Raw genomic sequence first — 54,299 nt, forward strand, 5'->3', positions numbered from 1 at the left:
TTATAATATGCTTTTGCTAAAAGTCCGCCAAAATAACCACCTACTCCACCGAGTCCTAAAATTCCAATTTTTGTCATAAATTTTATTTTTTAGCCATTAATTATTTGTGTGATTTCTCCTCCGTCGAAATGACAAAATTGAGATAAAAATCCGCGTTTTCGCAATAGCGAATCCGTAAAATCCGCGTGCCATTCAACGCAACGTTACTTTTCTAAAACAGGATCAAGATTTAGCTCCGTAAAATCATGCTCACTTTTCGAAATTATAATCGTTGCAACTGTATTTCCAATTAAATTAGTTATCGCTCTTGCTTCACTCATAAATTTATCAACTCCCAATAAAAAAGCCAAACCTTCAACCGGAATTTTATGCAATGCCGTTAAAGTTGATGCCAGAACAATAAATCCGCTTCCGGTAACACCTGCCGCGCCTTTTGAGGTAATCATCAGAATCCCGATAACGCTCAGGATTTCGAAAAAACTCAAATGAACATCATATAATTGGGCGAGAAATATCACCGACATAGACAAATAAATCGAAGTTCCGTCGAGATTAAAAGAATATCCCGTGGGAATCACCAATCCTACAACCGATTTACTACACCCCATTTGTTCCAGTTTTACCATAATACTTGGCAAAGCTGCCTCAGAAGACGATGTTCCCAGAACCAGTAAAAGTTCTTCTTTGATGTATTTTAAAATAGAAAGAATACTGATTTTATAATATTTCAGAATACTGCCTAAAATCAGGAATACAAACAACGCCATAGTCAGGTAAACACACAACATCAGTTTGCCAAGCGGAATCAAAGTCTGTAATCCAAACTTGCCAATTGTATACGCCATTCCGCCAAATGCACCAATTGGCGCAAGATACATGACATATTTCAAGCCCAGAAAAACCACTTTTGAAAAGCGATCTAAAACCAAAATCGTTTGTTCTCTTTTTTTATAAAAATTCAAAGCGATTCCGCAAATAATTGCTGCGAGTAAAACTTGTAAGGTAAAATTCGAAAAGAAAAATTCCAGCCAGGAAAAATCTTTTGCTGCACCATTTGTATATTGACTGGCATCACCAAGTGTCAAACCTGATTTATCAATTTTTCCGGGTTTAAAAAAATAAGCTACAGCAACACCAATCGCGAGTGCAATTGTCGAAACTACTTCAAAATATCCAAGTGCCTTGACACCAATTCGCCCTACTTTTTTCAGGTTTCCCATACCTGAAATTCCCAAAACGATCGTAAGAAAGATTATCGGACCAATAAAAATTTTGATAAGTGTTATAAATTTAGCTCCCAGAATTTCCATTTTCACGCCATTTGCAGGCGAAAAATGTCCCAGTAAGATTCCCTCAATTATAGCAATCAAAACCCAAAAAGTAAGATTGGTAATTATAGTATAAAAAATACTTTTTTTAGATTTAGCAGTAGGTTTTTGAGAGGTTATATTCATGAAAGTAGATTAGAGAGTTTCACAAATATATAAAAAATGCAGACCTGTAAGCCGGATTCTGTCCCTGATAAATCAGAGCCTTATCATTTATCTAGATCCCGCATTACTACGAGACTCAAGCTACCTACCCTTCAACAACGGACGAGAAGCCCTTAAATGCTGATATACTTGGTATTTCACCGCATAGAGTTTACCTGGTTTCACTACAGCATTACCTGTACATACTTTCTGTTGCACTTGTCCTTGCGTTATTTCTAACACCGACGGGTGTTACCCGCTATGCTTCTCTGTGGTGTCCGGACTTTCCTCCCTCCCAATAAATCAGGACGACGATAAGGCGGTCTGCGGCGCAAAAGTAGCGATTTATCTACTAAGAATAATGATTTTAAATTTTAGATTTTAGCCTCATTTTCATAATGATTTAATTTTAAATTAGTTATCTTTAAAATCCATAATTTTAAATTCAATTATCATGACTAGAATGTATCATTACGCAACTGTTTCAAAAGCTCTGGATCAATTACATGAAAAAGGATTTACTTGTGACTTTAATCTAAACTCAGAAATGATTAAAAAAAATCCTGAAAAATTTGAAATTGTACATGTGTATCGATACGAAGGGGATTCAGATCCCGGCGATGAGGCGGTTGTATACGGAATTAAATCAAATAACGGAAAAAAAGGCGTGTATGTAGCAGGCTTCTCAGCTGATTCTGATCAGGAAACTGCCAAGTTTTTATCCGATTTGAGTATTAAAGGAAGATGATAATAAGTCGCTGAGTAAAAATTTTACTCAGCGACATAAAATGTTTAAGCGGTTATTTTCAAACTATTGATTTTACCATCTTTTAATTCAAAGTGATATTTTAAAACAATAGGACTTCCTTCAAAAGTTCCTGTGCCTTTTGTAGTCAGTATGTTTGTTGTGTTACTTGTCGCAAACTCTAATACTTCAAGTTGAGTCTGATACATTTTATTGGTCTTTTCATTCCATTTCATTATTTCATCCGGACCTTTGTGTATTTCATTTTCATCATACACTAAAGCTGTGTCCGAGAAACATTCTGAATAAGCTTTGCTGTCAAAATCTGCCTGTGCTTTAAGCAGCTCTAAAATTATAACGGGTAAATTCATCTCTTTTGTTTGTACTAGTTTTCATTAAATTTTAAATCGTAGGAATCGTTCCGCCATCAATTACAAACTCAGTTCCTGTAAGATAGTTGGCTCGCGGCGAAACCAGAAAACCAATTAGTTCTGCTACTTCTTCTGGTTTTGCAGGTCTGCCAAACGGTATGCCACCCAACGCATCCATAACACTTTGAGTTGCTTCTTCGACTGTACTATTTGAGCTTTCTGCAATTCTTTCCATCATTCGGTTTGCTGATGTTGTCATGATCCATCCCGGTGAAACCGTAAGTACGCGGACTCCTTTTGGAGAAACTTCATTAGACAAACTCTTGCTATAATTAATTAATCCTGCTTTTGCTGCTGCATAAGGCAAAGTCGAATCAAATAAGGGCAATTTTCCCTGAATGGAAGCAATGTGAATAATAACACCTGTTTTTTGTTCTATCATTCCGGGCAAAAAACCTCTGTCTAACCTTACAGGTGCAAACAAATTCGCCTGAAAAGTACGCTCCCAGTCTGCTTCTTTTAAAACTTCAAAACCACCGCCGGGAGTTTCTGAACTGCCCAGATTATTAATCAGGATATCAAGTTTGCCAAAGTTTGTTTTTATCTCTTCAATAACTTTTTCTGTACCACTTGAAGTACTCAAATCTGCCGAAATAAAATGCATTCCTTCATTCTCAAACTCAGGTTTGTTTCTTGCCGTAATAATTACCGTTGCACCGGCTTGCAATAATCGTTCAGCAATTGCTTTTCCTGCTCCTTTTGTTCCGCCTGTTACCAAAGCAGTTTTGCCCGATAACTCCTTATTAAAATTAAATTCTTTTTCCATGTTGTTTGTTTTATACAGGACAAATTTCGACAGTATCACGGGTTCCCACAATTACGGAAAACCGAATTGCATAGGGATAAATTTTTCTCCTATTGTACAGTTTAGAACATTAAGTTAAATTTGTATATATGTATGAAAGAAAAATTCCTTTGAACTTAAATTGTGGCCTGGACCTGATTGGAGAAGTGCTTTACGGCAAATGGAAAATTCGTTTGCTATGGTTCATCAATGAAGGATTTCAGCGACCAAGCGAACTACAACGAAAAATTCCGGATGCTTCCAGAAGAGTTCTGAATATTCAGTTAAAAGAACTGGAACAACATGCATTAGTATCCAAATTATTTATGCACAAATGCCGCCCAAAGTCGAATACAGCCTGACCGATTTTGGAAAAACAATCATACCAATAATTTCTGATTTAGGAAACTGGGGAGATAAAAATCAGGAGCGTTTAAGAGAATCTATTCTTAAAGAACCTTTAAGTGATAATGCTGAATAATTTTTCCAGAAGGTATACTGCTTATTCATTACAAACGAAGTTCATTGAACTTCTATTAAAATAAAAGTAACCTTTTTTTGTACGCGGCGGGAGACACAAAAGAATTTCCTGTTCTATCATAAGGCTGGAGATTTAGCATCTATAAGAGAATTTACGCTTGGTCTCATTATTCGAAATGACAAAATGAGAGCAAAATTTGCCTAAATTCTGAAATTTAAAACTTACTTTTCAAATCCATTCTTCTATGGAGAATTCTAATAATTTCAACTTCACTATTTGAAATAATCTGATAAAAAATTATGTGTTCATTTGATTTAAAACCTAATAATTTATCTGTTATGTTATCATATTTTTTACCAAGATTTGGATTTTCTGCTATTTCCTTACATGAATTTAAAAGTAAAGGATAATATTTATCAGCCTGACTTTCTGACCATTCATCATAAGTATAATTCCAAATATTGGTTAAATCTTCAACTGCTTTATTGGTTAAATGATATTTATTCATTTTTTCGCTTCGCTTTTAAACTTTCAAGATGTTTTTTTGCATCGAAGTTTTCTGCACGTCCACTGTCAATTCCGTCCTGAATTGCTTTCTTTAAGATAATTAGTTTATTTTCTTCTTCTTCCAAAAGACGTAATCCGGCTCTAACAACTTCGCTTACGTTTTTAAATCTTCCTTCGGCAAGACTATTTTCAATGAAGTTCTCAAAATGATTTCCTAGTGATATTGAAGTATTTCGTCCCATAGCAATTTTATAAATTCATCCAAAGTTACCAATTTTTGGTAACATTTCAAAAGTATTATTATTTGTAATTTCTATCTGTGTTCACTTTACATAAAATTTTTCTCCTAATACTCTATAAGGAAAGGATTTAAAACTAAAAAAGTCCATCATAAGACGGACTTTTTATAACGACGCATAAATAAATTATGCTGTTGGTATTTTTAATTTCCACCCTGGTTGAATCAGGTCAGGATTTTTAATAACATCTTTATTGGCTTCGTAAATTGCCTGCCATGAAACACCATGTGCTTTTCCTATTTTAGACAATGAATCGCCACCTTTTACAGTATATTCTGTTGTTGTTCCTTCAGCCACTTCAATATTCATTACTACATCAGCCGATCTGAATTCAGGATCTATTTTTCCGTAAGCATTCCAAAGTTTTTCTTTGTCTTCTGCAGATTTTGCCTTACCATCAACATACAATACATTGTCTTGTTCTCTAATTTGCAAATTAGATATTCCTAAATTAGTGGCTAAATCTGTTAATTCTTTGTATTTATCTTTTAAACTCATAGCGACATTATTTAATAGTTAATTTATTTTCTACCTTTTTAGGTTTCAATTCCTGTACACTTTTTATCAAATTAGGCAATTGGTCTTTTTTGATATCTCCTGTAAGTGTTACCACACCATCCTTAACTGTAGCTGTTACACCATTATAAGTTTTCACCACATCATTTACCGAAGTATTTAAAACACTATCAGCATTAATTTCAACCGGAGCTTCTGTTGCTACAGGTTCCGGAGCTGGAATTTCGCAGTTGTTTACAACTGTTTTAACCCCTTTAACTCCTTTTACAATACTTTCAGCATTTTGTTTTACTGTTTCATCGTTACAAGTTCCTGAAATAGTTGCTACTCCTTTTACAACAGATACTTCTACTCCCGGAAGACCGCTAATCTTTGCAGAAATCTCTTTTTGAATATCCGCATCTTTTGGTCCACAAGCCACCAATGTTACGGCAAGCACCATCCCCAATAAAATAGATTTAATTTTCATAATGATATTTTTTTAGTATTAAACATATAAAATTAAACGAATAAAAATACTAAATATTACATAATAATCCTACAATTTTTACACTATTCACATTCTTGCGATTTACAGATATAAAAAATCCTGAATTTAGAGATTCAGGACTTCTCATTGAGAAATAAGGTTTAATTAGTTTTACAAAAATTGTATTTGTAGATATCTTAAAAATTAAAATTATGAATATTAAAAAAATAGAATAAAATCAATCCAAAAAAAAGTGCAAAAATCCCAATAACAATAGCAGCAGTAATTAATTTTTTTTTCATTGTAGTATATTTTCATTGAATTTTACGTATAAAAACTATTCATGTTGCGATACATCATTATATTGCCAAAGTACATTTATTATTTTCCATTCTCCATTTGTTTTTACAATGTGCATATAATCTATCCATGCATCTGCTAATAGTTTAACAGATGCTGTTCTTGCAGAAACATCTAAAAGCTTTATGTCTTTTCTAGGATTTTTAGGGAATTTATCTCCCTTTGCATTATAAGTCTCCGCAAGAATAACCATATTCTCTGCAAAATATTCTGATATATAATCTTTTTGAGCAGCCTTACTTCTAAAAACTGATCTCTTTACCAATCGTGGATGCAAGGCGCTTTCCATCAATTTAGGATTCAGGGTATGTTGCGCTTCAATATAAGCCAAGGCAACACGTTTGATATCAATTGTATCTTGCGAAGTTTGAGCCTGAAGCTGAAAAGAAAAAAATACAATTGTGATTAATACAAAATATTTTTTCATAGAAAGTTAGTTTTTAGGAGGAGAAAAGATTGTTTTTAATAGTCTGGTTTTTTTATTCCAAAATTCGAAATTCATTATTTCTATAACTTAATTTTAATACTTTATTTTTATCATTTATGTCCCAATCTAATTGGATTGCATTTTGAATTATTCTTTTGATAAACCCGGGAGTTACAATTTTAGGTTCAAAATCTTCAGGACGTTCTTCAGGATGATTGGCAAACTCCCAATGATCAAAATATCCAAAATCAATTTCAAGCTTATTAGATTGGTTTTGATCGGGTCTAATTTCAATAACATTGTTTAATCTCCAATAGTAAATTGCATTGTCTACTGTTATTTTTCGAAATCCGTTTCTCTTCTTCGAAATCATGATTTAATTTATTTTTTTGCCGTTAAATTTTATAAATATGCTAAACAGGAAAAAATTTCTCACAAATAAACTAAATTAAAATAATGTTTAATCTGTTTTTATTAAGCAGAAATTACGGTTTCTAAATTCTCATAAAACTAAAAACAAAACCTTACTTACTCACATTCAAAACAATCAAAATTACGTCTAATATTTATGAATTTCAGATTTGTGATTTGGTAAATTTCAGCCTATATTTGCTATCGAATAAAAAAGAATATGGAACAATTTGTAGTATCGGCTCGTAAGTATCGCCCACAAACCTTTAAGGATGTTGTAGGCCAGAAAGCCATTACCAACACTTTGCTGAATGCTATCGACAGCAATCACCTTGCTTCTGCCCTTTTATTCACCGGACCACGTGGAGTTGGTAAAACAACTTGCGCCCGTATTCTGGCCCGTAAAATAAACCAGCCCGGATACGACGATCCCAATGAGGATTTTGCTTTTAACGTTTTTGAGTTAGATGCGGCTTCAAACAACTCTGTTGATGATATCCGTAGTCTTATCGATCAGGTTAGGATCCCACCACAAACTGGACAATACAAAGTTTATATTATTGACGAGGTCCATATGTTGTCTTCGGCAGCTTTTAATGCTTTTTTGAAAACATTGGAAGAGCCGCCAAAACATGCTATTTTTATTTTGGCGACAACAGAGAAACACAAAATTATTCCAACAATTTTATCTCGTTGTCAGATATTTGATTTCAAAAGAATTACCGTAAAAGATGCTAAAGAACATTTGGCAGAAGTTGCAACAAGTCAGGGAATTAATTTTGAAGATGATGCTTTGCACATTATTGCTCAAAAAGCAGATGGCGCAATGCGTGATGCTTTGTCTATATTTGACCGTGTAGTCTCTTATTGCGGCACAAACTTAACACGTCAGGCTGTAACAGAAAACCTAAACGTTTTAGATTACGAAACCTACATTAGCATTACTGATTTACTTTTAGAGAATAAAATTCCGGATCTTTTACTGGCTTACAATGATATTCTTGCAAAAGGTTTTGACGGACATCATTTTATTGCCGGACTGGCTTCGCATTTCAGGGATTTATTAGTGAGCAAAACTCCTGCAACAATCTCTTTGCTTGAAGTAGGTGAACAAGCGCAGCAAATGTATGGCGTACAAGCACAAAAATGTTCTCAGGAATTTTTACTTAAAGGAATTGATATTGCTAACGACTGCGATTTAAAATATAAATTAAGTCAGAACCAACGTCTTTTGGTTGAATTATGTTTGATGCAATTGGCCTCTATCAACTTTGATGGAGAAAAAAAAAAGTTGAGCAATTCATAATTCCTCCTGTTTATTATAAAAATAGCGGATATTCTATAGTTGAAGTTGAAAGTCAAAAGCCTAAAGCTGAAGCTGAAAAACCAACTTCGGAAATTGCAAATGCAAACACTTCTACTGTAGTTGAAACTCCAAAAAAAGAGGAAACACCTGTATCTGCTCCAAAAGCTGAAGTTAGTACTGAACCTAAAATTTCTGCTTTTTCATTATCCAGTATCCGTAAGAAAAAAGAACTGGAAGCCAGCACTAAATCATATGTAAAGCCATCTTCGGTATTACCAACAGAAGAATTTACAGAAACTGAAATGTTAGTGCAATGGAATAAATATGCACAGCGTTTGGGCGATAAAGGATTTAAGATCATGGAATCGTTATTATTGATCAACGACCCAACTTTAGACGGAACGACAATTACGCTTGAATTACCAAATGAAGGTTCTAAATTAGATTTTGAAAGCCAGATGCTTGGTCTTTTAGGGCATCTAAAAGGACATTTGCACAATCATAATATTACAATACAGATTAATGTAAATGAAGCTGTAGAAAACAAACGAAGTCTGAACGATCAGGATCGATACAATCGTTTATTGGAAATCAACCCAAATATTGAACTTTTACGTTCTACATTTGGATTGGATTTAAATGCCTAATATTTTTAGCCGCAGAGTTTGTTATTTATTTCGAAATCCAAAGTCAAAAACTTTTTTAAGCCATTTTTCCCTTTGCTTTTCATCAGCCGTTTTTATGATTCCAATATAACTGACTTTTACAGGTTTTATGCCGCAAAATTCCAAAACAGTTTTTTTTAACTGATTCACACTTGGTCTGGCATAAAACAATCGATAATACCAGCTTGGCTGATCTAAAGTAGTGATTATATGCGCGGTTTTTCCTTTTAGCAATTTATCCCACCAAACTGAATTTTCGCGATGCTGAAAAGCCATTCCAGGTAAAAACAAACGATCTATAAAACCTTTTGTGATCGCAGGCAAACCGCCCCACCAAATTGGGTGAATCCAAACCAAGTGATCTGCCCTTTTAATTTTTTCCCACGATTCTAATAAATCCGGTTCTAACTCAATTCGTTTTGTATAGCCAAATTTCAGATTTGGATTAAATTGTAATTCGGCGATTGTTATCGTTTCTACCAGAGCTTTAGATTCAATTGCACCATTTAAGTAAGATTGGGCAATTGCAAAATTAAAACTGGACGGATTTGGATGTCCATTTATAATCACTATTTTTTTCATATTTCCTTTTTTTACAAAAATACTATTCTGATAAAAATCATTACAGGACAAATGTCCTATAAAACCGCTTTACGAATCCGGCTTAAATGTCTTGGGGTTACGCCTAAATAAGAAGCTAAATATTGAAGCGGAATCAGCTGAAGATATTTTTGATGATTTTCATAAAGTTCCTGATACCGTTGTGTTCCGGATAATTTCTGGAATGAAATCATTCGTTTCTGAAGCGTTACATACTCCATTTCGGTTAGTTTACGACCTATTTCCTGCCAATGAATTCCTAATTTATAAAGCTTTTCGAGACTTTCGCGGCTTATGATTTGTAATTCTGTATCAGCAAGCGCCTGAATATTTTCTTCGGCTACATTTTGTGTTATAAAGCTTGAAAATGAAGCCATAAATTCATTTTGAAAGGCAAAACAATTTGTAATTTCATCGCCTTGATGGTTGAAGAAATATGAACGCAAAATGCCGCTTTTAATAAAAACGATTTCATTACAAACCTGATTTTCTTTCAATAAAAGCGCTCCTTTTTTAAGTTTTCGAAATGTAATTAAATCCTCTAAAAGATCTAATTCATTTTGAGGCAGCACCTGAATCGATTGAAAAACTGATTTCATTATAAATTGTAATTTTTATTAATGAGAAGCTGAAGATTTTTACTAATACTTAATAGAATATCGCTCCTACGGAGCTAATAAATGATCGTTAAAGTATTAAACGTGAATTCAATCAGTTGAAATATTCTAAGCTGATATTTATTTCTAACAGGATTTTTTTTTGTAGAAAATAATCCTTTTTTGTAAAAGAAAAAAATTAATTTTTAGCAGCAAAAGCTCTTTCAATTCTTTTATCAGGAATTAACCATAACATAGCAACTATAAAGTATGCAGCTCCGGCAATCCATTCGTTATAAAATGAAGAAATTATACCTACTACATATAATATAGAAGAAACTTTTCCTTTCATATCCCTTCCAATCGCTTTTGCCAATATCGAATTTTGACCTTCGTTATTAATTACAATTTTCTGTAAAATAAAATATGCCACTGAAGATAAAAACAGCACAACTCCGTATAAGGCCATTGAGGCTTTTGCAAAATTATGTTCTCCCATCCATCCTGTAGAAACCGGAATTAGGGACAGCCAAAAAAGTAAATGCAGATTGCTCCACAAAACTTTTCCGTTTACTTTTGTTAATCCGTGAAATAAATAATGGTGATTATTCCAGTAAATGCCCACATAAATAAAACTCAAAATATAACTTAGAAACTTAGGAATAAGAGGTTTCAAATCGGCAAATTCATGTCCTTCAGGAACTTTAATTTCTAAAATCATAATGGTTATAATAATGGCCAATACACCATCACTAAAGGCTTCGAGTCTTGTTTTATTCATTTATGCTCTTCTTGTATTTATTTGCCACAGATTAAAAGGATTTTAAAAAATTTTCTAATCCGTTTAATCTGTGGGTGATTTTTTTCTAAATTTTGCCGTAATACATTGCTTTTACGATTCCGTCAGATAGTCCTATTTTTGGGACATAAATTTGGCGCGCTCCACTCCATTTCATGGCATTCAGATAAATTCTGGTCGCATGAATAATTACGTCGGCACGATCTGAATTTAAACCTAATTCGGCGATTCTTTGCTCGTAAGTTAAAGAGTTTAAAAATGCATATTGTGAATTAATATAAATATATGAAAGTGGTTTTTCTTGTTGTTTTCCGGACATTTTAAATAACTTATTAATGTTTCCGCCTGAACCAATCAAGGTTACTTCTTCATAACCTGCTGTGTTTGTTTTAATCCATTTTTCGATTTCATCCCAAACTACATCGTGAACCATATTATTTAATAAACGAACTGTTCCAGCTTTAAAAGATCTGGAATTAACCAGTTTTCCGTCAGAAAAGAGCGTAAACTCTGTACTTCCGCCACCAACATCTACAAAAAGATAGGTTTCGTCAGTTTTTAATAAATGATGTAAATCAGTAGATGCAATAATTGCTGCTTCTTTTTTACCATCGATGATTTCGATTTTTATATCGGCTTCTTTTTCAATTATTTCGACAACTTCTTTAGCGTTATAAGCTTCACGCATTGCCGAGGTCGCAAACGCCATATAACGCTCTACTTTATGTACTTTCATCAAAAGGTTGAATGCTTTCATCGCATCGACCATTCGATCTATATTTTCTTCTGAAATTTCTCCAACTGTAAAGGCATCTTGTCCCAAACGAATTGGCACACGAACAAGCGAACTTTTATTAAATTGGGGTTCTTTGCCATCTTGTTCTACAACATTTGATATTAGAAGCCTCATGGCATTTGATCCAATATCTATTGCTGCAAGTTTCTTTATATTAATCATGCTCACTTATGATTTGAATTTTATTTTTTATTAATTTATTTTTTGTGGAACCTGCTCTAATACTAAAATCTTATTTTGATAATATTTATAGGTTTCAAGCTGGGCTCTAAACGGGGCATGATGATTTCGCGGCTTGTATTTATTATCCAGTTTATAGGAATGATATCTCACTTTAACATTCCCTTTCCATGCAATATTAAAATTATCTATTAGTTCTTTCTTTATTTCAAGGTCATAAATTGGGCAGGTTACCTCAACTCTTCCGTCAAGATTTCTGGTCATAAAATCTGCAGATGAAATATAAACTTCGGTTAAACCGGCATTTCCAAAAATATAGACTCTTGAATGTTCCAAGTAATTATCGACGATACTTATGGCTTCAATGTTTTCGCTCATTCCCGGAATTCCCGGAATCAGGGAGCAAATTCCTCTTACCTGAAGCTGGATTTTTACGCCTGCATTACTGGCCTCATATAATTTATCGATCATTTTAAAATCAGATAAACTATTCATTTTTAATTTAATATGGGTTTTTCTACCTGCTAATGCATGCAGAATTTCACGATCAATAAGTTTAATAAATTTTGTTCGTGTATAGTGTGGTGATACAATTAAGTGCTTGTATCTGTGTACTCTGTAATTGATATCGAAAAATTCGAATATTTTAGAAATGTCTTTCAAAATTCCCTGATGGCAGGTTAAAAGTGTCACATCTGTATATATTTTTGCTGTAGATTCGTTGAAATTTCCTGTAGAAATAAATCCGTAACGACGTGTTTTTCCCTCTTCAACTCTTTCTATCACACATATTTTACTGTGTACTTTTAGCCCTTTTATTCCAAAAATAAGATTAATACCTTCTGTTTGCATTTGTTCTGCATACGAGATATTTGTTGCTTCATCAAAACGTGCCTGAAGCTCGATTTGAACAGTAACTTGTTTACCATTTTTTGCGGCATTAATCAAAGAACTAATGACTTGCGAATTTTTTGCCAATCGATACAAAGTGATTTTTATAGTAGTCACTTTGGGATCTAAAGCTGCTTCACGCAAAAATTTAGTCAAATAGGAAAAAGATTGATATGGCGCGTGCAGTAAATAATCTTTTTTATTGATTTTTTCCAGGATACTTCCTCCCAGACTTAAACCCGGAATTGGTAATGGTTCGTTTGGTTTATAAAGTAAATCGTATCTTCCTAAGTTTGGAAAACCCATATAATCACGACGATTATGATATCTTCCTCCGGGAATAATACTGTCTGTTTCTACAATTTTCATTTTATCCAGGAAGAAATGAAGTGTATCTTCTTCGATAAGACTATCGTATATAAAACGTACCGGCTCACCTATTCGTCTGTCTTTCACTGATGTTGCAATTTTTTCGAGCATACTTTTACTCAAATCGCTATCAATATCCAACTGTGCATCACGGGTTATTTTGATCATATGTGCTGAAACACTTTTATAATCGAAAATATTAAATATGTTTTTAAGGTTGTAACGAATTACATCATCAATTAAAATAACATAGTGTTTGTCATCGTGCGATGGCAGAACTACGAATCTGTTTATGGTTTTTGGAATTTCGATTACAGCATAACGAACTTCATCGTTTGTATTCATTTCTAAACGAACGGCGAGATATCCCAAAGTATCTTTTAGAATTGGAAATTCGGCCAAATCATTCAAAATAATAGTCACTAATTCCGGACTTAATCTTTGGGTAAAAAAGTCTTTTAGAAATATTTCCTGATCCGGTGTAATTTGATCTTCGTTTATAATAAAAATATTTTCGGCTTCAAGTTCGGCTTCAATATTTCCTAAAATACGTAAACTTTCAGATTGCTGCTGAATTACAATTTCAGTAATATCCTTAATTAACTGATGAGCAGAAACGCCACCTAAATATTTTTCTCCGGAAATTCCTGAAAGGCTTAATCGTCTAATAGCAGCATACCGAACTCTAAAAAATTCATCTAAATTGTTCGAAAAAATCCCAACAAAACGCAGTCTGTCTAAAAGCGGAACTGTGTTATCTGCTGCTTCCTGAAGCACTCTTGCATTAAACGCTAACCAACTTTTTTCTCTATCGATATATTTCTGTTCGTACACTTTATTATTATTTTAAATCTTTGGGGAAAATTGTTTTATGAGTTTTACCTTTATTGATGGTGTTCCAACTTTCTGCATCAAACTGTAATGACACAAAGCCGGAAGTAGGAACGTTCTCGATAAAAACATCCCCAAATTTATTAACAAAATTTGTAATAGCCTCGTTATGTCCAAAAAGAATAACGCTTTCGAAACTATTATCACATGATTTGATAACCTTTTCGAGCTGTTTATCATCAAAAGTATAAAGGTCGTCTTTATAAACGATACTTTCAATAGGGTATGAAATATTTTGAGCAAAAATAAGTGCCGTTTCTGAGGCTCTTGCCGCTGTGCTGCTCCAGATAATATAGGTCTTAGGGAGAAACTTTGAAATATGAGAAGACACGTCGTGGGCATCTAAAATCCCTCTCTTCATTAAAGGTCGGTCAAAATCTTTTAAAGGTGCTTCCCAACTTGATTTAGCATGTCGTATTAAAATTAAATTTTTCATAAGCAGCAAGTTTATAAACCTTATTTAAGGTTACTATTTTTTATTGAACTTCTAATTTACAAAAGAAAAATCAAACCCTCCCTTTTTTTTATTTCTGTTAACATTAAATAGAAATTTTAACAAGAATAAATGTTTCTTCAAACTTAATTTTCTTAAAAAATAAATATATGCCCTTTTGATAAAAAGATGTTCTTTATCTGCTAAAACAAACAGTTGGTCGATTTATGAATATTTACAATAAATTAACTAAATATCTGATTATTAATCATTTAAAATATTTAAAAAATTCCTTTTTTGAGTAAAAAATCAAAAAATACTTACTTTTTTATTTGTTGAAAATCACATAAAAAAACAATTTTTATAGCTTTATTTAACAAAAATCATACACTTAAACGAGTTTTTAGGTTAGTTACAGACAAAAAAAATCAAAAGTTAACACTCTCTATAACTTTGATTCTGTTAAAATTAAATCAATAACAAAAACAAAAAACCTAAGTTATGAGAACTAAAACTACACTTGAAAAAGCAGTGAAATTTGTTAACAATTGTAAGTTTATTTTTTCTTTCAAAAAAAACATTTTTCGCAGAAACTTGTTTTCCTTATTTCTTTTTTTGGTAACTACAATTTCATTTGCTCAATCTGTTTCGTGCAACGCCACATTGGTAGTTGAAAATAACGGAAACATAAGAAGTACTCCTCTTGAGGGAACTTACTATGCGATGGTACTTACAAACAACAGCTCTTTTACTGATACTTTTATTTTAAGCAGTAAAAACATCAATTCTTCCTGTGCCAACACAGATGGAAGTTCAACTACAGGAAATGTGACAATTAATACTGATTTTATAGACTCTGAAAGAAACTCTCTTACTGAAATCACTTTGAACCCCGGACAATCACTAAGTTTTTATATACACGTGACGGTGCCCGCCGGGACTTCTATACAAAAATGGTCTTGTGACCAGATTACCGCTACCTCAAAAAACTGTATCAATTATGCTGTAGATACTGTTTTACACACTTACATCATTAATCCGATTAATGATTAAAATAAATATATCAAGTATTCCCTTAAAATAATTTAAAATGGAAAAACTATTACTCTCTTTAAGCAGTTATTTACTAGATATAAAAAAAATATACTTTGCTGTATTATTTCTTCTGTGGTCTTCAATTGGTTTAGCACAATCAATAACAACTAATAAAACCATAACCGCAAATACAGCCAATTGTGGTATTGTGAATGTAAAAGTAGATATTACGGGAGCAAACCCTATTACGAGAAATTCAGATGTTGTTTTGGCTATTGATATTTCCGGTAGTATGGGTTATACTATTCCGGGCGATTTTAAAACATCAATGGATTATGCCAAAAATGCTGCACTGGCATTTGTTACGCAGGCAAAAGTAAATCCTCAGAACCGAATTGCAATTGTCGCGTACAGTACAACTGCGTCTTTAAAAATAGGACTGACTTATTTGAATGCTGCTGGTGTTGCTGCCATAACCACTCAGATTAATAATTTGCAAGCGACTAACTCAACCAATCTTTATGGAGGAATTGTTAGATCAGAAACTGAATTAGAAACCAATGGCCGATTTGACTGCAGCAGTGCAAGAGCTATAATTTTACTCACTGATGGTGTAGCAAACGTAACAGGAACTAACGGAAATACTACTTGTAATATTAGTAAAACATCGCAATGTGTTACTGATGCCATAAATGCTGCGACAAATGCAAAAACAACAACAAAATCAAGCGTTGTGTACAACAATCAACTTTTTTCTGTTGGCCTTTTTGGAGGTATCAGTGGCAATATAAATACGAATAACAGTGAACAAAACATTGCTAAATTTACTTTAGACGGTATACAGGGAAATCCGGCATATATTACGCAAAGCGGCGCGAACTTAACCTCCATATACAATCAAATCGCAACTCAGATTTCATGGGTTGCCCAAAATTTAATTACAAAGGAAACTGTAATTCCGGGTTTTACAATAGGTTCGATTACAACAAGTAAAGGAACAGCTTCATTATCCGGACAGGTAATTACCTGGAATACTGATTTTTTGAATTCGGAAACCATTACTTTAAATTATCAATTAACACCAACCGGAACTGCCTGTGGAAATCAGATTGTGAGTACATCGACCTTGAATTATCAAAATTCATCTTGTGCCAATGATTCTAAAGCTATTAATACATCCAGTTATTTTGTTCCGTGCGTGCCATTAATTACAGGAATTTTATCGGCATGCGGATCTACTACATTAACAGCTACTACAGATGCAACTTCTCCAACTTACGTTTGGTATAAAGATAATGTTATTTTAGCAGGACAAACCTCAGCTACACTTGTTGCAACAGCTAGTGGCGCTTATAAAGTGAAAGTCAAAAATGGCACAACAAATTGTGAATTAACCTCAGCAGAATCAACAGTTTCGATAAGTCCTGCTGCAGCACTTACAGCGCCTGCAAACGCAAGTATTTCGGGTTGTGGAACTGGTGCTATAACCGGACTTGCTTACAGTACGACAAATAGTATTATTACTTTGGCACAATTAGTCGCTGCAGGAGGATCATTACCAAATAGTGCTTTACTAGGAACATACACAATATCATATTTTGACGTTGCTACAGGTACTTGCCCAACAATTGTGACCAGAACTTTTAAAGTTGTGACAGCTTGTGGAAGTATTACGGCTTCGCAAACTATCTCTATTATAGATACTACTGCTCCAATCTGGACAACTTCGGCGACAACATTAAACACAACTTTGCAATGCAGTGATACCTCAGGATTAACAACTGCACAAAACCAAGCTCCGGTTGCTACCGATAATTGTGGCGGAACAGTAACATATACTAAAACCAGCGGAAATTTTGTTGCGGGTTCCTGCGCAAATTCCGGAACATACACCAATACGTGGATTGCAAAAGATGTGTGTTTGAATACTTCGACCAATTTCACTCAGGTAATTACCATTATCGATAATACAGCTCCAACTTGGACAACGACTTCAACAGCATTAAACACAACTTTGCAATGCAGTGATACAGCAGGATTAACAACTGCACAAAACCAAGCTCCGGTTGCTACCGATAATTGTGGAGGAACAGTAACGTATACTAAGACCAGCGGAAATTTTGTTGCGGGTTCCTGCGCAAATTCCGGAACATACACCAATACGTGGATTGCAAAAGATGTGTGTTTGAATACTTCAAGCACTTTCACACAAGTAATCGCAATTCAGGATACTACTGCGCCAACATGGACAACTCAAATTAATTCTTTAAACAAAACTATTGAATGCAGTGATGCGACGGCTTTAATTTCCGCGCAAGCGTTATTTCCAATGGCTTCAGATTTATGCGATTCCGATGTTTTGAATATTATAAAAGTTAGTGGAGTTTTTGTTGCTTCTGCAGATTGTTCGAATGCGGGAACTTACACCAATACATGGACGGTTAAAGACGATTGCGGAAATACTTCGGACACTTTCACGCAAGTAATTACGATTCAGGATACTACTGCTCCAACCTGGACAACTGCTATTTCTTCTTTAAATAAAACTATCGAATGCAGTGATGCAGTTGCTTTAACTTCCGCGCAAGCGTTATTTCCAACGGCCTTAGATTTATGCGATGTTGATATTTCGAATATTATAAAAGTTAGTGGAGTTTTTGTTGCTTCTGCAGATTGTTCGAATGCGGGAACTTACACCAATACATGGACTGTGAAAGACGATTGCGGAAATACTTCGGACACTTTCACGCAAGTAATTACGATTCAGGATACTACTGCTCCAACCTGGACAACTGCTATTTCTTCTTTAAATAAAACTATCGAATGCAGTGATGCAGTTGCTTTAACTTCCGCGCAAGCGTTATTCCCTACAGCTTCAGATTTATGTGATGCCGATGTTTCGAATATTATAAAAGTTAGTAGTGCTTTTGTAGCTTCTGCTGATTGTTCGAATGCAGGAACTTACACCAATATATGGACAGTGAAAGATGATTGCGGAAATACTTCTGATACTTTCACGCAAGTAATTACAATTCAGGATACTACAAAGCCAACCTTTACTGGAGATCTTCCGTTGGACATTACTGTGTCTTGTGATGCTGTTCCGGAACCTGCAAATATCGAAGCTTCAGATAATTGTAATGATAATTTGCCAATCGTTTTCAGTGAAATTAAAAGTGATATTCAGAATGGCTGTAACACTAATTATACTTTAACACGTACCTGGACTACTAGCGATTGCAGCGCAAATAAAGCCAGTTATAGTCAGATTATAGCAGTTCGAGATACGACTCCTCCAACCGGAACTGCGCCTACAGATGTTACTAATCTGCAAACTATTGCCGATATTCCTGTGGGAAATGCGAGTGATATAAAAGATGCCGCTGATAATTGCAGTACTGCTATCGATATTACCGTAAACGATACTGATAATGGTGGAAGCGGTTGCGACGGAAATGCTTATATCCTGACCAGAACGTATACTTTGACGGATTGCGCCGGAAATAAAACAGAATTAAAACAAACTTTTACTGTCGAAAACAAAGTTTCTGTAACCGGAGTTGCCTCGAACGTAACTTGTTTTGGCGGAAAAGATGGTTCAATCATAATTACTAATAGTCAGGGAGCTATTGTTGTTGTAAAAAATGAAAATAACGAAGTTGTTGGAAACAGCAATTTACCTGCCGGAACATACACACTTACAGCAACATCATCTGTAAATACCGGAAATCAAACTTGTTCTGCAGTTGCTGTAGTTGTAATTACACAACCTGCATATACGATTAAAATATCCGGACAACTCATAAACAAAGACACTAATATTCCACTTGCAAACGTACCTGTAACCTTAGTTCCTCAAGGTGCTACAACTGGACCAATTTTATTACGCATCACTGGTACTGATGGTTTTTATAGTTTTTCAGGCATGTCTGCCGGAAGTTATTTAGTTCAGGTTCAAGATGCTAATTTAAATAGTGCGTATCAATTATATCCTATCGATTCAAGTTTGTTTTTTACGACACTTGAAGATTGTAAACTTCAACAGCATAATTTTGAATATGGAAAATCAACTCTTCCGGTTCTTGGAGATTATGTTTGGTATGACACAAATACTAACGGAATTCAGGATGAATGGTATGATGCCAATAATGATGGCGTTGTTACTAAAAATATTCCGGACGAAAATGGTGCTATCGACTTCAGTCAATGGGAATGGATTGATCTTAACGGTGACGGAAGTTATGCCGGACCATTAAATGTTGGCGAATTAAATGCCGGTGGTTTTGGAAATGCACTAAGTCCTAACGTAATTATTGACGGTCCTAACGGATATCACGCTGAAGTAATTGTAGGTATTGAAGGATTCTGGAGAAACAGACCTGAAACTACAAATCCGTATGGAGAATACAGGATAAAATTAGTAAAAGATGCTAATCTTGATGCTGTTGCTACAAATTTAGGCGCAACAGGTTTAGTAAAAGTTCTTCCGTCGATTACAGACAAAAAAGCAATAAATAAAACAGCTAAATCTCAATTACATACCATTTGTGGTATAACTGGAGGCGCTGGTGGATATATTGTAAACATCAGTCCAGAGGATTTAGTTCATTTAAATGCTGACTTTGGAGTGAATTGTAAAGTTTACTCTGATATTGTGGCTAATGATGATACACCGGGTCCAATTGTTGGAGGAAATATTACGACTCCAAATGTGATTAATGTCTTGCATAATGATACACTCGAAGAAATAGTTGTAACAGCTTCTGATGTGATTATTACCACAGTAACACCAAATGCGTTTTTGCAATTAAATCCTGATGGTTCTGTAGATGTTTTACCAAATGCGCCTGCCGGTGTTTTGACAATGGTATATCAAATTTGCGAAGCTGACCAGACAGACAATTGTGATACTGCCATTGTAACCATTACAATATCAGCACCTCCTGCTCCACCAACTCCGGTTGTTGCCACAGATGATGTTTATGCAAATATTGGCTGCAACACATTTGGATTAGCAGGAAATCTTTTAAGCAATGACTTTAAAGGTTTAACAAAAGCTTCTTTAGATCTTGTGAACTTTACATTATTAACTCAAAATAATAATGCTGTAAAGACAGATCCAAACATAACTTTTGACACTTTAGGGAATGTAACGGTATCAAGTTTAACGCCAGCGGGAACTTATGAATACAGTTATCAAATTTGCGACAAATTAAGTCCTGATAATTGCGATACCGCCACTGTTACGGTAATTGTGGTCCCAAACGGAAATACCAACATAGCGATCTCTGCCTGTAATAATGATTCAACACTGATAAACTTACTTTCTTTATTACCTGAAAACACACCTCTAACGGGATCCTGGATTGATACCAGCAACAGTAATTCTATACAAGGAAATACACTAAATGCGTTTGGCCTGGCACTTGGTAACTACACTTTTGAATATAGAATAACAGACCAGAATTGTCCTCGAAGTATCCTCCTTAACATGCAAATAAATGATGATTGTAAAGTATTGGCCTGCGGAAATGTTATCGTTCACAATGCTTTCTCCCCTAATGGTGACGGCATAAATGATTATTTCAGAATTGACAGTATTGATGATATAACGTGTTATCCTGAAAATAATGTAGAAATATATAACCGCTGGGGAATATTAGTTTTTGAAACTGATAATTATAATAATACAACCAATGCGTTTGACGGAACATCAAGAGGAAGAACAACTGTTAAACAATCTGACGGATTACCAACCGGAACTTATTTCTACATTGTGAATTACAAATCATTAGACGGAAATAATATCCTTCAAAATAATAAAAAAGATGGGTATTTATATTTATCTAAATAAAATCGATAGTAATAATAATTTAATAATATCTACTATGAGAACAAAATTATTTTTCATCGTTATACTGTTTGCAGGTATTGCAGGTTATGCACAACAAGATGCACAATTTACGCAATACATGTACAACACCATCAATATTAATCCGGCTTATGCGGGATCACGAGGAGCTTTAAGTGTTTTTGGATTGTATCGTACACAATGGGTTGGTCTTGACGGAGCTCCGGAAACTAGCAGTTTTTCTGTCAATACACCTATCAATAATAGTAATATTGGCATTGGTGTTTCATTAATAAATGATAAAATTGGCCCAACAAACGAAAACAATTTTTCTGTAGATCTTTCGTATACGATTCAGACTTCGCCAGATTTCAAATTGTCTTTTGGGATAAAAGGAACAGCCAATTTATTCAATCTTGATATCAATAAATTAAATCCCGAGAATCAGGGCGATCCGCAGTTTCAGGATCTGGACAATAAATTTTCACCAAATGTAGGTGCCGGTGTATATTGGCATTCCAATAAAGCTTATATGGGATTATCAGTTCCTAATTTTATCGAAACCAATAGATATGATGATAATGACATTGCCATTTTTAAGGATAAAATCAATTATTATTTGATGGCAGGATATGTATTTGATCTTGACAAATTAGAATATATAAAATTCAAACCGGCAGTATTAACCAAAATAGTAGAAGGTGCACCACTCCAGGTAGATGTTTCGGCCAACTTTATGTTCATAGAAAAATTTGTTGTGGGTGTAGCTTACAGATGGAGTGCTTCTGTAAGTGCCATGGTAGGTTTTCAGATTACAGACGGACTTTATCTGGGCTATGGTTATGATCGTGAAACCACCAATCTGAACAATTATAATTCAGGATCACATGAAATATTCCTGCGTTACGAATTCATAAAAAACAACGGTAAACTGACAACCCCTCGTTTCTTTTAAAATAAAATGATTATGAAAAATTATATACTTCTTTGCTTAACAATGATCTGTTTTTCATTTGACAGTTATTCGCAACAATCGAAAGTAACTGCCGGAGATAAAAAATATGACAGTTATGCTTATATCGATGCTATTAAAACCTACGAACGCGTGGCCAATAAAGGATATAAATCTGAGGATATGTTCAAAAAACTAGGTAATTCATATTATTTCAATTCTGATTTTGACGGAGCTGTAAAATGGTATAGCGAACTTTTTGCACTGAATTCTTCTGTTGAGCCTGAATATTATTACCGATATGCTCAGTCTTTAAAATCAACGGGGCAAACTGATAAAGCCAACCAGATCTTAACGGAATTTAACGCTAAATTTAAAAACGATAACAGAGGAAAACTTTATAAAGAAGATGTTAATTATCTCGATGAGATAAAAGCAAATTCAGGACGTTATAAAATTGAAGATGCCGGCATCAACTCTAAATATTCTGATTATGGATCATTTGTTTACGATAACAAAATCTATTTTGCTTCGGCGAGGGATACCGGAAATTTTTCGAAACGCAAACACAAATGGACAAATGAATATTTTACCAATTTGTATTTTGCAGATATTGATACTGTAAACAATACTAGTATTTCTAAAGTAAATAAATTTAAGACTTCTCTTAATACCAAATTTCACGAATCATCTCCGGTTTTTACCAAAGATGGAAAAACAGTTTATTTTACAAGAAACAATTATGCAAACGGGAAAAAAGGAAAAGATGACAACAAAATAACGTTAGTAAAAATTTATAAAGCTACGTTTGAAAACGACAAATGGACAAACATTACCGAGCTTCCTTTTGACAGTGACAATTATAGTACGGCACATCCTGCATTAAGTCCTGATGAGAAAACTTTATATTTTGCATCAGATATGCCGGGAACCGTCGGGGAATCTGATATTTATAAAGTGAGTATCAATAGCAATTCAAGTTATGGACCGCCAACTAATCTTGGCAAAAGTATTAATACCGAAGGCAAAGAGACATTCCCCTATATTACGGGCGAAAATGAAATTTATTTTGCTTCAGATGGTCATCCCGGATTGGGCGGACTCGACGTATTTGTGGGGAAAATTGAAGATAACGGAACCATCAGCAGCATTCAAAATGTGGGAAGTGATATAAACTCTCCTAAAGATGATTTTGCGTATATTATTGATCCGGTTTCCCGAAGAGGATTTTTCAGTTCTAATAAAGATGGCGGACAAGGTTCTGATGATATTTATAAATTTCTGGAAACCAGAAAACTACAATGTATACAAGAACTAAACGGAATCATTACAGATGCAGAAACAGCTGCTGTTTTACCAGGAACCAAGGTTACTTTATATGAGGGAACAACTATAAAAAACACCACTATTTCTGACGCTGTGGGATTTTACAGTTTTGCTGTCGAATGTGGTAAAACATATAATGTAAGGGCTGAAAAACAAGATTATACCACAAAAGAAGTAACGATAACTATTGGAAAACTTACCGGAAAAACAAGCCTTCCTATTGCGTTGGATAAATCGACTTGCAAAGTTACTATTGGCGATGATCTTGGAAAATGCTTTGGTATAAAAATGATTTATTTTGATCTCGATAAATCCAATATCAGAACAGAAGCTGCAATAGATTTAGAGAAAATTCTGGATGTATTAAACCATAATCCAACAATGAAACTCGATATTCGCTCACATACTGACAGCCGGGCTACACATCAATATAATGAAGCTTTGTCTAACCGAAGAGCAAAATCTACCCTGCAATGGCTGATAAAAAACGGTATTGCCGCAAACAGGTTAACCGGAAAAGGCTATGGAGAATCCCAACTGGTAAATAGTTGTTCTGACGGTGTAAATTGTACCGAAGAAGAACATCAAATGAACAGAAGAAGTGAATTTATTATTACAGGATTATAGTTAATTAAGAGTATCCTATTTTTAAAAAAGCTGTCTGAGAATCTTCAGACAGCTAAAAAAAAAAAGCCGTTGTAAATCAAGGATCTACAACGACTACTAAAAACCAACCAGTCCAATAATATTTAAATTTTAACGAAAATATTCGTGTAATATTTTTTTCCCGTTTTAGAATCAGTTGTTACTGATAAACCAAAATGAGTATAATCCCCTTCAATGTTTTCTTTATGTCCGGGACTTTCCAGCCATGCCTTTACGGCGGCTTCTGATGTTTTATAATTATAAGCTACATTTTCGCCTACTTTTTTAGCGCTTAAAACGCTCATAATATTATTAGATCTTGAAGTAAAATCATTATGATCTACCACATTGTTTGCAATCATATAAGCATTATGCTCCTGACATTTAAACGATACGTGATTTATTTTTTCCAGTGTATTTAAACCAATACTTACACGATAATCATTAATAAGTTTCATGGTTTCGATCTCTGAGTCATTATAAGTGTAGTTCGTGATCAGAGTTTGGGTCGTAGTACTATTTTCTTCTGTTGCCTCGGCGCTATCTGCAGAGCATGAGTTCATTGTAATAAAAATTACAACGAACATCATGGCATACATCATCTTTTTCATAATCAGTGCAGGTTAATATTAAAGTAAATGTTGGGGCAAATTCCTTAATAAATTTTTATAAATTAAATCGTTTATTTCTTCTTCAAACATATTTAATTTATCGGTAAACTACAAAATTAATCGATGAAATGCATCATAAATCTATTATATAAAGTGTTTTTCTTACATTTAAGAAGACAATCTGTCAATCTTCCATGAAAAATCAGACTGACTTTGATAACGTATCCTGTCATGTAATCTGTTAGGTCTTCCCTGCCAGAATTCTACCTCTAATGGAGTCACTAAAAATCCGCCCCAATTATCAGGTCTGGTAATTGGCTTTCCTTCAAATTCTGCTTCGAGTTTTTTTAAGTTTTCTTCTAAAAAAGTTCTTGATGGAATCACTTCACTCTGATTTGAAACGATTGCACCTAATTTACTTCCGTCAGGACGCGAATCGAAATAACCGTCGGATATGTTTTCAGAAGTTTTTTGTGCAATTCCTTTAATGATTACCTGACGTTCCATTTCCTGCCAAAAAAAAGACAAACAAACATGAGGGTTTGCAGCAATTGCTTTTCCTTTCTCAGAATTATAATTGGTGTAGAAAATGAAACCTTCTTCAGAAAATTTCTTTAATAAAACTACTCTTGATTTCGGGAAACCATCCAGTCCAATTGTAGAAACGGTCATTGCATTTACTTCTCCGCTTGCGCCAAAATCTTCTACTTCATGAAACCATCTGTTAAAAAGATTAATAGGATCCTCCGGAATATTGGTTTCTAATAGTTCGCTCTTCTCGTAAGATTTTCTATAATTGCTTAAATCGTTCATGATTGAGGATTTTAGATTGTTGATTTTAGATTTTAGATTTCGCTGGACTTTTTAAACTTAGTAACTTAGTTTCTCAGAATCCCGAAACTTCGGGACAGCAACTTAATTTATTCCCACTCAAAACTTCTCCCGTCATCTCCTAAAAGTACATTCGGAAAAATTTCTTGTGCTTCTTCTTTAAAACGCTCAATTCCATCATATCGTGTAGAATAATGACCTAAAACTAATTGTTTAGCATTTGCTTTCAATGCAATTCGTGCTGCTTCTTTTGCAGTAGAATGTAATGTTTTCTGAGCCAAAGCGGCTTCAGATTCCAGAAATGTAGTTTCATGGTACAGAACATCTACATCTTTTATAATCGGAATAATATCTTCATTGTAAACTGTATCAGAACAAAAAGCATAACTCAATGCCGGAATTGGGTCAAAAGATAATTTCTTGTTTTCGACTACTGTTCCATCATCAAGTGTTATGTCTCCGCCACCTTTTATTTTTTGATAATATGCGGTGTGTATATTGTAATGCTGAACAGCTTCGACATTTAGTTTTCTGTCTCCTGGTTTTTCCTGAAACAAGAATCCGTTGGTGTAAACACGATGTTTTAGCGGAATCGTTTTTACAATCACTCTGTTATCTTCAAAAATAACTTCGCTTTCTTTCGATTCTAATTCATGAAAGAAAAGATCGTAAGTAGTCCAGGAATTGGATAATTTTAATTGCAAAGTAATGATTTCCTTTACTCCTTTTGGTCCATAAATATGCAAATCAGTTGTGCGTCCTAAAAGTGCAAAAGTCGAAATAGTACCTATTAAACCAAAAAAGTGATCACCGTGTAAATGCGAAATAAAAATGTGATTAATTTTTGAAAATTTAATCTTGTTTTTACGCAATTGAACCTGGGTTCCTTCGCCACAATCAATTAAAAATAATCTGTTCTTGATTTCTAAAACCTGCGAAGTGGGGTTTGTAATCGTTCTGGGAGTTGCGGCATAACAGCCAAGTATAGTAAGCTTCAATTTTTGTTGATTCGTTTAATTGTTTATTTAGTTTAATCGTAAAATTGGTAATTTGTTTAACCTTAAAATGGATTAAACAGTGAAACGATTAACAGACTAAACTGTTAAACAATTATCCAATTTTCTAAAAACCCAAGTCTCTTTCGATTTCTTCCATTTCGATAATATCGTGTGCTTCTAAAAGAGATGGAACCACAGTTAATTTATCAGATATAGCATTAAAGTCGAGATCATCGACTACAATTACAAAAGACTTTTTGGCTTTTTTTTGTTGTTTGGCAAGTGGTAAAAAAAGCTTTAAATCACTTTCAGACAATCCGGCATCTGCTGATAAATCGATTATAATATTTTGTTTTTCAAAGGTTTTAAATTGCTGTGTTACTTTCTCCAGAAAAGATTTAAAATCTTTCTGAGTATCTTTAATCGTAACGGTATGTCCTTTTTGATCTACTTTCATCTTATAATATTGAAAAGCGAAGGTACAATTTTTTTAGTTTTCAGTCGCAGTCGCGGTAACAGTTTTCAGTGTCAGTTTTCAGTCTCGGTTGCGGTTTTCACTGAGACTGAAAACTAAAACTATTGAATCTTAGAAGCCAGTAAATAAATCACTGCCATTCTAATTGCTACACCATTCTCAACCTGATTTAAAATCACTGAATGATCTGAATCTGCCACTTCTGAGGTTATCTCTACTCCTCTGTTTATTGGTCCCGGGTGCATGATTATAATTTCTTTTGCCAAAGAATCCAGTAATGGTTTATCTACTCCGTATTGTTGTGCGTATTCACGTGTTGACGGGAAAAAATTCACATCCATACGTTCGTTTTGTACCCGAAGCATATTCGCTACGTCGCACCATTCCAGGGCCTTTCTTAAATTAGGTTCAACCGTAACCCCAAGAGATTCGATATATCTCGGAATCAGTGTTTTTGGTCCGCAAACTTTAACTTCTGCACCTTGCATTTGCAACGCATATATATTTGATAAGGCAACTCTGGAATGCAGAATATCACCTACAATAACTACTTTTTTGCCAGCTACATCACCTAGTTTTTCTCTAATCGAATAACTGTCTAATAAAGCTTGTGTTGGATGTTCGTGTGCTCCGTCTCCGGCGTTTACGATACTTGCTTTGACATTTTTGGATAAAAAATAAGCCGCTCCGGGGTTGGAGTGGCGCATTACAACCATGTCTACTTTCATGGAAAGGATATTATTTACAGTATCAATTAAGGTTTCACCTTTTTTAACCGAAGACTGTGCGGCAGAAAAACTAATAACATCTGCTGATAATCGTTTTTGTGCTAACTCAAACGAAAGTTTTGTTCTGGTACTGTTCTCGAAGAAAATGTTAGCAATGGTAATATCTCGTAATGAAGGAACTTTTTTAATGGGTCTGTTAATGACTTCTTTAAAATGATCGGCAGTTTCAAAAATCAGGTTAATATCATTCTCGTTGATGTATTTTATTCCTAATAAATGATTTACGCTTAATTCTTTCATTTTTATTTCTTTAATATTTAATTGTCAAATTACTAAATTACTGAAACATTCAGCCTTTCCATACTTTTTTTAAGAGCAGCTACTCTATTGAACCATCCTGTCTACAACCTCACTGTAATCCTGAAGATCTCTTGCGTCTTCATCAAAAATCTTTTGCCATCTAAAGCCCGGAATTTCAATTTTAGTTCTTGCAGAGCCGTCCCATTTTATTTTAAAATCGTTATTTATTAAAACTTCGGCAACTCGTTTTCCAACTTCTATCGTAATTGTATCATCTGAATTATCTACTTTTTGAAAAGCGATATACAAACCCGGATTTTCAAGATCGATTGCTCTCGCCAAATCTTGTTCGTGATAAAAGCAATAACCATCAGACTCTACTTCGTTTTCCTGTAATTCCCTTTCAACCTCAACTACTTCATATTCACCGTCGGTTGTGGTGTAACCTGCGTTGTGAAGTGCAATGATATTTTCATCACCCAATTCATCAAACGCTTTTATTAGTCTTTCAGTATCTGTTGGACTTATCCATAGTTTACTTTCTGCAAGTAACTTTTGGTATTCTTCTCTTATTTTATCAAAAGCCCATTCTTCTGAGATTTCGTCTTCAAATTCGTTGTCTTCAATTTCTTCCAGTATGTTTTCCTGAATCTCATCAAGAGAAAGAAATCCCATTCTGACCTGATTAAAAATTGATTCGTAAATAAAAGTTTCGTTCTCAGTCATTTTTTATTGTTTATTTGTTTAACCGTTTATTTGTTGATTCTTTGATTGTTTGTTTAATCGTCTTTTTTTTGCGATTAAACAATTAACCGATTTAACGATTACACTAATTCGTTATCAGGTAAACGGCGTCTTCACTTTCATTTTCTTTCCAGCTCACTTTTACTTTTTCGCCATTAATTGCATCAACCTGACGACCACGATAATCGGGCTGAATAGGTAAATTGCGGCTAAAACGCCTGTCGATTAACACTAACAATTCGATTTCTGAAGGTCGCCCAAAAGACTGAATTGCGGTTAAGGCAGAACGAATGCTTCGTCCGGTAAACAATACGTCATCTATAAAAATGACTTTTTTGTTTTCGACTATAAAATTTATTTGTGTTTTATTGGCTTCCAGCGGTTTATCAGTACGACGAAAATCATCTCTAAAAAATGTGATGTCAAGATATCCCAAAGAAATTTCAGGAACCTGATATTCGTTTTCTAATATTTGTTTTAAACGTTCAGCTAAAAAAACGCCTCTTGGCTGAATTCCCACTAAAATAGTATCCGAGAAATCAAGGTGTTTTTCGATCAACTGACAAGCCAAACGATGGAGTATGATAGTAACTTCTTTTGAATTAAGTAATACTTTTTGGCTCATAATTAAGTGTAATGTTTGGTTGGACAAATATACGAAATCAGAATTTATTTGTTGGGGTGTTGAGTGGGGAAATATTTTTTTTTGAAATTGTAATGAATTTTGAATATAGGAAATGGATTTTTGGTATCTTTCTATATTTAATATCTAAAGTCAATAAAATCATTTTAGTAACATCAAAAATTCAATATTTTTCAAATATGATAAATCGAAATCATTTAAAAGAATTTATAAAAAATAATGAAAAGGAAATCCTTATTGATTACAGAGAAAAGCTTTACAACAATTTACAAGAAGTTATAAAAAAAGAAGAAAAACAAACACTTATTTTATTGATTTTGATTACTCTTTATTTCTTTGTAGATTATAAATCATTATCTGACGTTTCCCTAGGTATACTTACAATAACAAATCCAGCAAATTTAGTTATTCAACTAATACCTATTATTTTTTCCACATTATTTTTCAATCTCTTTCGCATTGGGAAAGATAGACAAGATTTACATGATAGCCTAAAGGAAATTACATCGCAATTAACAAGTAGTTTAATTAATTCTGAATCAAAAGATGAACTACTAAACAACACACTTTATAGACTATATCTTCCCAATTCAATTGGAAATTTCGCATCATTTATTACAGCTAGAAAGACAATTTCCCTAACTGTTATTGGATTTATATTATTAATACCTTTTTTCATAATAGGAATACTCCCCTTTTTGATAGTTATTTTAATGCTATGTAATTTATGGAAAACTCAAATTGAAACTATATCGGGAATAATATCTTTTTCAATAACACTTTGGGTCTCTATTTCAATTATTTTTTTCTTTTTTACTCCTCAACAAGAAGAGAATTTAAATATTTAAAACCAAGAAAATCATATACAAATATGTATCCAATAAATTCATAAGAACTCTGTCGTACCGGATCGCGCATATATTGACAACCATAGCATAGATGTCCACAAAGCGAATAACTCAAGTAAAAAAAATGATTTACATCAATAAAACCACATTCCCACATTGTTATATTGAAGAAAAGAAATTTGACTGGGGAGAACCTTACGATGTTATAACGCCAATTTTCAATTTATACATCGATCCACAATTATCAGATATTGAATATACCATTGAAGTTTTAGGCAAAAATAATTTCAAAATTAATTTAGAGAAGCTGTATAATATTCTGCTTAACAAGGAAGAATATAATCGCATTGAAAATTTTAATACGCCAATTTTTAATCGCGAACTCTTATTAAATAATATTCAAAAATACTTGAATTCTAATGAAGATCAGACTTCTCCGTGGAAACAATATTATGACGGATATTTAACCGAAAATGATTATTTGGAATCAATTGAAGAAGATCTAAACAGAATATTATTATTTGAACGAAAAGAATATTGATAAGATTGAAAAAACAAATATTTTTAAGAAGAATAATACAAAAATTAAGTAATTTGGCTTCATCAAAATCAACACAAAGTTCAAGAACGTTACATAATAAATATTTCTATTTTCAACCTTTAATAATGTGAGGCGTCAACACCATAAACACGGACACAGTAAATATGAAAAAAAAATTACTCTTAGTATTATCTTTAATTGTTTTACAAAACAGCCATGCACAATGGACTAAAATTACATCGCCATACGCCGGAAATTTATGGGCTATTAAATTCTTTGATGCACAAAATGGATATATTGGCGGAAATACTGCCATTTTAAAAACCACTGATGGTGGCGTAACTTGGACATCAAAATCGATTAGCAATTTTTTAATAAGTAGTTTTTCTTTTCCAAGTGCAACTGTAGGGTATTATGGCTGCAATAATAACATTGTGGCAAAAACTACTGATGCAGGTTTAACCTGGACAAATCAGAATCCAAATGCAAGTCCGTATGCAATACTCTCTGTAAGTTTCCCCACTGTAAATACCGGATATGCAGTTGGTGATGCAGGAACGATCAGAAAAACAACCGATGGCGGAACAACATGGGCGACTCAGGCTTCAGGTTTAACGACAGGAATAGAAGAAGTACATTTTTTTGATGTGAATACTGGTATCTGTGTTGGAGACGGAGGTAAAATTAAAAGAACAACAAATGGTGGTGCAACCTGGGTTACAATAGCGAGCGGAACTACGGAAAATCTATATGATATCTTTTTTCTAAATGCAAATACAGGTTTTATAGCCGGAGGAACCGGTACGATACTTAAAACAACTAACGGCGGACAAACATGGTCTGCCCTAAATACAGGATTTACTGACTGGTTAACTTGTATTTGTTTCAAAGATGCATCAACAGGATATGCAGGAGGTACTCAGGGAAAAATGTTTAAAACTATCGATGGTGGAGCAACATGGACACCAGAAGTTTCCGGAGTAAGTTTTGCTAAAGCTATAAATGATATTATCTACATTAATAACAGATTTATTGCCGTGACAAATCAAGGAGAAATAATTACTGATGTTCCTACTTTAGGTACTGCTGAAAATATCAAAGAAGATGCTGTGGTTATGGTATATCCAAATCCTACATCTGATTCTTTTTCAGTAGATTATCACAACAATGAAAATTTAACTTTAAAAATAAATATTATTGATGTAAATGGCGTTATAGTAAAATCTAAGGTTTTAAATGAGAATCAAAGAACTGTAAATGTAAAAGATTTAAGTAATGGTGTTTATATTGTTGAAATTAAAGCGGGTCGATTTTCAGCTACCAAAAAATTAATTATAAAAAAATAAAATGAGTAAAGTGCAGTAAAGTAATCAGTTTAAAATATAAAATTATGAAAGTAAAAGTCATAGGGATCCCTGTTCTCTATCAGGAAAAGGCATTACAATTTTATACGGAGAAATTGGGTTTTATAAAAAAACACGATGTGCCTTTAGGCGAAAATAACAGATGGTTAACAGTAGTTTCTAAAGAGGAACCAGACGGAGTTGAAATTTTATTAGAACCTGCACCCAATCATTTTGAACCTGCCAAAACCTATCAAAGCGCTTTATTTGAAGCTGGGATTCCGTATACGCAACTGAATGTAGATAACCTACAGGAAGAATATGATAGATTGATTAATCTTGGTGTTGATTTCAGCATGAAACCAACTGAAATGGGAAATGTAAAAATTGCCATTTTAGATGATACTTGCGGGAATAAAATTCAGCTCATCGAAATGTTGTAACATTTTATATTAAATTCTTATTAAGTATATGTGATAAACAAAAACACCTTTTATTATGAGAAAAATAATCGTGTTATCAATGATTACAATTGATGGAGTAATGCAAGCCCCGGGCGGACCTGAAGAGGATACATCCGGAGGTTTTGAATATGGAGGCTGGGTTGCGCCATATGGTGATGAAGTTTCCGGAAAAATCATAAAAAAACAGATGGAACCGGCAGATATATTACTGGGCAGAAAAACCTTTGATATTTTTGAGTCTTACTGGCCGGAACATGCAGATTTATGGCCTGGAATTAATGAGGTTAGAAAATATGTTTTGTCTTCGACCAGAAAGCATTCAGATTGGGAAAACTCTGTTTTTCTTGAAAATATTTCAGATATTAGAAAAATAAAAGATTCTGCAGGATCTGATATTAAGGTTTGGGGAAGTGCTACACTTGTTCAACTGTTACTTCAGCATGATTTAGTAGACGAACTTTGGCTCAAAATTTATCCTTTAACACTTGGAAAAGGAAAAAAACTGTTTAATGATGCAATTCCAACATCTTTTAGATTGACAGAAAGTACCGTTTCACCAAATGGAGTAATTATTGCCAATTATACATGTGCGGGAAAAGTAAAAACCGGTACTATTGGAGCCTAAAAATAAAACTTAAATCAATATAATTTTGATATTAATCCAAATCATAGAACTTTTGAACTTAATTGTGTAAGACATTTTTTTGCTGTTTGAAGTAATTTTATTGTACGATAATTAGAATACAAAATTCTTTTTAAAACAATTAAAACAGCAAAATCATGCAAAAGAACATTACACGTTTGTTAATGGTATTCGTAATACTATTTTCATTTACAAGTTGCGAAGTTATTGGAGACATTTTTAAAGCCGGAATGGGATTCGGGATATTTATCGTAATCTTTATTGTTGCGATTATCATCTTTATATTCGCTAAGCTTTTTGGTAAAAAATAAAACATAAAAAAATCCTGTTCATTTAAGGTGAACGGGATTTCTTTTTTAAGTCTCTTTTATATTTTGTATTCAATACTTCACACAGATAAACTTAGATATTCAACTCTTGGCAACATAATTAATTGTAATAATTGCCAAAACTTTTTCCCTTACATTCAATCCTTTTTTTTATTCTAATTTTCAATAAAAAGAATTAAATATTGAGTTTAAATTCAATTTTACCTCCCTTATTACTTCATAATTTAATTACTCTAAAAAAGTCTTTTCGTGTAAGATTTAAAACTTTTAGAGGCAACAGCGTATATAATTAAATCTGAAATTTCGCAGTTATTCCAGCTTTAATAAAAAAAAACATAACACATTAATTTACAATGTTTTAACAAAAAGCGCTATTGATTAAATTATGATAAAAAAATTACATTCAAAACGCTTTTTATTAGAGATTATATTTTGTTTTTTAATTACTTCCTGCTGCTTTGGTCAAGGTTCTATCTTTACCATTACTTTTGGAGAAGCTCCCGGCCCCCATATAAGAAGTCCATTATTCCCTGTAGATGGGACTACTTCCTTACGCTATGAACCTGAAGGTGGAACAGATGACGGACTTTACACTTTGTTACCAGATCCAAAACGTTTTGGTGGATCTGGTTATCATTCAGGAGAAGATCATACTCCAGGGGACACATATGGTTATATGATGCTCTTAGATACACACGCTGAAGGTGTGTCTATATATAAAAAAGATATAAGTGGCTTATGCATCAACACAAAATATGAATTTTCGGCTTGGATTGCTAATCTCCAGAATTTTGGAAACGCTATTTCAAAAGCCACATTTAATATTAGAAATAGTAGAGATAATGCGATAATAGCTACTGCAACTTCACGAACAATTCCTGTATCTTCTGTTTTTACCTGGGAAAGAGTCTCTACTGTTTTTACGCTTACTGATCCATCAATCACATCATTAACGTTAGAAATTGTAAGTGGCGTTAATGGTGTTAATCATACTGGTTATGATGACATTAGCTTCGAAGCTTTAAATCCTGATATAAGAGGCGTAAATTTTAGCCCAACCGTTTGTAGAGGAGATAATGTTCCTATGAGTTGTATTGTTGAACCTTATTTTTATAGAAATCCTGTATACCAATGGCAGAAAATGAATAAAACAACATCAGAATGGGAAAATATTACCAATGCAACAAACAATAGTTATACAGCTATTGGTATCACAGAAAATAGTGACTATAGAATGCTTGTTTCGGAATCAGGAAATATAGAAAACTCAAAATGCAGATCAGCGTCACCTGTTAATACAATAAATATAAATTCCATTATTACATATGATTTCAACGGAATAAAATGTGGTTCAACATTTACACTGTCGGGTTCTCAAATTGGAATCAATTATCAATTAGAAGATGAATCCGGGAATCCTATTGGGAGCCCTAAAAAAGGAATAGGATCTTCATTATCTTTTACTATAAACAATCCCGGAAAATATAAAGTCACTGGTTCTAATTCTTTATGCAAAACTTTTATGAATGGTGAGGTTGTAATAAACCCCTTGCCTACAGCTTCAATTGCTTATCAGGGACCTTATACTACAACGGGGGGAACTGCCAGTGTAATCCAGAGCGGCCAATCCGGCGGTATTTATAGTGTATCACCTGCAGATTTAAATATTAATGCAAGCACGGGAGCTATTAATCTGGGAACTGCCGTGCCTAATGAAACTTATACTATAACCTATTCATTTAGCAACGAAAATTGCAATAATACGACACAAACAACACTTAGAGTTGGTTCTACAGAAACATCTATTCAATATGCAACACCATTTTGTGCAACTGGAACAGCCAATGTAACCCGAAATGGTATTACAGGAGGATCTTATACAGCTCCGGCAGGATTAAATATAAACAGAACAACAGGTGATATTAATCTTGATGACAGTATTGCTGGTACGTATAAAGTAACCTATGCTTTTAAAGATGGAGCTTCTGATATTTTGACAACTACTGAGGTAACCATAAATTCATTACCTACAGCATCGATATCAGGAAGTACTTTAATTTGTTATGAAACAGGAACTAACATTACTTTTAACGGAACTTCTAACGCAGAGATTACTTATAAAATAAACTCAGGAACTTCACAAACAGTGACTCTAAGTGCAGCTGGCAGCTATGTGTTAGCCACAGGAAACCTTACCAGTAGTAGTACTTATACTGCGCTAAGTGTAAGAAACACTGATACGGGCTGTATAATGTCTTTATCAAATCAAATAGCTGCAATAATTGTAGATCCGGCACCTGTAGCAAATATAAGTGGAGACATTTCTATCTGTTCGGGAACAAAAACCGATATTTCTTTTAGCGGAACCCCAAATGCTGAAATAACCTATACCATAAATAATGGAACAACAAAAACAATTATTCTTGATATAACAGGTAATAAAATACTAGATACAGGAGAACTAACAGCTAATGCAAAATACGATTTGTTAAGTGTAAGAAACACAATCACTAATTGTACAATAACAGATTTCACTTCTAAATCGGCATTTGTAAATACAAAACCAATCCCCAAAGTAACAACCGCATCGAGTTCAGCAATTTGTTCGAAAGAAACAACAGCAATTGACCTGATAAGCACGGTTACCAACTCCACCTTTACATGGAAAGCTGTTGCGGTAGCAGATATTACAGGAGCTAGTGACGGTGACGGAAATTCTATTACTCAAACATTGGTCAATAATACCAATACGCCAAAAACGGTAACTTATACTGTAATTCCGCTAGCTGAAGGATGTGCAGGAAATCCTTATGACATAATTGTAACAGTAAACCCGATACCTAAAGTAACGACAATAAATAACGCAACTATTTGTTCCAAAGAAACAACAGCTATTCCTTTAATAAGCACAGTCACCAACACCACCTTTACATGGAAAGCTATTGCGCAAGCAGAGATTACAGGAGCTAGTGACGGTGCCGGAAATTCTATTATGCAAACATTGGTAAATAATTCCAATATACCAAAAACGGTAACGTATACCGTAATTCCGCTAGCTCAAGGATGTGCAGGAAATCCTTATGGCATAATTGTAACGGTAAATCCGATACCTAAAATAACTACAATAAATAATGCAACGATTTGTTCCAAAGAAACAACAGCTATTAATCTGACAAGTACAGTCACCAACACAACCTTTACATGGAAAGCGGTTGCACAGCCTGAGATTACAGGAGCTAGTGACGGTGCCGGAAATTCTATCATACAGACATTGGTTAATAATACCAATACATCAAAAACGGTAACTTATACTGTAATCCCGCTAGCGCAAGGATGCGAAGGAAATCCTTATGATATAATTGTAACGGTAAACCCAATTCCTAAAGTAACTACAATAAATAACACAACGATTTGTTCCAAAGAAACAACAGCTATTGATCTGACAAGTACCGTGACCAACACCACCTTTACATGGAAAGCAGTTGCCCAACCCGAAGTTACTGGAGCCATGGACGGTACAGGAAATTCTATTCTGCAAACATTGGTAAATAATACCAATACACCAAAAACGGCAACTTATACTGTAATCCCGCTAGCACAAGGATGCGCAGGAAATCCTTATGACATAATTGTAACGGTAAACCCAATTCCTAAAGTAACAACCTCATCGAGTGCAACAATTTGTTCCAAAGAAACAACCGCTATTGACCTGACAAGTACGGTTACCAACACAACCTTTACATGGAAAGCAGTTGCCCAACCCGAAATCACAGGAGCTAGTGACGGTGCCGGAAATTCTATCCTGCAAACATTGGTAAATAATGCCAATACACAAAAAACGGTAACGTATACCGTAATTCCGCTAGCCGAAGGTTGTGCAGGAACTCCTTATGATATAATGGTAACGGTAAACCCAATTCCTAAAGTAACAACCTCATCGAGTGCAACGATTTGTTCGAAAGAAACAACCGCTATTGACCTTACAAGTACAGTCACCAACACAACCTTTACATGGAAAGCAGTTGCCCAGCCTGAAATCACAGGAGCTAGTGACGGTGCTGGAAATTCTATCCTGCAAACATTGGTAAATAATTCCAATATACCAAAAACGGTAACGTATACCGTAATTCCGCTAGCTCAAGGATGTACAGGAAATCCTTATGACATAATTGTAACGGTAAACCCGATACCTAGAATAACTACAATAAATAATGCAACGATTTGTTCTAAAGAAACAACAGCTATTAACCTGACAAGTACAGTTACCAACACAACTTTTACATGGAAAGCGGTTGCACAGCCTGAGGTTACAGGAGCTATTAACGGTGCAGGAAATTCTATCCTGCAAACATTAGTCAATAATTCCAATATACCAAAAACGGTAACTTATACTGTAATCCCGCTAGCGCAAGGATGCGAAGGAAATCCTTATGATATAATTGTAACGGTAAACCCAATTCCTAAAGTAACGACAATAAATAACGCAACGATTTGTTCCAAAGAAACAACAGCAATTGACCTGACAAGTACGGTTACCAACACCACCTTTACATGGAAAACAGTTGCTCAAACTGAGATCACAGGAGCTAGTGATGGCGAGGGAAATGCTATCTTGCAAACATTGGTCAATAATACCAATACGCCAAAAACGGTAACCTATACCATAATTCCGCTAGCACAAGGATGCGAAGGAAATCCTTATGATATAATTGTAACCGTAAACCCAATTCCTAAAGTAACAACAATAGACAATGCAACAGTATGTTCCAAAGAAACAACAGCTATTGTCTTAAAAAGCACAGTCACTAATACAAGCTTTACATGGAAAGCAGTCGGTCAGCCTGAGATTACAGGAGCTATGGACGGTGCAGGAAATGCTATCCTGCAAACATTGGTAAATAATACTAATACGCCAAAAACGGTAACTTATACTGTAATTCCGCTAGCACAAGGATGCGAAGGAACTCCTTATGATATAATGGTGACGGTAAACCCGATACCTAAAGTAACTACAATAAATAATACAACGATTTGTTCGAAAGAAACAACCGCTATTGATCTGACAAGCACAGTCGCCAACACATCCTTTACATGGAAAGCAGTCGGTCAGCCTGAGGTTACAGGAGCTATGAACGGTGCCGGAAATTCTATCCTGCAGACATTGGTAAATAATGCCAATACACCAAAAACGGTAACGTATACCGTAATTCCGTTAGCTCAAGGATGCGCAGGAACTCCTTATGATATAATTGTAACGGTAAACCCAACTCCTAAAGTAACAACCACATCGAGTGCAACTATTTGCTCCAAAGAAACAACAGCTATTGACCTGACAAGTACGGTTGCCAACACAACCTTTACATGGAAATCAGTTGCGCAAGCTGAGATTACCGGAGCTATGGACGGTACAGGAAACTCTATCCTGCAAAAATTGGAAAACAAGGGCAGTGAGCCAAAAACGGTAACTTATACTGTAATTCCGCTAGCCCAAGGATGTACAGGAAATCCCTATGATATAATGGTAACGGTAAATCCATTACCAACAGCCAGCATTTCAGGAACAGCATTGGTCTGTAATAATTCAACAGCTCCAAAAATTATCTTTACAGGATCTAACGGAACTCCTCCTTATACTTTTACCTATAGTATAAATGATGGTAATCCAAAAAAGGTCACTACCTCAAAAAACAATACAACTACCGTAGAGGCTCCAACCACTATTATAGGAACATACATCTATAAATTACTCAGTGTCAAAGATGGCGGCGCAACTACTTGTGAGCAAGCACAAACAGGAACAGTAAGCATAACAGTAAAACCGCTGCCTGTAGTAACAGCAAGCTCACTGAGCAATGTAATTTGTTCAAACCAAACTACCAACATTGAGCTAAAAAGTACGATTGCATATACAACTTATAGTTGGACAGTAGTACAAACCGGAGTAACAGGAGCCACGGACGGATCTGGTAATTCTATACAACAATTATTAAAAGCAACATCCAATACGACACCCGGACAGGTAAAATACACTATTATTCCAAGAGTGAATGACTGCGATGGACTTGCAATAGAGGTAATAATCACAGTAAAACCATTGCCTGAGATAATTACAGACGCCTTAGAGATAACAATATGTAGTGACGAATCATCAAATATTCACTTGCGATCAAATTTAGACGGAACAACCTATAGCTGGACTGTTATCTCTAAGGGAATTACCGGAGCATCAGATGGTGACGGTAATTTCATTGATCAGGAATTAAAAACTTCCGGAAACAAACAAGGAAGTGCAATTTATACGATTACTCCAACACATAATAATTGTACAGGAAAAGAAACCGTGGTTATAGTTACAGTAGATCCTTTACCGATACCAACATTATATGATGGTATTATATGTGTAAATCAATCAACAGGAGCTACTATTGCATCATATACATTTGATAGCGGGCTAAATAAATCTGAAAATATCTTTGAGTGGTATTATAATTCTACCAGAATTATGGAAGCCACAACAAGTACCTATGAAGCTAAAAAAGCAGGAGAATATGCTGTAATTGCAATAAATAAAAATACCGGTTGTGTATCATATCCGGAAATAGCCAATGTAAAAGCTGTTTCACCAGGTTTAAAATTAGAAATAAATCAAACTCCTGCTTTTGGAAGTGATGATGCAACAGTAACCATAACTGTGTCAGGAGGAAATGCAAGTTATGAATACCAATTAGACAACGACAGTTTTGGAACCTCAAACAAAATTCATAATGTAAAACCCGGCTCACATATTATAACGGTCAGAGATGTAGAAGGCTGTACTGATTTGAGTAAAGAGATTTTCATTATTGGGTATCCTAAATTCTTTACACCCAATGGAGATGGTTATAATGATATATGGAATTTGACTGGCTTAAATGATAATTTCCATTTTACTACCTACATATTTGATCGTTATGGTAAATTATTAAAACAGATTACATCAAAAGATATTGGATGGGATGGTACCTTAAATGGATATCCTTTACCGGCAAGTGACTATTGGTTTACCGTAGAATATACAGAAAAAGGAATCAATAAAGTATTCAAATCACATTTTACATTGAAAAGATAATATTCAATTGTATACATTGATCAGAAAGAATCCTAAAAAAAACATTCTTTCTGATCTAATTTAAATTTTTAAAATAAAAAAAATGATTTCATTAATGTTATCCAAGAGAATATTCATAATACAAATTTGGAACAGACATAGTTTAAAGCGGCCAAAAATTAAGTTTTCAATATTTTTATTATTCGCATTCATGTATTCCTACTCGCAGGAAGGAATACCAGTTTACTCTGATTATTTATCAGATAATTATTATTTGATCCATCCGTCGATGGCAGGAGCTGCCAATTGTACCAAATTAAGATTAACAGCTCGCAAACAGTGGTTTGATCAGGAGGATGCTCCATCACTACAAACCTTGAGTCTTAACGGACGAATAGGAGAAAAATCCGGCGCAGGAATTATTATTTTTAATGATAAAAACGGCTATCATTCTCAAAAAGGAGTAAAACTTACTTATGCGCATCATATTCTTTTTTCAAGGGATGATATTGATCTGAACCAACTTTCATTTGGAATCAATGCGGGTATGATTCAGAACCAGCTCAATGAAACCGCGTTTACTGAATACGATCCGATTATTTTTGGTAACATTCAAAGCAGTAGTTATTTCAATGCCGATTTTGGGGCATCTTATAATTATCTCAATTTTTATGCACATGCCACAGTTCAGGGTGCTGTAGAAACAAGACGCAAAGTCTATACTGATTTTGAAAGTGATAATCTTAGAAAATATCTTTTAAGCGCAGGATATGTTTTTGGTAATAGATATACATTATTGTGGGAACCATCCATTCTTTTTCAATCATTTGATAAAACCAAAGAAAAACAAATTGACATCAACTTAAAAACCTATAAAAACATGGATTTTGGCAGTCTTTGGGCAGCACTGTCTTACAGAAGAAGTTTTGATGGGGCAGAATATTATAATGGTTCCTCTGTAGCTACTCAAAAATTACAATATATAACTCCTGTTATGGGCGTCAATTATAAGAATTTCATGATGGCATATACTTACTCTAAAATAATTGGGGATATAAAATTTAATACCGGAGCATATCATCAAATTACATTGGGCCTAAACTTATTTTGTAAAAAAGAAAGATACGATTGTGATTGTCCCGCTGTTAATTAATATAAACAATACATGAAAATTAATAGCTTCTATACCATATTTTACAAAATGAGTTTTGATTATTTTTCTAAATAAATATAAAACTCAAATAGTAAAAAACATAAAAAATCCCGTTCATCTTTAATGAACGGGATTTTTTTTATTTGAAGCTATGCTTTATTTAGCGTACATTTTCACTCTTAATTCCTGAACTTTTTCATCGTCTAAATATTCATCAAATGTCATATAACGATCGATTGCTCCGTTTGGCGTAAGCTCTACTACTCTATTACCAACAGTTTGTGCAAATTCGTGGTCATGTGTTGTAAAAATTACAGATCCTTTAAAGTTTTTCAATGAGTTATTGAATGCTGTAATCGACTCTAAATCTAAGTGATTTGTTGGTTCATCAAGCATTAAAATGTTAGCACGTTCCATCATCATTCTTGAAAGCATACAACGTACTTTTTCTCCTCCTGACAATACACGGCTGGTTTTTAAAGCTTCTTCTCCGGAGAAAATCATTTTTCCTAAGAATCCTCTAATAAATACCTCGTCGCGTTCTTCTTCTGTTTTTGCGTACTGACGTAACCAGTCTACTAACGTTAAATCATTTTCAAAGAAAGAATGATTTTCTGCTGGTAAATATGCCTGATTGGTTGTAATTCCCCAATCAAAAGTTCCTGCGTCTGCTTTTTGCTGATTGTTAAGGATTTCGTAGAAAGCGGTTGTCGCACGTGAATCTTTTGAAAAAAGAACGATTTTATCGCCTTTTGCCATATTCAAATCTACGCCTTTAAACAAAAGCTCTCCATCTACAGAAGCTTCTAAATTTTCGACATTCAAAATCTGATCTCCCGCTTCACGATCCTGATCAAAAATAATCGCAGGATAACGACGGCTTGAAGGTTTAATATCTGAAATATTCAATTTAGAAATCATTTTTTTACGAGATGTTGCTTGTTTTGATTTTGCAACGTTCGCGCTAAAACGACGAATAAATTCTTCTAATTCCTGTTTCTTTTCTTCTGCTTTTTTGTTTTGCTGTGCACGTTGTTTCGCCGCTAATTGACTAGACTCGTACCAGAAAGTATAGTTTCCTGAATAGTGGTTTATTTTTCCAAAATCGATATCAGAAATATGTGTACAAACCGAATCTAAAAAGTGACGGTCGTGAGATACTACAATTACAGTATTTTCATAATTTGCTAAGAAATTTTCTAACCAGGAAATGGTTTCAAAATCCAAATCATTGGTAGGCTCATCCATAATAAGCAAATCCGGGTTTCCAAAAAGTGCCTGCGCCAAAAGCACACGAACTTTAATTTTTCCCTCAAGATCTCCCATTAAAGTATAATGGTGTTCTTCGTTGATCCCTAAGTTAGACAACATTGATGCGGCATCAGAATCTGCATTCCATCCGTTCATTTCTTCGAACTGAACCTGAAGCTCCCCTATTCTGTCTGCGTTTTTGTCGTTGTAGTCTAAATAAAGTTCATCCATTTCTTTTTTAACAGCATACAAAACTTTATTTCCCATCAAAACAGTTTCCAAAACCGTATGCTCATCGAACATGTTGTGATTTTGGTTTAAAACGGACATACGTTTTCCTGGTTCTAAATGAATGTGGCCAGAAGTTGGGTCGATATCACCCGAAATGATTTTTAGAAAAGTAGATTTTCCAGCACCATTGGCTCCAATAACGCCGTAAATATTTCCGTGTGTGAATGTGGTATTTACTTCGTCAAACAAAATTCGTTTGCCAAATTGAACTGATAAATTATTGACTGTTAACATGAATGTCTTTTTAATTAATTTGGTGCAAAAGTACGGAAAAAGGTTCAGAGTTGCAAAGGTAGAAAGAGGCAAAGTTTTTTACCTGAAAGAGTTTTTTCTCGCAAAGGCGAAAAGAAAAGTAACTTGTGTGAAAATTTTCTACCATATAAGTTATATAAGTGCATTTAAACGAAACTTACTAACCTCAAAAAGATGAAAAACTTTGAGACTTTGCGACTTTACGTGCAAATTTTACGAAACTTATACTATTATTACTTATATGGTTTAAAAAAAACTATAGTTTACTTTCTTTCGCCAGCGCTACTTCTAAGCTTTCGAAATTAGGCAACACTTTTGCAATCATTCCTTCTTTGTTTAGAATAAAATGCGTTGGAAATGAATTGAGTTGTAAAGCTTCGTTCATATATTCTTTCATATTTGGAATAACCGAATAAGACAAAGGTTTTCTCGCTAAAAATACTTTTAATTGTTCCGGAGTATCTTCGGCGAGACTTATAAAAAGAATGTCTTTTCTATCTTTATAATCTTCTGCTAATTGATTGACTTGCGGAAATTCTCTTATGCAAGGAGTACAATGGATATACCAGCATTTTATCACGATTATTTTTCCTTTCATGGTTTCATTAGAAACTAAATTTCCGTTTAAATCTTTAAAGGAGAATTTAGGAAAAGGCTTCCCTTCCATTTCGAAATTTTTATGAGCATCGAAACCTATTTGGTTGATTGTTGCTTTTATGCTTGTATCTGATTTTGGCTGAATCAGGAATAACTTATAATAGTAAACTGAATCTTCTGATTTTAATCGGATTGGGATGTAGTTTCCGTTTGCTAACTGATCTAAAAACGATTCTTTTGAGATTTCTTTTGAATTTGAATCTAATGCTGTAAAATCTCTTGAAAGCATTATTTTTTTGCTTTGATAAGCAGACCAATCTGTATATGTTTTTTGAATTTGAATGGGATCAACTTCTGGGTTTCCGTATTTGTTTTGGGCGAAAGTTGATATAAATATAAGGAAGATTATTATGGTGATTATTTTTTGCATTTTTAGAAGAATAATTGGGATTCAAAATTAATCAAAAATAGTTTGGAATTTAGTTTTAACTAAAGAAATGGCACGCGGATGACACGGATTCGCTTTGAGAAAACGCGGATTTACACGGATTTTTTTGTTATTACGCTCATTTTAGTCATTGCGAGGAACAAAGCAATCTCATTTGCTAAATCAATTGTTAGTGTGGTTGCTTCGTTCCTCGCAATGACAATATTGTGATTACATTACGTTTCAAGGGATTAAAATCCCTCGCTACAAAATAAATCATTCCTTCGGAATTTTATAAAAGAGTTCCAGAGGAACTAAACATATTGTAGGGATGGATTTTAATCCATTCTACGCGGTTATAATCGACAATCTTGTTCGAAATATTGTGGTTGCTTCGTTCCTCGCAATGACTTAGATTATTTAATAAAATGTTTCACGACACCAAATTTCCTAGCCCCGATAGTCCCGAGGCTTCGGGAGGAAATCCTTTTATTTTTTTTCTTAAAAAAAATAAAAGATTGAAACGTCCCGAGGCTTCGGGAGCGGGATTAGCTCCTAATAAATCACTTAATATCAAGATTTACATCATTTTGGCACAAATATGTGTCATACTAAAAATAACAGTTCTGTAACTTTGCTAAAAACAAGATAATGATTACAGAAAAACTTTCAAATGAAGTTGAGTCCAGATTAAAACATTTTTTCACTGATAATATTGATTCTAAAGAAATGGCAAAAATGATACGAGAAGTAAATAATGCACTTTCATTATGTGCTATGAGAGGATGTGAAACCATCGAATCTGAAATAAAGAATATTGATGATAATTTTTACTGGCTTAATAAACTTGCAGAAATTTTAGATCCTTATTTAGAAGCTTAAATAATTAATAGCGATGTTTTAGAGCATAAAAAAACCTGGCAATAAATTGCCAGGTTCATAATGTTCTCCTTCGGGTGAAAACCAAATAACAAATCACCTAAATTCGACGCATTTATTCGAAATAAAAATTAGATTAAAAAATAAATAACCAAACTCAATTTTAACCGTTCCAATATTTTATTTCTAGATTTTTCATTCGTTTAACTTTAGTTTAAAAAGTTCATTACTTTGAATGATTTTTTATTTCCTGCTTTGTCTGTTACCACAACTATAAACAATTGTTTAGTTGAGAAACTTTGGTTTTGAAGCAGTATTTCTTTATTATTCTGAACATTTTGATAGTTTATCAATGATTGTCCAATTGTATTAAATACGTCTACATGTACAATTTCTTCGGCTTCATTTGTTACCGATAATGCATTGTTTTTAAAGTAAACGATTGTATTGCTTTTTACCTCGATTTTGTCAAGTGCTAAAGTTTTTGCTGATGACTGCGAAGCAAAATAAGCGGCATATGCTTTAGACAATTCAGATGAATTACCACAAGAAGATGCATCCCAGTTTACAGACCAGGTCATTAAACCTCTTAAAGAAGGATATGGTCCGCCTGGCTGCATAGTGTATGTTCTTCCTGAAAAAGTCGTTCCGGTTCTTAAATAATTCATAGCACTAATTCCTTCTGCCGGTGTTAAATATCCGCTACCTGCTGCACTTGGACAAGCTGGTAATGCAATAAGAACTTTTGAGGCCGGTAAACCATCAAAACGCATTCCTGTTGTAGCAATGTTATATCCTTTTATCACCATATCTGTTAGGGCTGTTACCATGTTTGCTTTTTTAGCTGAACCATAGTATTGACCATCTAATCCGTTTTCTCCTCCTGTATTATACAATTGTACGGCTAACAAATCTAATTCATTACGTAGGTTTTGAATGATTGGCAGGAAAGAACCAAACGTATCTGTATAAGTAGAATATCCTCCTTGTACGTATTGTGTTTCCGGAGCTGCAGTTAATAAGAATCCAGGACCATAGTACGCTTTTAATTCTTTGAAAGCATCTACTACATTTTTTAATCTTGGATAAGCAGAAATACCTGCATAAGAAATATCTCTTAAACCTCCTGCACTAAAATTCATTGATCCGCCTTCAAAATCAATATCAACTCCATCAAATTGATACTCGTCGATAATTGCTTTCAAACCATTAACAAAAATATTTTTTTGAGTTACATTGTCTAAAACAACATGTCCGTTTTGACCTCCAATAGAAACAATAACAGGAACGCCGCTATCTCTTAAGGATTTTATATCGTTTTTCAACAATTGCTTATTGAAAACTCCATTGGTCAAATATCTATTGTCATTTGTAGTTAATACTGGCGTATAACCATCACGATTAACTGTTTCTACGAAAGAGTAATCAACTACGTTAAACTTACTTCCCACCATTTGAGAAAAATATAAAAATGGAGCACCAGCATTTTCCCAAGAATGTGCGTATCCTAAAATAATTTTAGAAGGAAGCGGGATAAATCTATTTGTGCTCACCGGAGCAATTTTAATCGTATTGTTTAATGTAGTTACACCCGATTGATTATCGGTTGCTTTGATTACAACTGGATAATCCTGATAAGCAGATGGTGTAAAATTATACGTATAAGTATTATTTGTACCTGCTGTCATGTTAAATGTACCTCCATTTATTGTAATAGTAACACCTGAAACTGATCCGTTGCTATCAACAGCTGTAACTGAAATTGGCACAACCTGGAAAGAACTTTGGTTTACAGTAGTATTCGATGGTGAATTCCAAGTAATTACCGGCAATGAATTAGGGCAGTTTGCACCTGAACAATTTAATGTAAAACTATATGTTTTTACATCTGTTGATCCGTTTGATGCAGTTGCTGTAACAGTTAACGTATGAGAAAGTGAAAACTGATTTGCTACTGGTGTCCAAACCGATGTATAAGTTCCCGAAGAATTGGTAGCACTTATGGTTTGTCCGTCTAAACTAAATACAACAGAGGAGATTGTAGTGGCATCTGCAGCACTTAATCCAACACTTGCAACAAAATTAATTGACGATCCTAAATTTATAGCAATCGCTGAAGCTGTTGGCGCTGTAATAGTCACCACTGGTTTAGTAGCAACCACCGCTTGTCTATTAAAATTATAAACTGTTGCAGTTGTTGGAACTGCGAAGTTAGCTAAGTTATTTGGATAATAAGTCACATCGCCATTTTCCCAAGCATTTAATTTCAAACTTAAAATTTGTGTATAACCTGCTACAACTGAATTATCGAAAGTATAATTTCCTGATGCATCTGTTGTTGCTAAAACACTTTTCCAGTTGTGTGTATTATCTGTCCATGGTAAAACGATTTCTACTTTTGCACCAGCAACTGCAACCGTTCCGTTTTTAACGGTTCCGCTGATTAAGTTTGCAGCAGCCAATGCTGATTTTGCTGTAGAACTCGTATTGAAGTTGTAAATTGTTGGGTTTGCAGGAACTGCAAAGTTCGCCAGATTATTTGGGAAATAAGCTGTTTCTCCATTCTCCCAAGAGTTTAATTTTAAACTTGTAACTGTTGTATATCCTGCTGTAACTGAATTGTCAAAACTATATTTTCCTTGTGCATCTGTTACAGCAATAACACTTTTCCAGTTGTGTGTATTATCTGTCCAAGGTAAAACGATTTCTACTTTTGCACCAGCAACTGGATTTGTTCCGTTTTTAACTGTTCCGCTAATTTTACCTGAAGGAACTACAATAACATCTTGTGTGAAGTTTAATGTTTTATTAGCTGTTAAATTTGTATAAACCGTTGAAGCCGGCGTATATGTTTGACCTGCTAAAGCTGCCGTTACTGTATAATTTCCGCCTGACGGTAAATTAGCAATTGAATAAGCTCCAGTTGAGTTTGTAGTTGCAGTAAAAGTTCCTCCGGTTGAAGTTGCTGTTACCGTTACTCCTGAAACCGGAGTTGATCCGTTAAGGACAGTTCCGCTTACTGTATAATATACAATTGCCGCACCCTGAGCAAAATTCAACGTTTGATTCGCGCTTATCGCATTATAAACTGTTGAAGTTGGTGTATAAGAGAATCCTGTTTTTGCAGCTGTAACCGTAAAATTAAGCCCGGCTGTTAAACCTGTAACGCTGTAAACTCCGCTTGCATTAGAAACCGCAGTTAAAACTGTTGATCCTGATGTTGCTGTAACCGTTACGCCAGAAACCGGAGTTGATCCGTTAAGAACTGTTCCGTTTACTGTGTAAGTTGACTGCGAACCGTTGATTACCACACCAGTTTGGTTAACTGTTACATTTGTTAAATTTACAGGAGTAAAAGTATACGTCGCTTTTAAAGCTGTAAGGATATAATTTTGTCCTGAAGTCAGGTTGCTGAATGTGAAATTACCTCCAGTTGAAACTACAGTTTGTAATACTACATTACTCGCATTGCGTAATTCAACTGTAACATCAGTCACTAAAGCTGTTCCGTTTTTTACAGAACCTGCAATACTTACTGTTCCAGGAACTGCGCTCCCAAATGATGTATCAACCTGAGTTAATAATGAGTTAGGAACAGAACCTCTGGTATCCTGAGATAACTCCCAAATCATACCTCCGGCAAGATTTTTAGATTTTATGTATTGTACTTTTAAATCCATCGATTGTTTATCTTCATAAGAGATAAACTGTTTTAAAGAAGCATTATATAAGTAAGGTACTTTTGTTGTATTATCAAAATAGCGTACCCATCCTGCTGCTGCAGCAGTTGATGTAACCTGCATTGTATTAGGATCTAAATAAGCATGTGAATTTGTAACGGGATTTCCAACTAAATCACATATTTCGATGCTTCCTGATTTTTCGCACGCTGCAGGACCATCCCAGGTTCCTGTTGGGTTTTGAGGATTTGTACATCCTGAAACTACATATCTTGGTGCAGAAACGAATAATCCGGGTAAATTAGGGTTAGTACCGTTATTAGCAACGTTATCAAATTTCTTTCCGTAAAAAGGCAATCCCATGATTAATTTGTTCGCAGGAAAACCAACAACGTTCAAGTATTGATTGGTTAATTCGTCTAATGATTCTGATTGCGTTGCACCATATAATGGATCATTTGTGTTTCCGCTTGAATATAAAGGTGCATTGTAGCAGGTTTTATCATACCAGTTTCCACCAAAATCATATCCAAAATAAGTGATGTAATCACAATAAGTCGAAATGTCTTCTGTCATTCCGTATTGTGTTCTGTTGTTTGGTCCTAAATATTGTTTAGATACATTTCGAACATTGTTTCCGGCTGCAATCGTAACTAATTTATTTGGCATTGCCTGACGCATCGCTTTTAATAAATATACTAAGTTTTTGTTGTCGTCCGGACTGTACTTTTGTGGAGGAATTGGAGCTCCGTTTATCACTTCGGTACCGTCTGTTCCGCCTAGAAGAGGATATTCCCAGTCAATGTCGAATCCATCAATAAAGGGATATTTGGTAATAAAGTTTGCCATATCTGCAGCCAGAGCGGCTCTTGCTACAGGACTTGCAGCAATTGGAGAAAGATCCTGACCTTTGGTCCATCCTCCAACAGAGATTAAGATTTTTAAGTGCGGATACTTTTCCTTAAGTTTCATTAAGTCATAAAAGTTCCCTTTTACAGGAGCATCCCACGGAATTCCACCTTCCATATGCTCAAAATCAGCATAGGAATCTAAACATAACAACTTTGTATTCTCCGGATGTGCCGGATCATAAGTTGTACCATAAAACGAATAATTCAAATGCGTCAATTTACTTCCGTCTATCTTAGGGACATTAAAATCCCGGGCATAGATAGACCATTGCGCATAATACCCTACTACCTTTTTACCGTGAGCTGGTTGAGCTAACGCAAGTAAGGGAAACAGTAACAAAAAAAGCAATCTGTAATAATGTTTCATAATTAAATTAATATTGGTTAATAGAAAATAAATATTCCAATTACGATACCTTACACACTCAAAAAAGCATGTAAATACAACAACTGGGATTCAATTGATTGCAAATAGAAAACATTGCAACCCATTGGAAATGAATTCATATTACTTCTAAAAATAAATACTACTATTACCGATTATCCATAATCATTAGTAAATAGCACTGATTGATATTTATTTAATTTTTTAAAAAAATTAGATTAAACAAAAAAGATAAATTTGGGGTTTATCAATTTTAATACTTTACTTACTTGTCATGTTTTTTTATTCTCTTTATTTGGTTTTAAAATGTTAATACTATTATTGATGGTTATTTTATATATTTTGATTAACTGGTTTAAATGTATTTGTGTTTACCATATCTACCCCTGCCAGATGTTTCTGGCAGAGATAAATAAATTACTAATACTCATAGGTAACATACTAAATACTAACTCAAACCAAATTTTAAATTAATTTTTTAAGACTTGCATAAACAGATAGTTCAACATCTGCATGGTCTTTTGTATTGCATTGCTCTATTAAATTCTTTAGATCATCTGCTTTTAATTTTGATTTATTATCTAAAACAAGTAACAATTCCTGCGATGCGTCATTTAATTTTTTAGATAATGGTAAAATTGATTGCACTAAAGGCGCATTGGCACTTAATTCTGCCAAGCCTTTGTTTACAGCAATCCATTTATTGAAAAAGGCAACTAGCTTTGCTTTATTTTCAGGTGTTTTACTGGCTAAATATTGCGTTACTGCATCATCAAAAGCCAGAGAATCCTTCGCATCCGGCGTACATGCATCAGCAAAAAGGGTTAATGGAGAATACATCTGATATTCTGTCCCGCCTTTATTACGTGTATATCCTTTTAACGGCTCACAAACATTAGAAAATTCGTTTAATGATTTAATATTTTGATTGTTTGAAATGTTTCTCAATATCACCGCTTTATTGCGAATGTGTGTCAACCCTAATTCTTCTAATCTAAAAGAAACCACTTCAAGACGTTTGCGCATACTGGCTACATCTGTAATATCTTCTGCTGACCAAAGTCTTTCAGCAATTGCTGCTGTTCTTGGCCAAAGTCTTGAATCTATTGTTGTAGATGTGGTAAGTTCTGTCCACATTGTGGCTTCTCCACCCAGAATCCTTGCTTTTTCATCTGCTGTTAGATCTGCTCCTTTTGGCATTGGATCGTTTAAATAATGACTTGCAACAGGATACATTAAATCAATATAATATCCGTTTGATAAAACTGTTTTATATCCTTTTTTTACTGCATCTGTTAATGATTGTCCTGCAACAACTCCTTCATTAGGACCTCTCCAGGAATGAATAATAGCATCTTTTGACATGTTTTTTGTCAAAATTTCTTCCCATCCCATTAACTGTTTACCATGTTTTTTAAGCATTGGTACTAATTGCATCGTAAAATGGGTCTGCAATTCATGATTAGTTGCTAATTTATTTTTCTTTTTAAATTCCTGAATTTTTGGGTTTGCATCCCAGTCCTTACCTTCATTTTCATCGCCCCCGATATGAAAATAAGCACCTGGGAATAATGGACAAACCTCATCAAAAATTTCACTTAATAATTGATATGTTTTAGGATTTGAAGGATCTAATGTTGGCGAAAAAATACCCGCATTTCTTTCAATTCCATAGGTGGCAATTGCCGTACCCTGAATATTTTTTTCAGAAGTTCCTCCTGTCAATGTGATCACCTTGCTCCCTATTTCCGGGTAAGCAGTAAGTATGGCTGATCCATGACCCGGAACATCTATTTCCGGAACTATCAAAATACCGCGCTCATCAGCATATTTTACGATATTTTTAATTTCCTCTTGTGTATAATACATTCCGTCTGATGCTAATTCTATCAGTTTTGGATGTTTTTTCATTTCGATTCTCCATCCCTGATCATCTACTAAATGCCAATGAAAAACATTCATTTTTACTGCAGCTAAGGCATCAATGTTTCTTTTAATAACATCTACCGGTTGAAAATGTCTCGAAGCATCAATCATTAAACCTCTCCAGGTAAATCTTGGAAAGTCAGAAACTTTCGAGTTTGGAAAATAAAAAGAACTACTATTATTCTGCAACATTTGCAATAACGTTTCAAGCCCGTGAAGTGCGCCTAAATCGCTTGTTGCATTTATAGTGATTTGGTTTTGTTTGATATCTAAATGATAACTTTCGTCTTCATATAAACCAATTTTCCCACTTTTCTCACAGTTAATCTGAAGTGAAGCTGTAGGAGATTCATTTAGTTTTGTAATAAAACCCTGTTCGAAAAAAATACCGGTTCTACCATCTAAACGACGCAAAAAACGTGTTACTCCACCAAAAATTCTTGGATTAGGATTTCCGGTAATGTTTACTTTAAAATTTTTGTTTAAAGCAAAATTTCCGTCATTTAAAACAACATTTTGAGGCCATGGCATAAGATTAAGCTGCTCTTTTTGAATTTGAGCACTAGAAGTTACACCTGCTAATAGTAGGACTAATAAATATTTCATTTTTACTGTTTTTGAAAAGATGTTACCCTGAGATAACAGTATTAAATAATAAGGAACAAAACTCAGAATGATCTCTATTGAACCCTCACTATCCTGATGATATCAATCTGAATTTTGTAATGTGATTCGCTCTCACCCGAATCTTAATTCTTTATTCTAGTAATCAAAACGTTTAAAGGCTTCGATTGCTTCATATTCTGCTAATCCTAAATCATCGTATAAAATGGCGGTGTTTTTATTACGGTCTTCAGCTCTCACCCAGAATTCACGAGAGTCATTTCCCTGAAACATTACCCTGTCTTTTTGGGATTGGTGGTATAAAATTGCATGACGCTTCAAGAGTACTTCTGATGGAGAAAGCGGAACGGCCATGTCAATTTCGTGAATGTCCCATTCGTGCCACGCACCTCTGTACAACCATAACCAGCAATCATCCATGTATTTCTCCGGTTTTAACTGTTTCATGGCAGCAAAAATAGCATTCAGGCAAACTTCATGGGTTCCGTGCGGATCTGCCAGATCTCCCGCTGCAAAAACCTGATGTGGTTTTATTTTGGCAATAATATCTTTTACAATGGCAATATCCTCTGCGCCTAACGGATTCTTTTTTACTTGTCCGGTTTCGTAAAACGGAAGATCCAAAAAGTGGGTGTTCTCATCTTTTAAACCAATGTATCTTGTGGCAGCATAAGATTCTCTTCTGCGGATAAGTCCTTTTAGTTTTCTCACTTCCAGAGAATCAATCTGGTTTTCTGATTTATTGTTTAAAAATTCTATTACCGACTGAAAGTTGATTTGTGTTGCCGTATCGCCCACAAAATCCTTGGCAACCTCAGCAAATTTTAAGGCTTCATCGTCTGTAACGGCTATATTTCCGGAGGTTTGATATACAACATGTACATCATGGCCCTGTTTTATCAATTTTGAAAAAGTTCCTCCCATAGAAATCACATCATCATCAGGATGCGGACTAAAAAGGATCACTCGTTTTTTTGCAGGATTGGCTCTTTCGGGACGATGCGAATCATCTGTGTTGGGTTTTCCGCCCGGCCATCCTGTGATGGTATGTTGCAAGACGTTGAACATATTGATGTTCAAATCATAAGCAGAACCTTCCTG

At 34.3% G+C, this 54,299-nt stretch carries 45 protein-coding genes, 1 other RNA gene and 1 pseudogene (1 of these 47 only partly in view); 17 read left to right on the forward strand and 30 right to left on the reverse strand.

Annotated elements, in window-relative coordinates:
- The 3 genes from BXU01_RS08305 to rnpB form a co-directional block, all read right to left on the reverse strand.
- Positions 1-77 carry the 5' end (the start) of a ketopantoate reductase family protein gene (locus BXU01_RS08305; RefSeq protein WP_083692753.1) on the reverse strand. Its footprint begins 841 nt before the window's first position, so the window shows 77 of its 918 coding nt (coding positions 1-77); it begins with the start codon at positions 75-77; its stop codon lies beyond the left edge, outside the window.
- A gap of 126 nt (positions 78-203) precedes the next feature.
- The gene (locus tag BXU01_RS08310; protein ID WP_083692754.1) at positions 204-1,454 is read right to left on the reverse strand and encodes a cation:dicarboxylate symporter family transporter; all 1,251 of its coding nucleotides are present in this window, start codon (positions 1,452-1,454) and stop codon (positions 204-206) included.
- A 31-nt stretch (positions 1,455-1,485) separates the two neighbouring features.
- Positions 1,486-1,803, reverse strand: an RNA gene (rnpB, locus tag BXU01_RS08315) — RNase P RNA component class A.
- Between the two features lie 123 nt (positions 1,804-1,926).
- Here rnpB and BXU01_RS08320 point away from each other — a divergent pair.
- On the forward strand, positions 1,927-2,220 hold the full coding sequence (locus BXU01_RS08320) for a hypothetical protein (RefSeq protein ID WP_083692755.1): 294 nt from the start codon (positions 1,927-1,929) through the stop codon (positions 2,218-2,220).
- Between the two features lie 44 nt (positions 2,221-2,264).
- Here the strand turns inward: BXU01_RS08320 and BXU01_RS08325 are convergent, their stop codons facing one another.
- Positions 2,265-2,588, reverse strand: a complete 324-nt coding sequence (locus BXU01_RS08325; RefSeq protein WP_083692756.1) for a nuclear transport factor 2 family protein — start codon at positions 2,586-2,588, stop codon at positions 2,265-2,267.
- A 31-nt stretch (positions 2,589-2,619) separates the two neighbouring features.
- Positions 2,620-3,414: an SDR family oxidoreductase gene (locus BXU01_RS08330; protein ID WP_083692757.1), complete on the reverse strand. Its 795-nt coding sequence runs from the start codon at positions 3,412-3,414 to the stop codon at positions 2,620-2,622.
- Between the two features lie 128 nt (positions 3,415-3,542).
- Here BXU01_RS08330 and BXU01_RS08335 point away from each other — a divergent pair.
- Positions 3,543-3,913 (forward strand): annotated as a pseudogene (locus tag BXU01_RS08335) (winged helix-turn-helix transcriptional regulator).
- A gap of 214 nt (positions 3,914-4,127) precedes the next feature.
- On the opposite strand, the gene BXU01_RS08340 reads toward BXU01_RS08335, so the two are convergent.
- From BXU01_RS08340 to BXU01_RS08365, 6 genes are all read right to left on the reverse strand, one after another.
- A complete protein-coding gene (locus BXU01_RS08340; RefSeq protein ID WP_083692758.1) occupies positions 4,128-4,421 on the reverse strand; it encodes a type II toxin-antitoxin system RelE/ParE family toxin in 294 nt (97 codons plus the stop codon).
- Positions 4,414-4,662: a type II toxin-antitoxin system ParD family antitoxin gene (locus BXU01_RS08345; RefSeq protein ID WP_083692759.1), complete on the reverse strand. Its 249-nt coding sequence runs from the start codon at positions 4,660-4,662 to the stop codon at positions 4,414-4,416. Before BXU01_RS08345 ends, BXU01_RS08340 begins: the two co-directional genes overlap by 8 nt.
- A gap of 183 nt (positions 4,663-4,845) precedes the next feature.
- Positions 4,846-5,217: a LysM peptidoglycan-binding domain-containing protein gene (locus tag BXU01_RS08350; RefSeq protein ID WP_083692760.1), complete on the reverse strand. Its 372-nt coding sequence runs from the start codon at positions 5,215-5,217 to the stop codon at positions 4,846-4,848.
- Positions 5,218-5,224: 7 nt separating this feature from the next.
- Positions 5,225-5,704: a BON domain-containing protein gene (locus BXU01_RS08355; RefSeq protein WP_083692761.1), complete on the reverse strand. Its 480-nt coding sequence runs from the start codon at positions 5,702-5,704 to the stop codon at positions 5,225-5,227.
- Positions 5,705-6,041: 337 nt separating this feature from the next.
- Positions 6,042-6,491, reverse strand: coding sequence for a nuclear transport factor 2 family protein (locus BXU01_RS08360; RefSeq protein WP_083692762.1), 450 nt, complete (start codon positions 6,489-6,491; stop codon positions 6,042-6,044).
- A gap of 52 nt (positions 6,492-6,543) precedes the next feature.
- Positions 6,544-6,864 (reverse strand): hypothetical protein, encoded by a 321-nt coding sequence (locus tag BXU01_RS08365; protein WP_083692763.1) that lies wholly within the window; start codon positions 6,862-6,864, stop codon positions 6,544-6,546.
- A gap of 258 nt (positions 6,865-7,122) precedes the next feature.
- On the opposite strand from BXU01_RS08365, the gene dnaX reads away from it, so the two are divergent.
- Positions 7,123-8,208, forward strand: a complete 1,086-nt coding sequence (dnaX, locus tag BXU01_RS08370) for a DNA polymerase III subunit gamma/tau (RefSeq protein WP_083692764.1) — start codon at positions 7,123-7,125, stop codon at positions 8,206-8,208.
- Positions 8,209-8,260: 52 nt separating this feature from the next.
- Here dnaX and BXU01_RS23640 read toward each other — a convergent pair whose 3' ends face one another.
- Positions 8,261-8,569, reverse strand: a complete 309-nt coding sequence (locus BXU01_RS23640; protein ID WP_165689771.1) for a hypothetical protein — start codon at positions 8,567-8,569, stop codon at positions 8,261-8,263.
- On the opposite strand from BXU01_RS23640, the gene BXU01_RS08380 reads away from it, so the two are divergent.
- Positions 8,568-8,855 (forward strand): DNA polymerase III, encoded by a 288-nt coding sequence (locus tag BXU01_RS08380; protein WP_255373726.1) that lies wholly within the window; start codon positions 8,568-8,570, stop codon positions 8,853-8,855. The two genes, BXU01_RS23640 and BXU01_RS08380, sit on opposite strands and share 2 nt — an antisense overlap.
- Positions 8,856-8,876: 21 nt before the next feature.
- On the opposite strand, the gene BXU01_RS08385 is transcribed toward BXU01_RS08380, so the two are convergent.
- The 6 genes from BXU01_RS08385 to BXU01_RS08410 form a co-directional block, all read right to left on the reverse strand.
- On the reverse strand, positions 8,877-9,455 hold the full coding sequence (locus BXU01_RS08385; protein WP_083692767.1) for an NAD(P)H-dependent oxidoreductase: 579 nt from the start codon (positions 9,453-9,455) through the stop codon (positions 8,877-8,879).
- A 56-nt stretch (positions 9,456-9,511) separates the two neighbouring features.
- The gene (locus BXU01_RS08390) at positions 9,512-10,072 is read right to left on the reverse strand and encodes a Crp/Fnr family transcriptional regulator (protein WP_083692768.1); all 561 of its coding nucleotides are present in this window, start codon (positions 10,070-10,072) and stop codon (positions 9,512-9,514) included.
- A gap of 196 nt (positions 10,073-10,268) precedes the next feature.
- Complete coding sequence (locus BXU01_RS08395) at positions 10,269-10,850, reverse strand: TMEM175 family protein (RefSeq protein WP_083692769.1); 582 nt, start codon at positions 10,848-10,850, stop codon at positions 10,269-10,271.
- Between the two features lie 85 nt (positions 10,851-10,935).
- On the reverse strand, positions 10,936-11,826 hold the full coding sequence (locus BXU01_RS08400; protein ID WP_055096572.1) for a Ppx/GppA phosphatase family protein: 891 nt from the start codon (positions 11,824-11,826) through the stop codon (positions 10,936-10,938).
- A 30-nt stretch (positions 11,827-11,856) separates the two neighbouring features.
- Positions 11,857-13,938 (reverse strand): polyphosphate kinase 1, encoded by a 2,082-nt coding sequence (gene ppk1, locus BXU01_RS08405; protein ID WP_083692770.1) that lies wholly within the window; start codon positions 13,936-13,938, stop codon positions 11,857-11,859.
- A 7-nt stretch (positions 13,939-13,945) separates the two neighbouring features.
- Entirely contained in the window at positions 13,946-14,431 is a 486-nt protein-coding gene (locus BXU01_RS08410; protein ID WP_083692771.1) for a histidine phosphatase family protein, read from the reverse strand.
- Positions 14,432-14,929: 498 nt separating this feature from the next.
- On the opposite strand from BXU01_RS08410, the gene BXU01_RS08415 reads away from it, so the two are divergent.
- Genes BXU01_RS08415 through BXU01_RS08430 form a run of 4 tightly spaced genes read left to right on the forward strand, consistent with a single transcriptional unit; the run spans position 14,930 to position 24,219 of the window.
- Positions 14,930-15,481: a hypothetical protein gene (locus BXU01_RS08415; protein ID WP_083692772.1), complete on the forward strand. Its 552-nt coding sequence runs from the start codon at positions 14,930-14,932 to the stop codon at positions 15,479-15,481.
- A 37-nt stretch (positions 15,482-15,518) separates the two neighbouring features.
- Entirely contained in the window at positions 15,519-21,317 is a 5,799-nt protein-coding gene (locus BXU01_RS08420; protein ID WP_083692773.1) for a gliding motility-associated C-terminal domain-containing protein, read from the forward strand.
- Positions 21,318-21,351: 34 nt separating this feature from the next.
- Positions 21,352-22,269 carry a type IX secretion system membrane protein PorP/SprF gene (locus BXU01_RS08425; RefSeq protein WP_083693272.1) on the forward strand — a complete coding sequence of 306 codons (918 nt, stop codon included), beginning with the start codon at positions 21,352-21,354 and terminating at the stop codon, positions 22,267-22,269.
- Between the two features lie 12 nt (positions 22,270-22,281).
- Positions 22,282-24,219, forward strand: coding sequence for an OmpA family protein (locus BXU01_RS08430; protein ID WP_083692774.1), 1,938 nt, complete (start codon positions 22,282-22,284; stop codon positions 24,217-24,219).
- A gap of 122 nt (positions 24,220-24,341) precedes the next feature.
- Here the strand turns inward: BXU01_RS08430 and BXU01_RS08435 are convergent, their stop codons facing one another.
- The 7 genes from BXU01_RS08435 to pyrR all read right to left on the reverse strand — a co-directional run bounded on the left by BXU01_RS08435 (position 24,342) and on the right by pyrR (position 29,549).
- Positions 24,342-24,848, reverse strand: coding sequence for a CAP domain-containing protein (locus BXU01_RS08435; protein WP_083692775.1), 507 nt, complete (start codon positions 24,846-24,848; stop codon positions 24,342-24,344).
- A 168-nt stretch (positions 24,849-25,016) separates the two neighbouring features.
- Positions 25,017-25,661, reverse strand: coding sequence for a pyridoxamine 5'-phosphate oxidase (gene pdxH / locus BXU01_RS08440; protein ID WP_083692776.1), 645 nt, complete (start codon positions 25,659-25,661; stop codon positions 25,017-25,019).
- A gap of 107 nt (positions 25,662-25,768) precedes the next feature.
- Positions 25,769-26,677, reverse strand: a complete 909-nt coding sequence (locus BXU01_RS08445) for a ribonuclease Z (protein ID WP_083692777.1) — start codon at positions 26,675-26,677, stop codon at positions 25,769-25,771.
- A 124-nt stretch (positions 26,678-26,801) separates the two neighbouring features.
- On the reverse strand, positions 26,802-27,134 hold the full coding sequence (locus tag BXU01_RS08450; RefSeq protein WP_083692778.1) for a ribonuclease Z: 333 nt from the start codon (positions 27,132-27,134) through the stop codon (positions 26,802-26,804).
- Positions 27,135-27,253: 119 nt separating this feature from the next.
- Positions 27,254-28,180 carry an aspartate carbamoyltransferase catalytic subunit gene (locus BXU01_RS08455; RefSeq protein WP_083692779.1) on the reverse strand — a complete coding sequence of 309 codons (927 nt, stop codon included), beginning with the start codon at positions 28,178-28,180 and terminating at the stop codon, positions 27,254-27,256.
- A gap of 84 nt (positions 28,181-28,264) precedes the next feature.
- Entirely contained in the window at positions 28,265-28,906 is a 642-nt protein-coding gene (locus BXU01_RS08460) for a hypothetical protein (RefSeq protein ID WP_083692780.1), read from the reverse strand.
- Between the two features lie 103 nt (positions 28,907-29,009).
- Positions 29,010-29,549 carry a bifunctional pyr operon transcriptional regulator/uracil phosphoribosyltransferase PyrR gene (gene pyrR / locus BXU01_RS08465; protein WP_083692781.1) on the reverse strand — a complete coding sequence of 180 codons (540 nt, stop codon included), beginning with the start codon at positions 29,547-29,549 and terminating at the stop codon, positions 29,010-29,012.
- Between the two features lie 11 nt (positions 29,550-29,560).
- Between pyrR and BXU01_RS08470 the strand changes: the two genes are divergently transcribed.
- The 8 genes from BXU01_RS08470 to BXU01_RS08500 all read left to right on the forward strand — a co-directional run bounded on the left by BXU01_RS08470 (position 29,561) and on the right by BXU01_RS08500 (position 41,975).
- A complete protein-coding gene (locus BXU01_RS08470; protein ID WP_083692782.1) occupies positions 29,561-30,415 on the forward strand; it encodes a hypothetical protein in 855 nt (284 codons plus the stop codon).
- Between the two features lie 124 nt (positions 30,416-30,539).
- On the forward strand, positions 30,540-30,956 hold the full coding sequence (locus tag BXU01_RS08475) for a hypothetical protein (RefSeq protein ID WP_123774002.1): 417 nt from the start codon (positions 30,540-30,542) through the stop codon (positions 30,954-30,956).
- Positions 30,957-31,120: 164 nt separating this feature from the next.
- Positions 31,121-32,302: a YCF48-related protein gene (locus tag BXU01_RS08480; protein WP_083692784.1), complete on the forward strand. Its 1,182-nt coding sequence runs from the start codon at positions 31,121-31,123 to the stop codon at positions 32,300-32,302.
- A gap of 44 nt (positions 32,303-32,346) precedes the next feature.
- Positions 32,347-32,742 (forward strand): VOC family protein, encoded by a 396-nt coding sequence (locus tag BXU01_RS08485; protein WP_083692785.1) that lies wholly within the window; start codon positions 32,347-32,349, stop codon positions 32,740-32,742.
- A gap of 55 nt (positions 32,743-32,797) precedes the next feature.
- Positions 32,798-33,388 (forward strand): dihydrofolate reductase family protein, encoded by a 591-nt coding sequence (locus BXU01_RS08490; RefSeq protein ID WP_083692786.1) that lies wholly within the window; start codon positions 32,798-32,800, stop codon positions 33,386-33,388.
- A gap of 155 nt (positions 33,389-33,543) precedes the next feature.
- Positions 33,544-33,717, forward strand: coding sequence for a hypothetical protein (locus BXU01_RS23645; RefSeq protein WP_165606662.1), 174 nt, complete (start codon positions 33,544-33,546; stop codon positions 33,715-33,717).
- 403 nt (positions 33,718-34,120) lie between these two features.
- Complete coding sequence (locus BXU01_RS08495) at positions 34,121-40,843, forward strand: PKD-like domain-containing protein (protein WP_083692787.1); 6,723 nt, start codon at positions 34,121-34,123, stop codon at positions 40,841-40,843.
- Between the two features lie 94 nt (positions 40,844-40,937).
- Positions 40,938-41,975 (forward strand): type IX secretion system membrane protein PorP/SprF, encoded by a 1,038-nt coding sequence (locus tag BXU01_RS08500; RefSeq protein ID WP_083692788.1) that lies wholly within the window; start codon positions 40,938-40,940, stop codon positions 41,973-41,975.
- 156 nt (positions 41,976-42,131) lie between these two features.
- Here BXU01_RS08500 and BXU01_RS08505 read toward each other — a convergent pair whose 3' ends face one another.
- Positions 42,132-43,751 carry an ABC-F family ATP-binding cassette domain-containing protein gene (locus tag BXU01_RS08505; protein ID WP_083692789.1) on the reverse strand — a complete coding sequence of 540 codons (1,620 nt, stop codon included), beginning with the start codon at positions 43,749-43,751 and terminating at the stop codon, positions 42,132-42,134.
- A gap of 274 nt (positions 43,752-44,025) precedes the next feature.
- Positions 44,026-44,796, reverse strand: coding sequence for a TlpA disulfide reductase family protein (locus BXU01_RS08515; protein ID WP_083692791.1), 771 nt, complete (start codon positions 44,794-44,796; stop codon positions 44,026-44,028).
- 648 nt (positions 44,797-45,444) lie between these two features.
- Here BXU01_RS08515 and BXU01_RS08525 point away from each other — a divergent pair.
- Complete coding sequence (locus BXU01_RS08525; protein WP_083692793.1) at positions 45,445-45,675, forward strand: hypothetical protein; 231 nt, start codon at positions 45,445-45,447, stop codon at positions 45,673-45,675.
- Between the two features lie 206 nt (positions 45,676-45,881).
- Here the strand turns inward: BXU01_RS08525 and chiA are convergent, their stop codons facing one another.
- The 3 genes from chiA to BXU01_RS08540 all read right to left on the reverse strand — a co-directional run.
- Positions 45,882-50,630: a T9SS-translocated chitinase ChiA gene (chiA, locus tag BXU01_RS08530; protein WP_083692794.1), complete on the reverse strand. Its 4,749-nt coding sequence runs from the start codon at positions 50,628-50,630 to the stop codon at positions 45,882-45,884.
- Between the two features lie 483 nt (positions 50,631-51,113).
- Positions 51,114-53,180 carry a beta-N-acetylhexosaminidase gene (locus tag BXU01_RS08535; RefSeq protein WP_083692795.1) on the reverse strand — a complete coding sequence of 689 codons (2,067 nt, stop codon included), beginning with the start codon at positions 53,178-53,180 and terminating at the stop codon, positions 51,114-51,116.
- Positions 53,181-53,336: 156 nt separating this feature from the next.
- Positions 53,337-54,299: PIG-L family deacetylase (locus BXU01_RS08540; protein ID WP_206196609.1), on the reverse strand; the 963-nt coding region annotated here is incomplete at its 5' end.

Source organism: [Flexibacter] sp. ATCC 35103 (genome assembly GCF_001975985.1).
In the GTDB taxonomy this organism is placed as follows: Bacteria; Bacteroidota; Bacteroidia; order Flavobacteriales; family Flavobacteriaceae; genus Flavobacterium.

What these genes read in the sequence shown, in the direction of transcription:
- BXU01_RS08430 (WP_083692774.1), top strand. Translation starts at nt 22,282, where the DNA reads ATGAAAAATTATATACTTCTTTGCTTAACAATGATCTGTTTTTCATTT.
- BXU01_RS23645 (WP_165606662.1), top strand. Translation starts at nt 33,544, where the DNA reads ATGCAAAAGAACATTACACGTTTGTTAATGGTATTCGTAATACTATTT.
- BXU01_RS08505 (WP_083692789.1), bottom strand. Translation starts at nt 43,751, where the DNA reads ATGTTAACAGTCAATAATTTATCAGTTCAATTTGGCAAACGAATTTTG.
- BXU01_RS08535 (WP_083692795.1), bottom strand. Translation starts at nt 53,180, where the DNA reads ATGAAATATTTATTAGTCCTACTATTAGCAGGTGTAACTTCTAGTGCT.
- BXU01_RS08350 (WP_083692760.1), bottom strand. Translation starts at nt 5,217, where the DNA reads ATGAGTTTAAAAGATAAATACAAAGAATTAACAGATTTAGCCACTAAT.
- BXU01_RS08325 (WP_083692756.1), bottom strand. Translation starts at nt 2,588, where the DNA reads ATGAATTTACCCGTTATAATTTTAGAGCTGCTTAAAGCACAGGCAGAT.
- BXU01_RS08515 (WP_083692791.1), bottom strand. Translation starts at nt 44,796, where the DNA reads ATGCAAAAAATAATCACCATAATAATCTTCCTTATATTTATATCAACT.
- BXU01_RS08340 (WP_083692758.1), bottom strand. Translation starts at nt 4,421, where the DNA reads ATGAATAAATATCATTTAACCAATAAAGCAGTTGAAGATTTAACCAAT.
- pyrR (WP_083692781.1), bottom strand. Translation starts at nt 29,549, where the DNA reads ATGAGCCAAAAAGTATTACTTAATTCAAAAGAAGTTACTATCATACTC.
- BXU01_RS08400 (WP_055096572.1), bottom strand. Translation starts at nt 11,826, where the DNA reads ATGATTAATATAAAGAAACTTGCAGCAATAGATATTGGATCAAATGCC.
- chiA (WP_083692794.1), bottom strand. Translation starts at nt 50,630, where the DNA reads ATGAAACATTATTACAGATTGCTTTTTTTGTTACTGTTTCCCTTACTT.
- BXU01_RS08490 (WP_083692786.1), top strand. Translation starts at nt 32,798, where the DNA reads ATGAGAAAAATAATCGTGTTATCAATGATTACAATTGATGGAGTAATG.
- BXU01_RS08380 (WP_255373726.1), top strand. Translation starts at nt 8,568, where the DNA reads ATGGAATCGTTATTATTGATCAACGACCCAACTTTAGACGGAACGACA.
- BXU01_RS08480 (WP_083692784.1), top strand. Translation starts at nt 31,121, where the DNA reads ATGAAAAAAAAATTACTCTTAGTATTATCTTTAATTGTTTTACAAAAC.
- BXU01_RS08470 (WP_083692782.1), top strand. Translation starts at nt 29,561, where the DNA reads ATGTTTGGTTGGACAAATATACGAAATCAGAATTTATTTGTTGGGGTG.
- BXU01_RS08495 (WP_083692787.1), top strand. Translation starts at nt 34,121, where the DNA reads ATGATAAAAAAATTACATTCAAAACGCTTTTTATTAGAGATTATATTT.
- BXU01_RS08435 (WP_083692775.1), bottom strand. Translation starts at nt 24,848, where the DNA reads ATGAAAAAGATGATGTATGCCATGATGTTCGTTGTAATTTTTATTACA.
- BXU01_RS08410 (WP_083692771.1), bottom strand. Translation starts at nt 14,431, where the DNA reads ATGAAAAATTTAATTTTAATACGACATGCTAAATCAAGTTGGGAAGCA.
- pdxH (WP_083692776.1), bottom strand. Translation starts at nt 25,661, where the DNA reads ATGAACGATTTAAGCAATTATAGAAAATCTTACGAGAAGAGCGAACTA.
- BXU01_RS08330 (WP_083692757.1), bottom strand. Translation starts at nt 3,414, where the DNA reads ATGGAAAAAGAATTTAATTTTAATAAGGAGTTATCGGGCAAAACTGCT.
- BXU01_RS08420 (WP_083692773.1), top strand. Translation starts at nt 15,519, where the DNA reads ATGGAAAAACTATTACTCTCTTTAAGCAGTTATTTACTAGATATAAAA.
- BXU01_RS08355 (WP_083692761.1), bottom strand. Translation starts at nt 5,704, where the DNA reads ATGAAAATTAAATCTATTTTATTGGGGATGGTGCTTGCCGTAACATTG.
- BXU01_RS08525 (WP_083692793.1), top strand. Translation starts at nt 45,445, where the DNA reads ATGATTACAGAAAAACTTTCAAATGAAGTTGAGTCCAGATTAAAACAT.
- BXU01_RS08365 (WP_083692763.1), bottom strand. Translation starts at nt 6,864, where the DNA reads ATGATTTCGAAGAAGAGAAACGGATTTCGAAAAATAACAGTAGACAAT.
- BXU01_RS08500 (WP_083692788.1), top strand. Translation starts at nt 40,938, where the DNA reads ATGTTATCCAAGAGAATATTCATAATACAAATTTGGAACAGACATAGT.
- BXU01_RS08415 (WP_083692772.1), top strand. Translation starts at nt 14,930, where the DNA reads ATGAGAACTAAAACTACACTTGAAAAAGCAGTGAAATTTGTTAACAAT.
- BXU01_RS08455 (WP_083692779.1), bottom strand. Translation starts at nt 28,180, where the DNA reads ATGAAAGAATTAAGCGTAAATCATTTATTAGGAATAAAATACATCAAC.
- BXU01_RS08310 (WP_083692754.1), bottom strand. Translation starts at nt 1,454, where the DNA reads ATGAATATAACCTCTCAAAAACCTACTGCTAAATCTAAAAAAAGTATT.
- BXU01_RS08460 (WP_083692780.1), bottom strand. Translation starts at nt 28,906, where the DNA reads ATGACTGAGAACGAAACTTTTATTTACGAATCAATTTTTAATCAGGTC.
- BXU01_RS08345 (WP_083692759.1), bottom strand. Translation starts at nt 4,662, where the DNA reads ATGGGACGAAATACTTCAATATCACTAGGAAATCATTTTGAGAACTTC.
- BXU01_RS08390 (WP_083692768.1), bottom strand. Translation starts at nt 10,072, where the DNA reads ATGAAATCAGTTTTTCAATCGATTCAGGTGCTGCCTCAAAATGAATTA.
- BXU01_RS23640 (WP_165689771.1), bottom strand. Translation starts at nt 8,569, where the DNA reads ATGATCTTAAATCCTTTATCGCCCAAACGCTGTGCATATTTATTCCAT.
- BXU01_RS08450 (WP_083692778.1), bottom strand. Translation starts at nt 27,134, where the DNA reads ATGAAAGTAGATCAAAAAGGACATACCGTTACGATTAAAGATACTCAG.
- BXU01_RS08475 (WP_123774002.1), top strand. Translation starts at nt 30,540, where the DNA reads ATGATTTACATCAATAAAACCACATTCCCACATTGTTATATTGAAGAA.
- BXU01_RS08320 (WP_083692755.1), top strand. Translation starts at nt 1,927, where the DNA reads ATGACTAGAATGTATCATTACGCAACTGTTTCAAAAGCTCTGGATCAA.
- BXU01_RS08385 (WP_083692767.1), bottom strand. Translation starts at nt 9,455, where the DNA reads ATGAAAAAAATAGTGATTATAAATGGACATCCAAATCCGTCCAGTTTT.
- dnaX (WP_083692764.1), top strand. Translation starts at nt 7,123, where the DNA reads ATGGAACAATTTGTAGTATCGGCTCGTAAGTATCGCCCACAAACCTTT.
- BXU01_RS08425 (WP_083693272.1), top strand. Translation starts at nt 21,352, where the DNA reads ATGAGAACAAAATTATTTTTCATCGTTATACTGTTTGCAGGTATTGCA.
- BXU01_RS08485 (WP_083692785.1), top strand. Translation starts at nt 32,347, where the DNA reads ATGAAAGTAAAAGTCATAGGGATCCCTGTTCTCTATCAGGAAAAGGCA.
- BXU01_RS08360 (WP_083692762.1), bottom strand. Translation starts at nt 6,491, where the DNA reads ATGAAAAAATATTTTGTATTAATCACAATTGTATTTTTTTCTTTTCAG.
- BXU01_RS08395 (WP_083692769.1), bottom strand. Translation starts at nt 10,850, where the DNA reads ATGAATAAAACAAGACTCGAAGCCTTTAGTGATGGTGTATTGGCCATT.